This is a genomic window from Acinetobacter sp. FY731, from assembly GCF_059515905.1.
Genome location: NZ_JCAKNB010000006.1, coordinates 115343 through 173013, shown reverse-complemented (window position 1 = coordinate 173013; position 57671 = coordinate 115343). Strand labels below are relative to the sequence as shown.

Annotated in this window: 53 protein-coding genes and 4 tRNA genes (1 of these 57 cut by a window edge); 28 read left to right on the top strand and 29 right to left on the bottom strand. The window is 37.4% G+C overall.

Annotation, left to right across the window (positions count from 1 at the left end; all coding sequences use genetic code 11):
* Nucleotides 1–188: 188 nt before the first annotated feature.
* The 8 genes from AC5YC8_RS09925 to rdgB all read left to right on the top strand — a co-directional run bounded on the left by AC5YC8_RS09925 (nt 189) and on the right by rdgB (nt 9542).
* Complete coding sequence (locus tag AC5YC8_RS09925) at nt 189–2480, top strand: TonB-dependent receptor (RefSeq protein WP_496164391.1); 2292 nt, start codon at nt 189–191, stop codon at nt 2478–2480.
* Between the two features lie 124 nt (nt 2481–2604).
* Nucleotides 2605–3288 (top strand): Fe2+-dependent dioxygenase, encoded by a 684-nt coding sequence (locus tag AC5YC8_RS09920; protein WP_496164390.1) that lies wholly within the window; start codon nt 2605–2607, stop codon nt 3286–3288.
* Between the two features lie 34 nt (nt 3289–3322).
* Nucleotides 3323–4426 carry an alpha-hydroxy acid oxidase gene (locus AC5YC8_RS09915; protein ID WP_496164389.1) on the top strand — a complete coding sequence of 368 codons (1104 nt, stop codon included), beginning with the start codon at nt 3323–3325 and terminating at the stop codon, nt 4424–4426.
* 264 nt (nt 4427–4690) lie between these two features.
* Nucleotides 4691–6388 carry a 2-isopropylmalate synthase gene (leuA, locus tag AC5YC8_RS09910; protein WP_496164388.1) on the top strand — a complete coding sequence of 566 codons (1698 nt, stop codon included), beginning with the start codon at nt 4691–4693 and terminating at the stop codon, nt 6386–6388.
* A gap of 82 nt (nt 6389–6470) precedes the next feature.
* Nucleotides 6471–7628 (top strand): homoserine O-succinyltransferase MetX, encoded by a 1158-nt coding sequence (gene metX, locus AC5YC8_RS09905; RefSeq protein WP_496116316.1) that lies wholly within the window; start codon nt 6471–6473, stop codon nt 7626–7628.
* Complete coding sequence (metW, locus tag AC5YC8_RS09900) at nt 7628–8221, top strand: methionine biosynthesis protein MetW (RefSeq protein ID WP_496116315.1); 594 nt, start codon at nt 7628–7630, stop codon at nt 8219–8221. Before metX ends, metW begins: the two co-directional genes overlap by 1 nt.
* On the top strand, nt 8218–8808 hold the full coding sequence (locus AC5YC8_RS09895; RefSeq protein WP_496116314.1) for a tetratricopeptide repeat protein: 591 nt from the start codon (nt 8218–8220) through the stop codon (nt 8806–8808). Before metW ends, AC5YC8_RS09895 begins: the two co-directional genes overlap by 4 nt.
* A 107-nt stretch (nt 8809–8915) precedes the next feature.
* On the top strand, nt 8916–9542 hold the full coding sequence (gene rdgB, locus AC5YC8_RS09890) for an RdgB/HAM1 family non-canonical purine NTP pyrophosphatase (RefSeq protein ID WP_496164387.1): 627 nt from the start codon (nt 8916–8918) through the stop codon (nt 9540–9542).
* A gap of 60 nt (nt 9543–9602) precedes the next feature.
* Here the strand turns inward: rdgB and AC5YC8_RS09885 are convergent, their stop codons facing one another.
* Both AC5YC8_RS09885 and AC5YC8_RS09880 read right to left on the bottom strand, forming a co-directional pair.
* Nucleotides 9603–10478 (bottom strand): AEC family transporter, encoded by an 876-nt coding sequence (locus AC5YC8_RS09885; RefSeq protein ID WP_496164386.1) that lies wholly within the window; start codon nt 10476–10478, stop codon nt 9603–9605.
* Between the two features lie 80 nt (nt 10479–10558).
* Nucleotides 10559–11338, bottom strand: a complete 780-nt coding sequence (locus tag AC5YC8_RS09880) for an NRDE family protein (RefSeq protein ID WP_496164385.1) — start codon at nt 11336–11338, stop codon at nt 10559–10561.
* A gap of 93 nt (nt 11339–11431) precedes the next feature.
* Between AC5YC8_RS09880 and lgt the strand changes: the two genes are divergently transcribed.
* Nucleotides 11432–12241: a prolipoprotein diacylglyceryl transferase gene (lgt, locus tag AC5YC8_RS09875; protein WP_496116311.1), complete on the top strand. Its 810-nt coding sequence runs from the start codon at nt 11432–11434 to the stop codon at nt 12239–12241.
* A gap of 81 nt (nt 12242–12322) precedes the next feature.
* Nucleotides 12323–12697: a hypothetical protein gene (locus AC5YC8_RS09870; protein WP_496164384.1), complete on the top strand. Its 375-nt coding sequence runs from the start codon at nt 12323–12325 to the stop codon at nt 12695–12697.
* Nucleotides 12698–13071: 374 nt separating this feature from the next.
* On the opposite strand, the gene AC5YC8_RS09865 is transcribed toward AC5YC8_RS09870, so the two are convergent.
* Nucleotides 13072–13602, bottom strand: a complete 531-nt coding sequence (locus AC5YC8_RS09865; protein WP_496116308.1) for a CHAP domain-containing protein — start codon at nt 13600–13602, stop codon at nt 13072–13074.
* 378 nt (nt 13603–13980) lie between these two features.
* Between AC5YC8_RS09865 and AC5YC8_RS09860 the strand changes: the two genes are divergently transcribed.
* Nucleotides 13981–14214, top strand: a complete 234-nt coding sequence (locus AC5YC8_RS09860; RefSeq protein ID WP_496116400.1) for a DUF2061 domain-containing protein — start codon at nt 13981–13983, stop codon at nt 14212–14214.
* Nucleotides 14215–14355: 141 nt separating this feature from the next.
* Nucleotides 14356–15213 carry a LysR family transcriptional regulator gene (locus tag AC5YC8_RS09855; protein ID WP_496116307.1) on the top strand — a complete coding sequence of 286 codons (858 nt, stop codon included), beginning with the start codon at nt 14356–14358 and terminating at the stop codon, nt 15211–15213.
* 43 nt (nt 15214–15256) lie between these two features.
* Here AC5YC8_RS09855 and AC5YC8_RS09850 read toward each other — a convergent pair whose 3' ends face one another.
* The 3 genes from AC5YC8_RS09850 to AC5YC8_RS09840 all read right to left on the bottom strand — a co-directional run bounded on the left by AC5YC8_RS09850 (nt 15257) and on the right by AC5YC8_RS09840 (nt 16882).
* Nucleotides 15257–15760, bottom strand: coding sequence for a DUF2628 domain-containing protein (locus AC5YC8_RS09850; protein WP_496116305.1), 504 nt, complete (start codon nt 15758–15760; stop codon nt 15257–15259).
* An 80-nt stretch (nt 15761–15840) separates the two neighbouring features.
* Nucleotides 15841–16089 carry a DUF2789 family protein gene (locus AC5YC8_RS09845; protein ID WP_496116304.1) on the bottom strand — a complete coding sequence of 83 codons (249 nt, stop codon included), beginning with the start codon at nt 16087–16089 and terminating at the stop codon, nt 15841–15843.
* A gap of 142 nt (nt 16090–16231) precedes the next feature.
* Nucleotides 16232–16882 (bottom strand): HAD family hydrolase, encoded by a 651-nt coding sequence (locus AC5YC8_RS09840; protein ID WP_496116303.1) that lies wholly within the window; start codon nt 16880–16882, stop codon nt 16232–16234.
* Nucleotides 16883–17065: 183 nt separating this feature from the next.
* Between AC5YC8_RS09840 and AC5YC8_RS09835 the strand changes: the two genes are divergently transcribed.
* Both AC5YC8_RS09835 and ptsP read left to right on the top strand, forming a co-directional pair.
* Nucleotides 17066–17548, top strand: a complete 483-nt coding sequence (locus tag AC5YC8_RS09835) for an RNA pyrophosphohydrolase (RefSeq protein ID WP_496116302.1) — start codon at nt 17066–17068, stop codon at nt 17546–17548.
* A gap of 82 nt (nt 17549–17630) precedes the next feature.
* Nucleotides 17631–19928, top strand: a complete 2298-nt coding sequence (gene ptsP / locus AC5YC8_RS09830; RefSeq protein ID WP_496116300.1) for a phosphoenolpyruvate--protein phosphotransferase — start codon at nt 17631–17633, stop codon at nt 19926–19928.
* 2 nt (nt 19929–19930) lie between these two features.
* Here ptsP and AC5YC8_RS09825 read toward each other — a convergent pair whose 3' ends face one another.
* The 10 genes from AC5YC8_RS09825 to hcaE all read right to left on the bottom strand — a co-directional run bounded on the left by AC5YC8_RS09825 (nt 19931) and on the right by hcaE (nt 30306).
* Nucleotides 19931–20122 (bottom strand): DUF7230 family protein, encoded by a 192-nt coding sequence (locus tag AC5YC8_RS09825; RefSeq protein ID WP_496164401.1) that lies wholly within the window; start codon nt 20120–20122, stop codon nt 19931–19933.
* Between the two features lie 149 nt (nt 20123–20271).
* Nucleotides 20272–22464 carry a catalase/peroxidase HPI gene (gene katG / locus AC5YC8_RS09820; protein WP_496116297.1) on the bottom strand — a complete coding sequence of 731 codons (2193 nt, stop codon included), beginning with the start codon at nt 22462–22464 and terminating at the stop codon, nt 20272–20274.
* Between the two features lie 299 nt (nt 22465–22763).
* Nucleotides 22764–23813: an MBL fold metallo-hydrolase gene (locus AC5YC8_RS09815; RefSeq protein WP_496164383.1), complete on the bottom strand. Its 1050-nt coding sequence runs from the start codon at nt 23811–23813 to the stop codon at nt 22764–22766.
* A 167-nt stretch (nt 23814–23980) separates the two neighbouring features.
* Nucleotides 23981–24886 carry a DMT family transporter gene (locus AC5YC8_RS09810; protein ID WP_496164382.1) on the bottom strand — a complete coding sequence of 302 codons (906 nt, stop codon included), beginning with the start codon at nt 24884–24886 and terminating at the stop codon, nt 23981–23983.
* Nucleotides 24887–25004: 118 nt separating this feature from the next.
* Nucleotides 25005–26234, bottom strand: coding sequence for a 3-phenylpropionate/cinnamic acid dioxygenase ferredoxin--NAD(+) reductase subunit (gene hcaD / locus AC5YC8_RS09805; protein ID WP_496164381.1), 1230 nt, complete (start codon nt 26232–26234; stop codon nt 25005–25007).
* Between the two features lie 16 nt (nt 26235–26250).
* Nucleotides 26251–27213, bottom strand: a complete 963-nt coding sequence (locus AC5YC8_RS09800) for a 3-carboxyethylcatechol 2,3-dioxygenase (RefSeq protein ID WP_496164379.1) — start codon at nt 27211–27213, stop codon at nt 26251–26253.
* A gap of 63 nt (nt 27214–27276) precedes the next feature.
* Complete coding sequence (gene hcaB / locus AC5YC8_RS09795; RefSeq protein ID WP_496164378.1) at nt 27277–28095, bottom strand: 3-phenylpropionate-dihydrodiol/cinnamic acid-dihydrodiol dehydrogenase; 819 nt, start codon at nt 28093–28095, stop codon at nt 27277–27279.
* Between the two features lie 2 nt (nt 28096–28097).
* Entirely contained in the window at nt 28098–28424 is a 327-nt protein-coding gene (hcaC, locus tag AC5YC8_RS09790) for a 3-phenylpropionate/cinnamic acid dioxygenase ferredoxin subunit (protein ID WP_496116290.1), read from the bottom strand.
* Nucleotides 28424–28942, bottom strand: a complete 519-nt coding sequence (hcaF, locus tag AC5YC8_RS09785) for a 3-phenylpropionate/cinnamic acid dioxygenase subunit beta (RefSeq protein WP_496116288.1) — start codon at nt 28940–28942, stop codon at nt 28424–28426. The genes hcaC and hcaF overlap by 1 nt, the downstream gene beginning before the upstream one ends.
* Nucleotides 28939–30306, bottom strand: coding sequence for a 3-phenylpropionate/cinnamic acid dioxygenase subunit alpha (hcaE, locus tag AC5YC8_RS09780; RefSeq protein ID WP_496116286.1), 1368 nt, complete (start codon nt 30304–30306; stop codon nt 28939–28941). The genes hcaF and hcaE overlap by 4 nt, the downstream gene beginning before the upstream one ends.
* Nucleotides 30307–30582: 276 nt before the next feature.
* Here hcaE and hcaR point away from each other — a divergent pair, with 276 nt between their 5' ends.
* A complete protein-coding gene (gene hcaR / locus AC5YC8_RS09775) occupies nt 30583–31482 on the top strand; it encodes a DNA-binding transcriptional regulator HcaR (protein ID WP_496116285.1) in 900 nt (299 codons plus the stop codon).
* 387 nt (nt 31483–31869) lie between these two features.
* Here hcaR and AC5YC8_RS09770 read toward each other — a convergent pair whose 3' ends face one another.
* From AC5YC8_RS09770 to AC5YC8_RS09735, 8 genes are all read right to left on the bottom strand, one after another.
* Entirely contained in the window at nt 31870–32730 is an 861-nt protein-coding gene (locus AC5YC8_RS09770) for an alpha/beta fold hydrolase (RefSeq protein WP_496116284.1), read from the bottom strand.
* 257 nt (nt 32731–32987) lie between these two features.
* On the bottom strand, nt 32988–34283 hold the full coding sequence (locus AC5YC8_RS09765) for an OprD family outer membrane porin (RefSeq protein WP_496164376.1): 1296 nt from the start codon (nt 34281–34283) through the stop codon (nt 32988–32990).
* Nucleotides 34284–34696: 413 nt separating this feature from the next.
* Entirely contained in the window at nt 34697–35716 is a 1020-nt protein-coding gene (gene dmpG / locus AC5YC8_RS09760; protein ID WP_496164375.1) for a 4-hydroxy-2-oxovalerate aldolase, read from the bottom strand.
* 11 nt (nt 35717–35727) lie between these two features.
* Complete coding sequence (locus tag AC5YC8_RS09755) at nt 35728–36621, bottom strand: acetaldehyde dehydrogenase (acetylating) (RefSeq protein ID WP_496164374.1); 894 nt, start codon at nt 36619–36621, stop codon at nt 35728–35730.
* Between the two features lie 37 nt (nt 36622–36658).
* The gene (locus AC5YC8_RS09750) at nt 36659–37456 is read right to left on the bottom strand and encodes a 2-keto-4-pentenoate hydratase (protein ID WP_496116279.1); all 798 of its coding nucleotides are present in this window, start codon (nt 37454–37456) and stop codon (nt 36659–36661) included.
* Between the two features lie 404 nt (nt 37457–37860).
* Complete coding sequence (locus tag AC5YC8_RS09745) at nt 37861–38517, bottom strand: HAD-IA family hydrolase (protein ID WP_496116278.1); 657 nt, start codon at nt 38515–38517, stop codon at nt 37861–37863.
* 264 nt (nt 38518–38781) lie between these two features.
* On the bottom strand, nt 38782–39750 hold the full coding sequence (locus AC5YC8_RS09740; protein ID WP_496164373.1) for an RluA family pseudouridine synthase: 969 nt from the start codon (nt 39748–39750) through the stop codon (nt 38782–38784).
* Nucleotides 39751–40114: 364 nt separating this feature from the next.
* On the bottom strand, nt 40115–40267 hold the full coding sequence (locus tag AC5YC8_RS09735) for a hypothetical protein (protein WP_496164372.1): 153 nt from the start codon (nt 40265–40267) through the stop codon (nt 40115–40117).
* 241 nt (nt 40268–40508) lie between these two features.
* Here AC5YC8_RS09735 and AC5YC8_RS09730 point away from each other — a divergent pair, with 241 nt between their 5' ends.
* From AC5YC8_RS09730 to AC5YC8_RS09705, 6 genes are all read left to right on the top strand, one after another.
* Nucleotides 40509–43841 carry an Rne/Rng family ribonuclease gene (locus AC5YC8_RS09730; protein ID WP_496164371.1) on the top strand — a complete coding sequence of 1111 codons (3333 nt, stop codon included), beginning with the start codon at nt 40509–40511 and terminating at the stop codon, nt 43839–43841.
* 185 nt (nt 43842–44026) lie between these two features.
* The gene (locus AC5YC8_RS09725) at nt 44027–45868 is read left to right on the top strand and encodes a long-chain-acyl-CoA synthetase (protein ID WP_496164370.1); all 1842 of its coding nucleotides are present in this window, start codon (nt 44027–44029) and stop codon (nt 45866–45868) included.
* A 131-nt stretch (nt 45869–45999) separates the two neighbouring features.
* Nucleotides 46000–46075: transfer RNA gene (locus tag AC5YC8_RS09720), tRNA-Lys, on the top strand.
* A 21-nt stretch (nt 46076–46096) separates the two neighbouring features.
* Nucleotides 46097–46172, top strand: a tRNA-Lys gene (locus tag AC5YC8_RS09715).
* 60 nt (nt 46173–46232) lie between these two features.
* Nucleotides 46233–46308: transfer RNA gene (locus AC5YC8_RS09710), tRNA-Lys, on the top strand.
* 205 nt (nt 46309–46513) lie between these two features.
* Nucleotides 46514–46589, top strand: a tRNA-Lys gene (locus tag AC5YC8_RS09705).
* 47 nt (nt 46590–46636) lie between these two features.
* Here AC5YC8_RS09705 and AC5YC8_RS09700 read toward each other — a convergent pair.
* Nucleotides 46637–47218: a hypothetical protein gene (locus AC5YC8_RS09700; protein ID WP_496164369.1), complete on the bottom strand. Its 582-nt coding sequence runs from the start codon at nt 47216–47218 to the stop codon at nt 46637–46639.
* 276 nt (nt 47219–47494) lie between these two features.
* On the opposite strand from AC5YC8_RS09700, the gene AC5YC8_RS09695 reads away from it, so the two are divergent.
* A complete protein-coding gene (locus AC5YC8_RS09695; RefSeq protein WP_496116271.1) occupies nt 47495–47752 on the top strand; it encodes a PspC domain-containing protein in 258 nt (85 codons plus the stop codon).
* Nucleotides 47753–48019: 267 nt separating this feature from the next.
* Here the strand turns inward: AC5YC8_RS09695 and AC5YC8_RS09690 are convergent, their stop codons facing one another.
* Nucleotides 48020–48190 (bottom strand): hypothetical protein, encoded by a 171-nt coding sequence (locus AC5YC8_RS09690; protein ID WP_496164368.1) that lies wholly within the window; start codon nt 48188–48190, stop codon nt 48020–48022.
* Nucleotides 48191–48598: 408 nt separating this feature from the next.
* Here AC5YC8_RS09690 and glyQ point away from each other — a divergent pair, with 408 nt between their 5' ends.
* The 5 genes from glyQ to AC5YC8_RS09665 all read left to right on the top strand — a co-directional run bounded on the left by glyQ (nt 48599) and on the right by AC5YC8_RS09665 (nt 54321).
* Nucleotides 48599–49582 carry a glycine--tRNA ligase subunit alpha gene (glyQ, locus tag AC5YC8_RS09685; RefSeq protein ID WP_496164367.1) on the top strand — a complete coding sequence of 328 codons (984 nt, stop codon included), beginning with the start codon at nt 48599–48601 and terminating at the stop codon, nt 49580–49582.
* Nucleotides 49582–51651 carry a glycine--tRNA ligase subunit beta gene (gene glyS / locus AC5YC8_RS09680; RefSeq protein ID WP_496164366.1) on the top strand — a complete coding sequence of 690 codons (2070 nt, stop codon included), beginning with the start codon at nt 49582–49584 and terminating at the stop codon, nt 51649–51651. Before glyQ ends, glyS begins: the two co-directional genes overlap by 1 nt.
* Before the next feature lie 69 nt (nt 51652–51720).
* Nucleotides 51721–52992 (top strand): hypothetical protein, encoded by a 1272-nt coding sequence (locus AC5YC8_RS09675; protein WP_496164365.1) that lies wholly within the window; start codon nt 51721–51723, stop codon nt 52990–52992.
* Between the two features lie 92 nt (nt 52993–53084).
* Entirely contained in the window at nt 53085–53474 is a 390-nt protein-coding gene (locus tag AC5YC8_RS09670) for a hypothetical protein (RefSeq protein WP_496164364.1), read from the top strand.
* Between the two features lie 202 nt (nt 53475–53676).
* Nucleotides 53677–54321 carry a hypothetical protein gene (locus AC5YC8_RS09665; protein ID WP_496164362.1) on the top strand — a complete coding sequence of 215 codons (645 nt, stop codon included), beginning with the start codon at nt 53677–53679 and terminating at the stop codon, nt 54319–54321.
* 60 nt (nt 54322–54381) lie between these two features.
* Here AC5YC8_RS09665 and AC5YC8_RS09660 read toward each other — a convergent pair whose 3' ends face one another.
* From AC5YC8_RS09660 to AC5YC8_RS09650, 3 genes are all read right to left on the bottom strand, one after another.
* Nucleotides 54382–55338, bottom strand: a complete 957-nt coding sequence (locus AC5YC8_RS09660) for a 2-hydroxyacid dehydrogenase (protein WP_496164361.1) — start codon at nt 55336–55338, stop codon at nt 54382–54384.
* Nucleotides 55339–55541: 203 nt separating this feature from the next.
* The gene (locus AC5YC8_RS09655) at nt 55542–55745 is read right to left on the bottom strand and encodes a hypothetical protein (protein ID WP_496116262.1); all 204 of its coding nucleotides are present in this window, start codon (nt 55743–55745) and stop codon (nt 55542–55544) included.
* A 151-nt stretch (nt 55746–55896) separates the two neighbouring features.
* The gene (locus AC5YC8_RS09650) at nt 55897–57171 is read right to left on the bottom strand and encodes a hypothetical protein (RefSeq protein WP_496164360.1); all 1275 of its coding nucleotides are present in this window, start codon (nt 57169–57171) and stop codon (nt 55897–55899) included.
* Between the two features lie 121 nt (nt 57172–57292).
* Here AC5YC8_RS09650 and AC5YC8_RS09645 point away from each other — a divergent pair, with 121 nt between their 5' ends.
* A protein-coding gene (locus tag AC5YC8_RS09645; protein ID WP_496164359.1) for a class I SAM-dependent methyltransferase crosses the window boundary here: on the top strand, nt 57293–57671 show its 5' end (the start). Its footprint extends 404 nt past the window's final position; 379 of the gene's 783 nt are visible here — the first part of the coding sequence; the start codon lies at nt 57293–57295; the stop codon falls past the right edge of the window.

Genomic DNA, 57671 nt, shown 5'->3' with positions numbered 1-57671 from the left:
AAACTTAAAAAGAAAATTCCTATTTCCTTAAAAAACATAAATTTAAATACAATTTGTTACATTATTTCATTCAAACTTCCATATTATCTCCATTTGAGAATCGCTATTACCAATTCAAATTAAAAGACTTTATAAATAGGAATCATTACTATTTGCACTCAATAATCATCACATCCTTTGGGTTTGAAATGGCTTTCATCAAAACGCGTAAAAAAATCGTATCTTCTGCGATTGCTTCGTCTCTAAGTATTATGGCTGGACACGCAATTGCCCAAGATCAAGCAACTCAACTAGAAACAATTCATTCAGAAGCATCTTTAGAACAAAAACAAAGCTTAAAAGTAGATAAGTCTGCAAATACTAAATTTGTTGCTCCCCTACTAGATACACCAAAATCAGTATCTGTAATTTCACAACAATTAATTCAAGACACACAAGTTACAACACTAAGTGATGCTCTTCGTACAGTTCCTGGTATTACACTAGGTGCTGGTGAAGGTGGTAACCCAAATGGTGACCGCCCTATTATTCGTGGTTTTAGCTCTGAAAGCTCAATTTATGTTGATGGTATTCGTAACTCAACATCTCAAAACCGTGACATGTTTGCAGTTGAACAAGTTGAAGTTGTAAAAGGCTCTGGTTCATCTTTAGGCGGTGCGGGCTCTGTTGGTGGTAGCATCAACATGGTTACTAAAGAAGCGAAAAAAGGTAACTTCTTACAAGGTTCAGTTGAACAAGGTACAGATGATTACCGTCGTATTACATTAGATGGTAACAAAGATTTTGGTAATGGTATTGCCGCACGTGTTGCTGTATTAGGTCATGAAAATAACAAACCTGGTCAAAGTAATGGTGCTGAATACAAACGTGCTGGTATTGCACCAAGTATTACTTTTGGTTTAGATACAGATACACGTGCTACATTAAGTTATTACTACCTAAAATCTAATGACACTCCAGATTCAGGTGTGCCTTATTGGAATGGCTCTAAAGCTGAAGGCACACCACTAGATGTAAAACAAGGTGTTTACTATGGTTGGAAAGATCGTGATTTCCAAAAACAAGAAAATCAAATTGGTACAATAAAACTCGAGCACGACCTTACCGATAATTTAACAATTAAAAATATTGCTCAATATTCAAAAGCAAAAAATGATTATATTTGGACACAGCCAGATGATTCAAAACTAAACATTGCAAATGGTAGCGTTGCAAGACGTGCAAATACACGTATTACTGATACGAGTACATTTACAGATCAACTGTCTTTGGCTGGTAAATTTAACACTGGAGCATTTAAGCACTCATTTAATACAGGTGTTGAATATAGCCATCAAAAATCTGATAAAGGAAGCTATAATCTTACAAGCTTAGGTGTTACAACATCTACCCTTCCTAACGGAACACCAAACTTAAATGGCCCTGGTGCATGTAGCGGACTTATTGGTTCTGCATCAGACTATTGGTGTACTGATGCGTATAATCCAAATCCAAGTGATCCATGGTTAGGTTCAATTACAGCAAACCGTGGTATCACCACAACTACAACTAAAAATACATCTATCTATTTCTTAGATAATATTGAAATTAACCCACAGTGGTTATTAGATCTTGGCGTACGTTGGGATAAATTTGATACAGAATTACTTTACAACAAAGATTCTGGCTCTGGCACGTCTTTAGTTAAAGCTGGTACTAAAATTAGTTCAGATACTGACTTTTTCTCTTACCAAGCTGGCTTAACATTTAAACCAACTGAAAATGGCGCTATTTATGCAAGCTTTGCAACCTCTGCAAACCCTGTTGGTGTAGATGCTGGTGATGGCTCAGAAAGCATCGGAAATCTATATAGTAATTTAGACCCTGAAAAAGCACGTACTTATGAAATTGGTACAAAATGGGATTTATTTAATAACAAACTAAATTTAACAGCCGCCATTTTCCGTACTGAAAAACAAAATGCTCGAGTACAAATAACAACTGACAGCTATGCTAACGTAGGTAAAAGTACTGTTGATGGTTTAGAGCTCGGGTTAAACGGTAATATTACAGATAAGTGGGCTGTTTCTGCTGGCTATACTTATCTAGACAGCGAAGCTGTGGATAACGGTAAAAAATGTAGTGGCAGACCAACTGTATGTACTAATGACGATAGCCCATATAATGGTAACAAACTACCTAACGTCCCTAAAAACTCTGCAACACTTTGGACAACTTACCAAGTATTACCACAACTTATGATTGGTGGTGGTGCAGTTGCGATGGATAAAGTCTATGGTGATTTAGCCAATACTAAATGGGTTCCAGGCTATGTCCGTTACGATTTAATGGCGCGTTATGACGTAACTAAAAATGTTAATTTACAAGTAAATGTAAATAACTTAACAGACAAACGTTACTTCACTAAAGCATACGGTTCACACTATGCAACAGAGGCAGATGGTCGTAATGCAGTATTATCTTTAAACTTTAAATACTAAGTTTTAAACATTAAATCCCATATTAAACCTATGGGATTTAAGCTAAAATAGCCTCTAACAATAGGGGCTATTTTTATATAGAACTGTTATAAATAATTTAATTATATTTTCAGAAGGTATTGCCGTGATTCATCATATTCCCAATGTCTTAACAAAAGAACAAGTTCAATATTTCCGCTCAGAAATGGATAAAGTCAATTGGGTTGATGGTAAAATTTCGACGGGATCACTTTCTGCAAATGTAAAACAAAATCAACAATTACCAGAAGATCATCCTTTAACACATCATTTGGGCGATATCATTTTAGATGTGCTCTCAAAGCACCCTCTTTTTGTATCAGCAGCCTTACCACTCAATATTTTGCCACCTTATTTCAATCGCTATGAAAATGGTGAAACTTTTGGCTTTCATGTTGATAATTCAATTCGTTGGATTAAAGGCACACAGCAAAAAATACGTACAGATTTGTCTTGCACTATTTTCTTGAGTGAACCTGAAGAATATGAAGGTGGCGAGCTTGTTGTTGAAGATACTTATGGCTATCACGAAGTTAAACTCCCTGCGGGAGATTTAATTTTGTATCCATCTACAAGTGTTCATGAAGTTACACCTGTCACATCAGGATGTCGTGTAGGTTCTTTCTTTTGGCTACAAAGTATGATTCGTGATGATGCCGATCGACACATGTTATTTAATTTAGATCAAACCATTCAAAACTTAAGAATGCAATTGGGCGATGCCCATGAGGAAGTGGTTAAACTCACAAGTTTGTACCATAACCTCATGCGTAAATGGGCTGAAATTTAATTCACTATAACCGTCCCTGCTCCAAGGATTCCTCATGAAAAATAAAACTATTTTAGAACCGCTAACTCAAATTCCAGCGTATCTTCAAACTATTCATGATTATGAAATTGAAGCAGAGAAACACCTTTCAGAAATGGTATGGAGCTACTTACAAGGTGGCTCAATGGAAGAACATAGTGCTCAAGAAAATCTGACACTATTTAAATATATTCAGCTTTTACCACGTGTATTAAAAGATCTTACACATGGCAACACAGAATGTGACATTTTAGGTCAGCACTACCCTCACCCTATTTTTTTAGCACCTATTGGACATCAGCAACAGTTTCATCCTGAGGCAGAAGCCGCATCTGCTTTAGCCGCTGAAGTGATGGGCAGCAACATCATATTAAGCACCTTTACTAATACAGATATGCGTAGCCTTAAACAAGAAAATCCATACAAATGGTTCCAATTGTATTGGCAAGGTGATCGTGAAAAATCTTTAGCTTTGGTCAAAATGGCAGAAGCCCATCACTATAAAGCCATTGTGATTACAGTAGATTCTCCACATACAGGTATTAGAGATCGAGAACGTAAAGCTTTTTTCCATTTACCTGATAACATGCAACATCCACATACACCTACACATATTCCTCTACCTGAGTTAAACAAAGGTGAACACCCAGTTTTTAATGGGCTAATGCGAATTGCACCCACATGGGAAGATATTGCCTACATTGTCAAAAATACTGAGTTGCCCGTCCTTTTAAAAGGAATAACACACCCACAAGATGCTTTATTGGCTATTCAACATGGCGTTAAAGGTTTAATTATTTCCAACCACGGTGGACGTGTTTTAGATACGTGTATTTCACCACTTTTAGCCTTGCAAATGATTAAAAAAGTCGTACCTAGTAATTTCCCACTTCTTTATGATGGTGGTATTCGACGAGGTTCTGATATTTTTAAAGCGATTGCATTAGGTGCTTCTGCTGTATGTATTGGTCGTCCACAAATTTATGGATTGGCAAGTGCTGGAGCTTTAGGTGTTGCTCATGTCCTTAAAATTCTAAAAGAAGAATTTGAAATTACTATGGCACTTATGGGAACAGCTACCGTATCAGATATTAATAGTGAATATATTTTTCAATATTAATTAAATTATGAAAATTTTTGTCATATATTTTTCATTTAATGCAAAATACGGAATTTTTTCTCGGAATCAATCTATTAAAATTAAGTTATAGATTTACAAGATACATGGTAAAGCTAAGCGCTAAAAATACAAAAAGATTTTTTACGACTTTCGCCTAACTCCATCATTATCACACTTGTAAATTGTTAAAATAGACACAATCTATATTCATAGTACCTCGCGTTATCCACGACAATTATTCAGGTGCTATAAAGGAGTTTTCACATGATGTTGGCAGATCCAAGCAAAAAATACCGTCGTATGTATCAACGTGTTGACTTACCAGACCGTCAATGGCCGAATAATGAAATCAATAAAGCGCCTATCTGGATGAGTACCGACCTACGTGACGGTAACCAAGCGATCTTTGAGCCAATGAACATTGAACAAAAATTCAAAATGTTCCAAATGCTTGTGAAAATTGGTTTTAAGCACATTGAAATTGGCTTTCCTTCGGCATCTCAAATTGATTTTGACTTCACACGTAAATTAATTGAAGAAGGTCATATTCCAGATGATGTTTATATCGAAGTTTTAGTACAAGCACGTGATCACTTAATCCAACGTACTTTTGAATCTTTACAAGGTGCAAAACGTGCAATTGTGCATATATACAACTCAAACTCTCCAACATTCCGTACTAAGGTGTTGAATGTAGATGTTGCTGGTGCAAAAAGTTTAGCAATCAATGCCGCAACAAAAGTAAAAGAATATGCAGCGAAACAACCTGAAACTGAATTTATTTTCCAATATAGCCCTGAATGTTTTACAGCAACAGAATTAGAAGTTGCTAAAGATGTTTGTGATGCTGTGACTGAAATTTGGGAAGCATCTCCAACCAACAAAGTAATTTTGAACTTGCCTGCAACTGTTGAAGTTTCAGGACCACACGTTTATGCAGACCAAATCGAATGGATGCATCGTAACTTAGCACGTCGTGATGGTGTTATTATTTCTGTTCATTGCCACAACGACCGTGGCTGTGGTATTGCTGCTTCTGAACTTGCAATTATGGCAGGTGCAGACCGTGTCGAAGGCTGTGTCTTTGGTAATGGTGAACGTACAGGTAACGTAGACGTAGCAGCAATTGCTTTAAATATGTATACCCAAGGTGTTGCACCAGAATTAGATTTTTCAAACATTAATGAAATTATTGCAACCGTTGAAGAATGCACAGGCTTACCTGTACATCCTCGCCATCCATATGCAGGCGACTTGGTGTTTACAGCATTCTCAGGTTCTCACCAAGATGCCATTAAGAAAGGTTTTGAATTCCAAAAGAACGAAGAAATTTGGGACATGCCTTACTTACCAATCGATCCTAAAGACTTAGGGCGCGATTACGATGCTGTGATTCGTGTGAACTCTCAATCAGGTAAAGGTGGTATTGCTTACTTGTTAGAATCAAATTACAACGTGGTATTACCTCGTCGTATTCAAATTGAATTCTCACAAATTGTTCAGCAAAAAACAGATGAAGATGGTACTGAAATTTCAGCACAAGCAATTTGGACATTATTCAAAGACACTTATGTTGCAGCTAAAGATACTCACTATTCAACTAAAAACTACAAATTGTCAGATGAAAATGGCAACCAAGTGATTGAACTAGACATTGAAGTTAATGGTCAAGTACAGCACTTACGTGGTGAAGGTAATGGTCCAATTTCTGCAATTTTAGATGCATTACAACTTCCAATTGACGTATTAAGTTATGAAGAACGCAGCATTAGTTCTGGTGCACATGCAAAAGCATTGGCATTAATTGAACTTCAAGTAAAAGGCAGCGGTAAATCTGCATTTGGTGCGGGCGTACATGACAACATTGTTACCTCCTCAATTGATGCAATTATTGCATGTACCAACAGATTAATTGATCAAGGTGTTCTTAGCACAGATCAAGTGATTGCTGCTGCAGTTTAAGCGATAAAACTGTTTTAAAAAGGATACCCCAAGTGGTATCCTTTTCTTTATTGATCCCAAAGATTTAAGGCGAATTATTCCTGTGTCTTTTCCAGCCGACTCAGTGGGTTTAGTTACCCCGCAAAAGTTCATTTTCGAAGAGCCTTTAGCCCTCGAATGCGATCGAATTCTTCCACGTTTTGAACTAATGGTTGAAACTTACGGCGAACTTAATGCCGATAAGTCCAATGCTATTCTTATTTGTCATGCGCTTTCTGGTCATCATCATGCTGCTGGCTATCATCATGAAGATGACAAAAAACCAGGTTGGTGGGATTCTTGCATTGGTCCAGGTAAAGCAATTGATACATCAAAATTCTTTGTTGTTGCCTTAAACAATATTGGCGGATGTAGTGGCTCTACAGGCCCAACATCACCAAATCCTGAAAATGAAAATCGTCCTTATGGTCCAGACTTTCCACTAGTCACCGTTCGTGATTGGGTAAAAACTCAAGCACTATTATCAGATCGTTTAGGTATTGATGTTTGGTATGCTGTCATTGGTGGCTCTTTAGGCGGTATGCAAGCTTTACAATGGTCTGTGGATTATCCTGACCGTTTACAAAAATGCGTTATTATTGCAAGCGCACCAAAGCTATCTGCACAGAATATTGCCTTTAACGAAGTTGCACGCCAATCTATTTTGTCTGACCCAGATTTTCATAATGGTCGCTATTTAGAAAACGATAGTTATCCAAAACGCGGACTGATTTTGGCACGTATGGTTGGTCATATCACGTATCTGTCTGAAGAGGCAATGAAACAAAAATTTGGTCGTGACTTAAAGTCTGGCAAATTCATGTATGGTTTCGATGTCGAATTCCAAGTTGAAAGCTATTTACGCTATCAAGGTGAACAATTTAGTCGTAATTTTGATGCCAACACTTATTTAATTATGACCAAAGCTTTGGATTATTTTGACCCTGCACGTGAATATGAACTTTCACTCAAAAAAGCAATGGCAAATACTAAATGTAAATTTTTAGTGGTTTCATTTACCACAGATTGGCGTTTTACCCCTGCTCGTTCACAAGAAATTGTAGATGCATTAATTAGCAATTTTAAACCTGTTAGTTATTTAGATATTGATGCAGAACAAGGTCATGACTCTTTCTTATTTCCTATTCCATTGTATGTAAAATCTTTACGTGCATTCTTAGGTGGTGAAGAACACCTCCAATCGACCAAGGAGGCTGTGTAATGCGTATTGATCATCAACTTGCAGAAAAATGGATTAAGCCCGATTCTAGCGTACTCGATTTAGGTTGTGGCGATGGTGAACTTCTTGCTCATATGAGTAAAAAGCACAATATCCGTGCATACGGACTAGAAATTGATCAAGAAAAGATTGCAATTGCTGTCAGTAGAGGGTTAAATATTGTTCAGCAGGACTTAAATTTAGGTTTAAGTCGTTTTGCCGACCAGTCTTTTGACTATGTTGTTATGGCACAAGCTTTGCAAGCTGTAGATGCACCAGACGTATTATTACGAGATATGGTGCGCGTGGGGAAACAAGCAATTATCACATTCCCTAATTTTGCACATTGGAAGACCCGCTCTTTCCTTGCGCTGAAAGGAATGATGCCTGTTTCAGATGCTTTACCCTATATGTGGTATAACACACCCAATATTCATTTATGTACTTTCCGTGACTTTGAAGCACTTTGTGCAGAAAACAATATACGGATTATTAATCGACTTTCGGTCAATGAAAACCAAGAAGATAGCTTGTTAAGCAAGCGTTTTCCTAATTTGTTTGGTGAAGTCGCTATTTATCGAGTGAGCGCTCTATGAAAAAACTATTATTAAGCACGACGCTTCTTGTTGGACTTTATAGCATACAAGCCCATGCAGATTATGTTGCTCCAAAGCCAACTATTTCAAGTCAAGCAGCTCAATATTCAGTTATGGATATGAATAATTTAATTAAAGCTGCAAAATCAGGACAACCTGGGGCACAATTTTACCTTGCAACCAAATATCAACAAGGTAAAGATGTAAAACAAAATGATGCTCAAGCATTCGCTTGGTACAAAGCAGCTGCAGATCAAGGTCTATCGCCTGCTCAACTGAATGTAGGTCGCATGCTTGCAGATGGTATTGGCGTACGTAAAGATGAGTCTTTAGCGCGTAAATACTTTGAAAAAGCAGCAAGCCATGGTGACAATCGTGCAAGTTTCAACCTTGCAATGATGGAAGAGCAAAAGAAAAATTACGTAGGTGCATACCAGTGGTATGAGCTGTCTACTCGTGATGGCATGCTCGACAATAAAGTAATTACGCTTTCTGAAGGTAAGAAAACTGCTTTAGCAGCGAACTTAACTCAAGATCAAATCCGTCAAGCACGTGATCGTGCGGATCAATGGATTCAAGCGCAATAAGCATATACTGCATGTAAAAAGCACCGTAAGGTGCTTTTTTATTACCATGAACTCCTTTCAAATTTGTTAAAATCCTCTTTTCATTTTCAATTTAAGAGCGAAATTATATGTCTTCTCAAGATTGGCTATCTCAAGGAACACTCGTACTTGCGAGTAATAACAAAGGAAAAATCGCTGAATTTGAAAAATTATTTGCTGAACTTCAACTTCCTGTAACAATTGTTCCTCAAGGTCAATTGAATATTGAAGATGCAATCGAAGATGGTTTAAGCTTCATTGAAAATGCCATTATAAAAGCTCGTCATGCATCTAAAATTTCAGGAAAACCTGCTATTGCAGATGATTCCGGTATTTGCGTTCCAATATTAGGAGGCGCACCTGGTATTTATTCTGCTCGTTATGCAGGTGATCATGGTAATGATGCTGCGAACAATGAAAAACTTTTAGCAGACCTCAAACCATTCCGTAAAAATGGTGAAATCATCGAAGGAATGTTTGTATGCGTATTAGCACTTGTTCAACATGCAGATGATCCATTACCCCAAATTTTCCAAGGTATTTGGAAAGGCGAAGTTTTAGAACACGCACGCGGTGAAAATGGCTTTGGCTATGACCCTTTATTTTGGTTGCCTGAATTAAATATTTCTAGTGCTGAAATGAGCAAAGAAGAAAAGAATAAAATTAGCCATCGTGGTCAAGCAATGAAATTATTTAAGCAAAGCATTACTCTGTAATTTTTAGATTCTTAGATAGTTTAAAGCCTCCGAAATGGAGGCTTTTTATTTCATAATTTTTTAAATGAAATGTAAAATTAAGCCATAACAAGAAACCAGCACACAGCTCATAATTGTTCCTGCAGCAATATAACGTGTCGATTCACCAGTGCCTAAATAATAAGTTTCCAAAGCGACAATATTCACGGCTGGCGGCAATAAGAAAATCAGGAACATCCCCCCTATTACCGTTTCCATATTTGGAATTGGCAAAAAGTAATAACTCAGCCCACATACAACCAAGCCAATCACTATTCGCATTGCATACAATTTTGTACTACGTAGTAAATCGGCTATACCCACACGTGTATGTCTCAGCCAAACGCCCAATACACACATGCCTGTAAAAGTCATTCCTACTTTTGCAATCCAATATAATCCATCTAATATTTGATGATTTTCTAAATCCTGAATACCAATAATACGACAAATGGCAGCTATAAATAACGCAATAACTGGAGGAGATAGCGCAACTTTTTTAATTAATTTTCTATAGTCCTGAGTATTGGAATCAAAAGCTAAAACAGCCCAAATATTGCCAAATATAGACCCACCAATATACATAGCAACCATTGCTGCACTAATTGACGGACCAAATAAAGCTAAGGCAAATGGGAAACCTAACCATGCTAAATTTAAATAACTGACACATAATGCTCGAAGTTGATCTTTCAACAAATAGCGAAAGAAATAGAACATAAAAATTGCAGTACAAAAACTAAATAACATCAGGCTTAAACTTCCCGCCTGATAAAAAACCATATTATAAATAATTACATAGGGGATAAATGCACGTGATAAAACACTTGCGAATATTGTTTTAAGTTGTTGAGAAATAGAAAAAGAAGCGAGTCCTAAACCACACACAAAACCAAAAAGTGGTAGCAACAAAGCCACATGTTATTCCTCATATTTGAATAACATCATGCTATCACTTTTACCCAGAAACACTGTAAATAAAGATAAATTTTCCATCTTTATTTGTTCATTGGAATAGTGAAATGAACAACATTTCTCTGTACGTTATCTTGTTGTTTTTCCTGCCAATACCACACATTACTGTTCAATCTTAAAAAATTTGAACATCTCGTTCCATAATTTGGACTCTGAATAAAAGTTGAAGATAATAATTTCTCTAATTCGATTGGAATACCTGTGTCGGGCAATAAATCCTCATCAATCTTACGTTCATCTTCAAGAATATCCCAAACAGCAAAATTTAAATCGGTTACTAAAGTTTCAGATTGTTGCAATAAGGGTAAAAGCTCCTGAGTAAATCGTTTTCTTAAGTGCCAGGTTTTTTCCCAATGCTCCGTCATTAAACCATTAGAAAGGACATATACTCCCTTTGGTAAAACTTGAGGTGCTTCACCACGGTTACTCATATAAACGGCTTGTTCGACATTACCCACTATTAAATTAAAACCAGCATAATCACATTGATTTTTCTCAAGTTGTTGTGAAAATCGAATAGGTGTCAAATCTGATTCTAAAAAACTTTGAATGATGTGCCCACGCGAAGTCGGATACGTATTTTTATCTCTTGCATCTCGATAATTTGTAAGTACAGCCCATCTACCCGATGCTGTAATTCCCATCCATGTTCCACCCGACTGTAAATCTTGCCCTGCAATAATGGGGCTATTTTCCCATACAAATAATTTTTCAGATGAACGGTTATAAAACTCGTCTCTATTCGAAATTAAACACATAGGCGTACTTTCAAGAACATGCCAAGCAAGAGCAACAATACACATTTTTCATACTCAAATTCTTTACACATTGAATGTACAACATTTTTCATATTATTCAGCTAAAATCTAGGCAAAACATAATGACAAGGAGCAGCAATGCTGACCTATCCAAATATCGATCCCATTGCAGTAGCATTGGGACCGCTACAAGTTCATTGGTATGGACTGATGTATTTATTGGCATTTTTATTTGCCTGGGGGCTTGCTACATACCGCTCAAAACAACGTGGATGGACACCAGATATGGTGTCAGATCTCATATTTTATGGGGCACTAGGTGTTGTTATTGGTGGTCGTGTTGGTTATGTCTTTTTCTACGGATTTGACCAATTCCTAGCAAACCCGCTTTGGTTGTTCCAAGTATGGACGGGTGGAATGAGTTTCCATGGTGGCTTCCTCGGCGTTATGATTGCCATGCTATTTTGGTGTAAAAAATACAGCATGACATGGTTCCAAACCCTAGACTTTATTGCACCTTGCGTACCAACTGGTTTAATGTTTGGTCGCTTTGGTAACTTTATTGGTGGCGAACTATATGGTCGTGCAGTAACAGATCCAAACTTCGCTTTAGGCATGATTTTCCCGACAGACCCTCTACAAATTATTCGTCATCCATCTCAGTTATATCAAGCATTCTGTGAAGGTTTATTGCTATTTATTGTGTTGTGGTGGTTTAGCTTTAAACCTCGTCCACGTTATGCCGTTTCTGCTGTATTTTTAATTGGATATGGACTAGCACGTTTTGTAGTTGAGTTCTTCCGAGAACCTGATAATGGTCAACTATTTATTGGTTGGATGAGTAAAGGACAGTTCCTGACTGTACCTATGATTCTTATTGGATTATGGATGCTTTGGTATGCTTACCAGAAAAAAATATACGACTGGGGTCCATTAAAAAATTCATAAAATATGCGAGGCAATTGCCTCGCTTTTTTTATTCCCGTTTATGATAAAGTGATCTCAATCCAATAAAACTCTCCAGTCAACATGCTCGAATTTTGGTTTAATCCTCAAATTTCTGTACTCAAAAAATTAGCGTTATTCATTACCATTGCTGTCGCAACAATTGTTCTTTATCGCATACAGCCTTTGAGTTTAGATTCCATTATAATGTTCTTAGGTACAGGTATTATTTTTCTAATTTGTCGTTATTGTAAAATCCATTTTGCAAGCAAAAAACCAGCAGGCTTGCTTTACCGCATTCTTACATGGATTCCAATTGCACTCGTTCTAGGATTAGTATTTGTGAATATGAAAAATGGAGATATTCTCATTCCAGGTGCTCAAGGGATCTGCTTTATGATTCTAGCCATTTGTATTTTCTCTCCCCTTTCTCTGTTGAATCAGAAAGAATCTTCTTAATGCTTAAGTTTTGGTATTCCGAAAAATGTACGCGTGAAATTAAACTGATGGTATGTATTATCACATGTATCATCATTTATTTTTGTTCTACCATTGCCCCACTCAAGCCTTTAGAGATCGTGCTCTGTTTAGTTGTAGGTATTTTATTTCATATCATTTATCAGGCAAAAAACAAGCTCAGTCCAAGCAATAAATATGCTAATGGCTTTCAAATTCTTTTCTTTGTCTTACCTATTCTTTTGATTAATTTTCTAATTGTATCAACCCCCAAAATAGATAAAATTTGGCTGATAATACAAAGCCTAGGTTTTATTTGCCTAGGCTTGTTTATTGTTTCTATTCATGTAAATCGTGCGAAACGTTTCAAATAAAAATTACTTAGGTAATCGATAGTACTCATACGTTACTTTTTTATCTTTATAGACATCATAAGTACGCTGTTTAAAATCAGAAACCCAGTCTGAACCTGAATAGCCCGCAATATGACCATATGAGTGTTGTGATGTTGCCTTGATAATATAAATATCGCCTTTTTGAGGACGATCAAACTGAGGCATAATTTTTGTAAAACCTAATTTTTGCAGCGTGTTTCCCCAATCTGATGCTGCTATAGGATGTTTTTCAATTTTAGCTCCTGAATCTTGTAAGGCTACGCGAATACTTCTTGCACATTTTTGTGTGCTGGTCGTTCGCGTAATATTAGCCAATAGCTGACCAAATTTACTAATATCAAGTTGAGTAAAATTACGTGGTTTTTCTGCAGCTTTTTTAGCAGCTTGAGATTTTTTTAAATATGCTTCGTAATCTGTATTTCTATTCGTATAAGCACTATCAGCGCCTAAGTTGTATTGTACAGCAGGAGCATCCATATCCTGTTGATTAATATAACTTACATCCCCAACCATAACGTCCTCTAAGCCCCTAAATTTAAACAAATTTATATTTAAACCAATGAAATATAATACTATTTCAAAATCCTTGGGCTCAAATACTAACGTGTATTGTGGCTTTTTTTAAGAAAATAAATGTAACTTTATACCATTTACTCAAAAAATGACTAATCGCAAGAAAAATAGAAAAATAATACATATAAAATTCATGTGATTATGCTTTTCACAGTAATCAGGTTCATTTCAATTTTATTAAAACTAAGGTTGTAACAATTTATTTAAGTCTTTTTAAGAGAAATCTAATTCTTCAATCATCTTAATTAAAATAACCTTATTTACAACACAAATAAGAATGATTATTATTTATATAAATTAATGAACACCTATTGGAGTATTATCATGGTTCATATTCAAAAATTTGTAGACCGTAATCAGCGAACGCTAAAGAAAACTTTAAGCTACTATTTCATGCACATTACAGTAGCAATGTTAGTTGGCTATTTCGTAACTGGTAGTATTTGGATGGCGCTTACTTTAAGTTTACTAGAACCTACCGTACAAGCTGTTGCATTCTTTTTCCACGAAAAAATTTGGGATAAAAAGTCACAGAAAAACGTTACAACCTAATTTAAATTTTCGTTAATACTCCAATAAAAAAAGATCACAATTTCTGTGATCTTTTTTTATTCCCTTTAAAATAATTTCCAATTCGCTTTTAATATAAATTTATTTTATAATTTAAGGATAATTTAATAACTTGAATTTCTTATGAATCTTGCAGCATTTGAAGCCTTTGTTAAGGTTATGGAAACTGGCTCTATCTCCCTAGCTGCCGACCATTTATTTATTACTCAACCCGCTGTAACAAAGCGTATTCATAGCTTAGAAGACTATTTTGGCGTGAAACTATTTGAATCTGCTGGTCGTGGTGTTCAAGCCACTCATGCAGCACATTCACTATTACCTAAAGTAAAAAATTGGCTGAATGAATTAGGTGATATTCACCATACGCTCAGTCATGAACAAGATCAGGTACAAGGTAAACTTAAAATTGGAACAAGCCATCATTTAGGCTTACACCACCTCCCTCATCATTTAAAAGAATATGTTCAACAATTTCCAAATGTAAAACTAGATGTGCATTTTGTTGATTCAGAACAAGCACATGAACAAGTATTAGCAGGTGATTTAGAATTGGCTTTCTTAACACTGCCACCTGAAGGTGATGACCGTCTTAACTATGTCACTATTTGGAATGATCCTTTAGTTTTTGTTGCTGCACCATTTCATCCATTAGCAAATAAACAAAACTTACAACTCGAAGATTTAATTCAATACCCAAGTTTATTACCTGCAGCTCAAACTTATACAAGCCAAATCACTTTAGCTGAGTTTGAAAAACAAGGGCTAAAACCTAAAATTACCATGAGTAATAACCCACTTGAATCAATTCGTATGTTGGCTTCTATTGGTTTAGGCTGGTCTGTTTTACCAAAAACACTCGTCAATAATGATTTAAAACAGCTCAATATTAAACTTGAGATGAATCGTCAACTTGGTATGGTTTGGCACCCTGGTCGAACTCAATCAAAAGCAGTAAAAGAACTCATTGAAATGATGAAATAATAAAAGCCACCGATAAGGTGGCTTTTTAAAATCTACTTAAAAGTTACATACTGATGTAAATTAAAATCACTATAAGAATGAGTAAACTCCATGCTGCAATTGAGTTTGTTCCACCTTTTTCAGCTAAGACTTCATTAAAATCAGCTGGATGATTTTCCGTAATGGTCTTAATTCGTCTTTCTACAAAGTATTTATAAAGACCATTGCCACCCAATCCCATTGTAATAGATAAGCCAATTGAAATAGCACGATCAATAGATTCTGGCATTTCAAAAATGCTAATCACCATACCTGATGCAAAAACAAAAGCGATGTATATGGCTCCATATACATACATTTTTCGATAAAAGAGCCAAATAGGTCCTAAAAAAAATGCAGCTATATGAAAACCTGCCATTTGCTTTTTAGGTGTTATTTGGTCAAATTTTTCTTTGTAATATCCAGCATATTTTTCCCCAACAAATCGTGCTTTTTTATCATCATCATTCAACTCATTATTCGATAATGGTAATGACGGTGGCAAATGACTATCCTCTTCAAATGACATATTTTTTCCTTTTTATTCAGTCAAGTATAAAAAACCAACGTTACTTAGATATTTCTTAATTTTTTAATCCAAATAAAAAGTTATTGAGATTTGATAAGCGAGTCTTCATGTAAAGATTCATTTAATTGATCAACAACTAATGCCCATGAACCATCCGATTTGATTTTTTCTGCTAAAAACTGACGCTGACTTTCACTCCAATAATCAGCTTCAGTAATTTTTGTTTGAGCATTTAGTTGATGTGTCACAATAAATAATGCGATTGCTTCTTCGCTTGAGTCTAAGCCAAGTTGTTCAAACAAATTTGTCATTCTTGGTTGCACGGTCATGGTCTTTTTCCTCTCAAATTATTTTCATTCTTAAAATAAACATAACATTTTCATTTAAAAATTAAATCATATTTTTGTGCCAAATTTTCTACACAAAAAAAAGAGCAGTACATTTGTACTGCTCTTATTCAATCTAACACGCTTAGATTGACCAATCTTGAATATCCCACCCCTGCTCAATGGCAAGCGCCTCTAAACGATCATCTGGATTAACTGCAATCGAATGATCTGCATATTCAAGTAAAAAACGGTCATTAATAGAGTCTGAATAAGCCCAAGACTCACCAACCTCACGCCCTTCTAACCATTGATCTAAACGGGCTAATTTACCTTTTTGATAGCATGGAATATTGGTTACTTTTCCTGTGTATTTTCCACTTACTACTTCGGCATTTGTCGCAATAATTTCAGTAATACCAAATTCACGAAAAATAGGTGCTGTAATAAAATCTGAAGTTGCGGTAATACCTACAAGTTGGTGACCTGCATCTTTATGACGCTGAATCGCTTTATAACCTTCAGGACGCATTTGTGGACGAATTACTTTTTGCATAAACAACTGATGTAATTCAGTTAAATATTCATTGTCGTGCTGAATTAAAAACTCAAATACAAATTCATTATACGCAATAGGATCGAGTTGCCCTGCTTTATAATCTTCATAGAATTTATTATTCATTTCACGATGACGAATAGGGTCAACCAAGCCCTCATTGACCAAAAACTCACCCCAAGAATGGTCTGAATCTGTATTAAGTAAGGTGTGATCTAGATCAAATAGCGCCAATTTCATGAAAATACTCGTAAAAACTGAAATTTAAGAAAAAAATTGTAAATCTATCTCCGCTAGTCGATAGAAATTCGTTAAGATCATAGCAATTTTAACATTTTTAAACTTTGCTTTTTTTGAGTTGGATGAAAGAAATAACAATCCCCAATGGCAAAGGTATAAATTAAACATTATTTAGGTAGCCAAATGATCGACTCCGAAGGTTTCCGACCCAATGTCGGGATCATTTTGGCAAATGAGTTTGGACAGGTTTTATGGGCAAAACGCATTGGACACAATGCTTGGCAATTTCCACAAGGAGGAATCCAACTTGGAGAGTCTCCCGAACAGGCACTTTATCGTGAGCTGAGAGAAGAAGTTGGCTTACTGCCCGAACATGTCGAAATTTTAGCGCAAACTTCAGATTGGTTGCGTTATCGTTTGCCAAATCGATTTATTCGTACAGACTCTGACCCTGTATGTATTGGTCAAAAACAAAAGTGGTTTTTACTGAAACTCACTGCTTCGGCACAGAATATTCAGTTAAATTTATCGGATCCACCCGAATTTGATCAATGGCAATGGGTAAGCTATTGGTATCCATTGGGTCAGGTTGTTAATTTTAAGCGCGATGTTTATCGTAAGGCCATGGTGGAGTTGTGCACACAGCTCCCCTTACAAAAACCTTAAAAAATCGCATATTTATGCAGATTTTTCAGCCAAGTATTGTTATAAATAGACTGAAACTAGAATTCTAAATGGAGCAGGCTCAATGTCGAATATGCAACTGGATACATTAAGACGTATAGTCCAAGAGATCAATGCGTCAACCAGCTTGCATGAATCTTTAGACATTATGGTCAACCAAGTGGCTGAAGCCATGCATGTTGATGTCTGCTCTATTTATTTACTCGATGAACGTAATCAACGCTACTTACTTATGGCTTCTAAGGGTTTAAACCCTGAAGCTGTTGGTCATGTTTCATTGCAAACAAGTGAAGGTCTTATTGGCTTAGTTGGACAACGTGAAGAAATTGTCAATCTAGACAATGCTCCAAAACACGAGCGCTTCCTTTATCTTCCCGAAACAGGCGAAGAAATTTACAACTCATTCCTTGGCGTACCTGTCATGTATCGCCGTAAAGTAATGGGGGTATTGGTTGTTCAAAATAGAGAAACTCAAGACTTTAGTGAAGCAGCTGAATCATTCCTTGTTACCTTATGTGCACAACTTTCAGGTGTAATTGCGCATACACATGCAGTTAGCACCATTGATATTTTCCGCAAACCAAGTAATTTACCTGCTTATAAGACATTCCAAGGTGTTTCAGGCTCTGGTGGTATTGCACTCGGTCGAGCTGTGGTTTTATATCCACCTGCAGACTTAGGTGCGGTTCCTGACCGTGAAGCTGAAGATATTAGTGAAGAACTTGAATTGCTCGATCAGGCATTAGAATCTGTTCGTAATGAAATTCAATCGCTTGATGACAAAATGCAAGATGCCTTAATGGCAGAAGAACGTGCATTATTCAGCGTATTCTTACGTATGTTAGATGAAAATGCCCTGCCTGCTGAAATTAAAGAAATTATTCGAGATGGTAATTGGGCACAAGGTGCTGTACGTATTGTCATTGAAAACCATATTGCGCTGTTTGCTCAAATGGAAGATGACTATTTACGTGAACGCGTTTCTGACCTTAAAGATTTAGGTCGACGTATTCTTGCTTGCTTGCAAGAAGCAGATTCGAGCCATCGTGAACTGACTGATGAAAGCATTCTCATTGGCGAAGAAATTTCAACAGCGGCATTGGTTGAGCTTCCTGTCGATAAAATTGCAGCCATTGTGACCACAGAAGGCGCAATGAATTCACACATGGTTATTGTTGCACGTGCGTTAGGTATTCCAACCGTTGTGGGTGTAACCGAATTACCAATTAACACGCTTGATGATGTTGAAATGATTGTGGATGCTCATCAAGGACGTGTCTTTACCAATCCACCAAGACGTTTACGAACTCGCTATAAAGACATTCAAAAAGAAGAAGAGTTAATAGCAAAAGATTTAAAACAATATGAAACCAAGGATGCCATTACACCTGATGGCGTAGCAGTTAAGCTATTTGTAAATACTGGCTTAATGATTGATGTTGTACGTGGTGTACAGCGTGGTGCGAAAGGTGTTGGTCTATATCGCTCTGAAATTCCATTCATGCTTCGTGACCGCTTCCCTGGGGAAGAAGAACAACGAGCAATCTATCGTCAACAATTGAGCCACTTTGCGAATAAACCTGTCGTTATGCGTACCTTAGATATTGGTGCAGATAAAGACTTGCCTTATTTTTCGATTGAAGAAGAAAACTCAGCATTAGGATGGCGTGGAATTCGCTTCACACTAGATCATCCTGAAATTTTTTCTTCGCAAATTCGCGCTATGCTTAAAGCAAGCATTGGGCTCAATAATTTACATATTTTGCTTCCAATGATCACCAGTGTAAGTGAAGTCGAAGAAGCTTTGTATTTATTAAACCGAGACTGGATTGCTGTTCAAGAAGAAGAACAGGTTAAAATTAACAAACCTAAAATTGGTATTATGGTTGAAGTGCCAAGTGTACTTTTACAAATTGAAGAGTTTGCAGAACTTGTAGATTTCTTCTCTGTAGGCTCAAACGATTTAACACAATATTTATTAGCTGTTGACCGTAATAATCCACGTGTTGCAAACGTCTACTCCAATTATCACCCTGCTGTTTTACGCGCTTTAACTCGCTTAGTTAAAGAATGCCATAAATATGAAAAACCCGTGAGCTTATGCGGTGAAATGGCTGGTGATCCTTTATCTGCGACATTACTCATGGCAATGGGCTTTAATACGCTTTCTATGAGTTCAAGTAATATTTTACGTGTGCGTAAAGCCATTTGTCATATTCCAATGACGGATGCTCAAGAGCTATTAGCACGTGCTTTGAAAATGGATAATCCGCTTATTGTAAAAAGTATGATGGAATATTATTTTAAAACGCATGGTTTGGAAGATATGGTTAAGCCTTCTACACGTATTGTGAGTGCTTAATTTTAAATTATTGTAAAACTATAAAAAGTAAAAGGGAGATAATCATTTGAGTATCTCCCTTTTTTGTGTTTTGAATAACCACGTTTTGCATCTTTTTTCCGATCTACAAAAGTTTGGCTTTTGTTGAAATCATTCATGTGTTTTGCCACAAAGTTTCGCAGTTCAACTTCAGGCTGTAGCTTTTTCTTTGCCATTTGAATACCTTTTAAGTAAAACATCCTCATGATGTTGTCTGTATATTGCGCCATTTTATGAAAATTTCAAGTTGAATATAAAACTGTGAGTTATAGAAAATAAAAAACCGCCCCTTAGGGCGGTTTCTATAATGATCTTTCTGTGAAACTTATTTCACATCAAAACGGTCTGCATTCATGACTTTAGTCCATGCAGCAATAAAGTCTTTAACAAATTTTTCTTTGTTATCATCTTGCGCATAAACTTCTGCATAGGCGCGAAGAATCGAGTTAGAACCAAATACTAAGTCAACACGTGTTGCAGTGTATTTTTCAGTACCTGTTGCACGCTCAACAATGCTGTATGAGTTCTTTCCTGTAGGTTTCCAGTTATAAGCCATATCAGTTAATGTTACGAAGAAGTCATTGCTTAACACGCCAACTTGATCTGTGAATACACCGTGTTTAGACTCACCGAAGTTTGCACCTAGTACACGTAAACCACCTACTAAAACAGTCATTTCTGGAGCGGTTAAACCAAGTAATTGTGCACGGTCAAGAAGTTGCTCTTCTGGTTGAACAGCATATTCTTTTTTCACAAAGTTACGGAAACCATCTGCTTTAGGCTCAAAATCTTCGAATGAGTAAGCATCTGTTTGTTCTTGAGTTGCATCACCACGACCAGCAAGGAATGGAACTGTAACATTCACGCCCGCAGCTTGTGCCGCTTTCTCAACTGCTGCTGTACCACCCAATACGATTAAGTCTGCAATGCTCACTTTCTTCGCAAGGCCTAATTGAATTTCTTCAAGTTTAGCCAATACTTTTGCCAAACGAGTCGGCTCATTACCTTCCCAATCTTTTTGCGGAGCAAGACGGATACGACCACCATTTGCACCACCACGGTAATCTGAACCACGGAAAGTACGTGCGCTATCCCATGCAGTTGCAATCAGCTCAGCTGAAGTTAAACCACTGTTTAACAATTTTGCTTTAAGATCTGCAACTTCTGCATCTGACAAGGTGTAATCTGCTGTAGGAATTGGATCTTGCCAAATTAAATCTTCAGCAGGAACATCTGCACCTAAATAACGCGTCTTAGGACCCATATCACGGTGAGTTAATTTAAACCATGCACGAGCAAATGCATCGTCCAACTTCGCTGGATTATGGTAGAAATCTTCAGCAATTTTGCGATATGCAGGGTCAAATTTAAGTGCCATATCGGCATCTGTCATCATTGGATTACGGCGTACATTCGGATTATGTGCATCAACAGGTTTATCTTCCTCTTTGATGTTCACAGGTTCCCATTGTTTTGCACCCGCTGGGCTTACTGTTTTTTCCCATTCATAAGTGAATAGTAAATACAGAAATTCGTTATCCCATTTATCAGGATGCGTTGTCCAAGCACCTTCTAGACCACTAACAACAGTATTTGCACCATTACCAGTGCCTTCAGGATTGTGCCAACCTAAGCCTTGGAATTCAACATCTGCACCTTCAACATCTGCACCAAGTTTAGAGGCATCACCATTACCATGTGCTTTACCAACAGTATGACCACCCACTGTAAGCGCTACAGTTTCTTCGTCATCCATACCCATACGGTCAAAGGTTACACGCATATCTTGTGCAGTACGTAATGGATCTTGAACACCATCAACACCTTCAGGATTCACATAGATAAGACCCATTTGCACAGCAGCAAGCGGATTTTCTAAGCTTGCACGATCGGCATCACTGCTATAACGTTCTTTTGTAGGTGCAAGCCATTCACGCTCTTCACCCCAATAAATGTCTTTTTCAGGTGCCCAAATATCTTCACGACCACCACCAAAACCAAATGTTTTTAAGCCTGCCACATCATAAGCAACTGTACCTGCAAGGACGATTAAATCGCCCCAAGATAGTTTGTTACCATATTTTTTCTTAATTGGCCAAAGTAAACGACGACCTTTGTCTGTATTTACGTTATCAGGCCAACTATTTAAAGGCGCAAATCGCTGGTTACCTGTATTTGCACCACCGCGACCGTCTTGTTTACGATAAGAACCTGCCAAGTGCCAAGCAGTACGTACGAACATACCAATATAGCTACCATAGTCTGATGGCCACCAATCTTGGCTACTATTAATTAATGCGCGAAGATCAGCCTTAACTTCTTCTAAATTCAGAGAATTAAATGCTGCTTGATAATCAAAATCTGGATCTAAAGGATTTGTTTTTGTGTCATGTTGAGAAAGAATATCTAAATTAAGTGCATTCGGCCACCAATCTGCATTGTTAGTGCTGGCTACACTTGTTTGACCGCCTTCCAATTTATGAAAAGGACAACCTGTCGCTTGCGTATTTTGTGTCATTTTAAGCTCCAAATTAATAAACAATGATTATTTTGATGAACCATTAAAAATAGATTAACTACACTATTAACATAACTGTTTTAGTCACTAACCTAAAGTTGTTTTTACGAATAAACACAATCGAAAATTCTTATCATTTCAAAATATATAAAAACAAAATATTAATTTAAATAATAACTTACAATATCTTAAAAAATAATTCAGTTGATTGCTTTCATCTTTAAGATGCTTTAAACACCTTCACTCTCGCACCAATTCATCATCTTTAAAAAACGGCATAAATAGATTATTTTTTATACCTAAACCACCAACTTTTTTCCTTCACGAATACAATAAAATGGATTTACTAATATTGAAGAATGCCGCATGGCTTTGTGTAAGTCTTCCTCGGGTTGTTCTCGACTTTCATCAGTTAGCTGAAAAGTACGGTAATGAATTGCTAAAGAGCATTTTGCATGTAAATCTTGGTGTGCTTGAAAGGCATCTTCAGGATTCATATGTACATAACGCAAAACTGCTCTAGGCTCATAAGCACCAATTGGTAAAAGTGCAATTCTTGGAGCACCTAACTTTTGCTTAATTTCTTTAAAGTGCCCTGCATAACCAGTATCACCCGCGAAATAACAATGATCCGTTCCATTTGACACAGAAAAACCGCCCCATAAAGCCCGATTTTGATCACGAAATCCACGTCCTGAACCGTGTTGTGCTGGTGTATATGTAATTTTTAAATCATCTAAATAAATAGATTCCCACCAATCTAACTCAGTAATGTGAAATTCATTTGGTAAGTAAAAAGAGTTTCCTAATCCTGTATAAATCATCATGCCAAACTTTTCATGCAACCATTTTAAAGTTGCAATATCCATGTGATCATAATGATTATGACTAAGCAAAATACCATCAATATGAGGTAAGTCTTCCAAATGAATGCCCGGAGGACAAACGCGACGTGGTCCCATTCCCTGCTTCGGGCTCACATAGTCAGACCAAACAGGATCGGTCAAAAAATTATATGGTCCTATTTGTATCAATGCTGTTGCATGCCCGATAAACCATACATTCCAATCATTTAAATTCGCATGCGGTCTTGCTTCAGGAATATTCTGAGAATGATGATCTATATTTTCATATTCTTTTTGAATATCTACATCCCATGTATAAGATTTCCGTGTAATAAGCCATTTATACAAATCTACTTTTGATGCTTTTTCTAATGAACTAGCTGCATTGAAAAAACATTCACCATCAAAATGTTTTGAATGGAGATACTCAAATTTAGGTTGTACCCATAAATGGCTTAGACTACTTTCCGTCGTTAAAGGTGTATGAATATTTTTTTCTGTCATAATTATTGGCAACTAAAATATTTATATATTGGATCTCCCTCCAGATGCACTTCAACAACGCTTTATCAAGGAGGAAAGCTTCAATCCATCATACTCAATTCAACAGCATTGTTTCTTGTGAGTTTTTGTTCATTTTTAGTACTTTAAGTTAACTTTCATATAATTAATTAAAATTTGAAATACTGTTGTTTCCATTCTGTCCAAAAGTACATAACAATACCAAACATCACAACTGTTACGCCTAAAAATGCATGTGAACTAATATTCTCATGATTTAAAGTTGCACCTAAAATTAATGCAATTACAGGCGTCATCACATTGCTTAAAGATACTGTTGAAGCGCTTAATCGTTTAATTAGCCAAAAATAGCAAAGCATAGCAACAATAGATGACATGATCATCGTGAACAAAAAGCCCATCATGGCATGAGAGCTAGGTATCGTATTTGGAAACTCTTGCCAAATAAAAGGAATAATGAACATAGAACCCAAAGCAGAAACTATTAGGGAACCTGTTGCTTGAGACATAGGTTTTAGTGGGGCATTAATTTGTTTTACCCAAAAAATCGAACTGATATAAGACACCATACTAATAAGCATAAGCACAATACCAATAGGATTAACTTTCTCATCTGCCGAATCTGCAAAAACAAAACTCAAACCTGCCACAGCAACTGCCATACCCATCCACTGCAAGGTAACAAGCTTTTGTGTTTTTAATATGACATGTCCAATTAAACCCGCAATTAATGGCGAAAAACCAAAAATTAGAGCCATTAAACCCGATGTTAAATAATTCGCTGCAATATAAATAAATAACTGAGCACCAATTAAATTTAAGCTTCCTGCCACATAACTTTTTAATGATATTTGATCAAAAGGCAATGGATTTCGCATGATTAGCAAGAGTGCTATAGCAATGACACATGCACCAAAATAACGAATAATTAATACCCACATTGGGTGATATTCAGCAATGCTCCATACAATTGCTAAAGGCGTTGTTGCCCAAATTAAAACAAGCAATACATAAATACTTGCTGTAAAAATTAATGGTGATGTATTTGAATTCATAAATATCTCAATAAAATTTCTTTAAGAATTGAACTTATTCACTGTTCAAATCCACAACCGAATAGGCATAAAAAAGCAGCCCTAGGTTACCCAAGGACTGCCCTATTTCAAACGAAGATTACTTCACAAGCTTACGAAGATCTTGGCTTAAATCTAAATATTTATCGGCTTCAAATGGCGCATTTTTAGCAATCAATTTTTTCAAATGACGCATTTCTTTCGCAGCATTTACAGTAATACCACCAACAATCACACCATCCGTTATACCAAATAATACAAATGATGACTCTGCACGAAGTTCAGGATTAATTTCACCACGAACTTGCCATTCGCTTGCCGCCATATCACCTACAAATTGGTAGTTGATATTCAGTTGATCTGTCCAAAACCATGCAGGGTTTGGTGTAGGATGCTCAACATCCATCACGTGACGTGCAAAAATACCAGCTTGAAGATTAGCATTTTCCCAAGTTTCCACTCGACGGAACTCACCATCTGTACGAAGTTGAGTTGCGACATCACCTGCTGCATAAATATCAGGATGTGAAGTTTGGCAGTTTTCATTCACTTTAATCGCGAAATCAACATCTAGACCTGCATCAACTGCAAGCTGAGCATTTGGCACAATACCAATACCATAAACCACAGCATCAGCACGTAGTTCTTCACCATCAGCCAAAGTTACAACAATTTCTTCGCCATCAAGCTTACAATCTGCAATTGATGTTGAAAGACGAACATCTACACCTGCTAATTTTTGCTGTTCAAGCAAGAATTCGCTCAAAATGCGTGGCGATGAACGACCCATCACCATTGGACCCATTTCGATTACAGTCACGTCACAATCTTTATAACGTGCGCTTGATGCAAGCTCTAATCCAATCACCCCACCGCCAATTAAAACGATACGTTGACCCGCCTGTAATACAGGAACCAATGCTTGTGAATCTTCAAGGTTGCGAAGCGTATAAACGTGTTTACCCAAAGCATCAAAATTTGGTAAACGACGTGCAGCACCACCAGTTGCAAGTAATAGCTTATCAAATGCAACGACATCACCTTTTTCAAGTTCAATCGTTTTCGCTTCACTATTGAGTTTCACAACACCGTTACCACGAATGACTTCGACACCTAAGTCTGCAAGTTTTTCTTCAGATAAAATTTCAATTTTGGTTTCATCTGGTTTCAAAATTACATCTTTAGATAAAGGCGGACGCTCATAAGGAAGATGCGTTTCATCACCTACAAGAATGATTTTGCCTTCATATTTATTTGCACGAAGTTCTAGAATTGCACTTGCACCTGCTTGACCAGCACCTACAATTACAACAGTTTCGATGTTGCTCATGCTTTCAACCTTAAAATTATTTCAATTCTGCGGATACGATACCGAAGCCGGCAATCCACTCACTAATATCTTCGTAACAATGAGTCGTCATTTCGTACTCACCCACTTCATGCAAGGCAGCAAATGCAGCCATCCATGAACGAACCTCTTGACCACCACGGCCGCCATCACGACGGATTTCCGCTTCTGTCATTGCTTCCATAGTTGCGAAATCAGCTTTCTTGAATGTTTCAAGTAAAGCACGATCCCACTCTGGATTTAATGGCACAGCAACTGATTTGTCACCTGCAGCCAATTTTTGACCCACAGCAATGATTTTACCTTGACGTGCATTACGTGCCTCGATAGTTGGGTTACGGCCTGCAATGAGGAATTCTTCAACTTCAGGAGGCACAGAACCCATTTGCGGTGTTGGTGGATCATGTGACAGACCACCAGTACCTAAAACAAGTACACGTTCATTTTCAAGGTTTAAAGACTTGATGAATTGACCAACAGCACGACCTAACGCAATCGTACGTTTTGTCGTTGGCATTGGTGCTGCTGCACCATTAATGAAAATAGGCACAGTTGGGTAACGATCTAAATGACCACCACATAAGAAATGTAATGGTTGTGTTACACCATGATCCGCTTGCATACGATATGAATAAGCAACATCTACGCCTTCATCAAGTACACGGCGTACTAAATTAAGTGCAGTTTCTTCAGGAACATTAATATGGTCATTGTCTTTACCATAGTCCCAATCGCCTGCAGCTGTAGCACGAATACCGACACAGAAACTTGGCATAAGGTCATAGAAGAAACCATTGAAATGGTCTGGACCAAACGTAACGATAAGAGTTGGATCGTAAGCTTCTACTTCAGCAGCAAGCTTATCGAATGCTTGACGTACTGCTTGTTCTTTATGTTGTTCTTGTGGAGTAGCAAATTCCATAAGAGGACTGTGCGATGCACAAATGAGTTTAACGGCCATGTGTGACTCCTAAACGGAAGGTAGCCAAAAAGGCTACCGAATGAGTCCATATTATTTTAAGGCTTAAATTTCGTCGAAGAACCCAGCACGTGGTTGGCGTAAACCACGAATACCCAAACCACACTCAGCATTAATTAAAACACCTGTAAGTGGACGGTTATTTTGACGAGATGCCAATAAAACGTATGAACCTGTCATATCTTCGGGTTCTGGCAAGAAGCCAAGTGGCATACCGCGTCCAATTTTTTCAGGATCACGGGCATCAAGTAAACCAAGATTTTCTTGACCTAAAGATGCAGCGCCTTTGATGTTGACATTCATACCTGATGGGGCAACGGCATTCACTCGTACTTTAGGCGCAAGTTCATAGGCTAATTCTTTCATCACACCAACACCAGCATGCTTAGAAGCCGTATAAATCGGGCCTCCACCTGCTGAATACAATGCTGAATTAGACAAAGTAAATATGATAGAACCTTCAGAAGCTATCAATGCATCAAGTGCAGCTTTCGCACCTAAGATGAGAGATTTGGTATTAATGCCCATAATCTCATCAAAGGCTTTTTCAAGCTGTTCACCCGATGTATTCACGATATCTGCATAATGGTCCCAAATACCTGCATTACCTACGAAGCAATCGAGCTTACCGAAACGCTCTACAGTTGCTTGAACTGCACGAACGTTATCCGCATAGTTGGCTACATCACCTTCGATCGCAAGAACTTTTCCACTGAAGTGTTCATTTAAAGCTGCGACTTTTTCTTTTGAGCGCTGAAGAACTGCAACTTGTGCACCTTCTTCTAAAAAGCGTTCAACCAAAGCCCAGCCTAAACCTGAACCACCACCAGTAATTAATGCAACTTCGCCTTGTAGCCAACCCATGCTTACTCTCCTGCCATCTCTACGAACAATTGACCATCCTCAACAATCACAGGGAATGTTTGGATTGGATCAGTTGCAGGCAGACATAATGCTTCACCTGTTTTTAAACAAAAACGCGCTGAATGAAGTGGGCACTCTACAGTACCATCATCTTCTAAATAGCCTTCCGACATAGAAGCGTTACCGTGACTGCATTTATCATTCATCGCGAAGAACTCTCCGCCATTGTTAAATACAGCAAGCGCTTCGATACCATTTACGCCACAATCTACTTTTAGCGCTTCGCCTTCGTCTAGTTCATCAATTTGGCAAACAAAAATCTTATTCATTAGAAGAACACACTCAGGTTATGGGAGTTATAGGTAACTTGATCAAGCGTGATCTTACGGTTGAAGATTTGGAAGCCTAAGCCACCTTCAACTTTACGGAGCTTGTCATGACGTTTACCGCAATAAATGACAACGTCTTTCTCTTTTTGCGTACGATATAAGAGATAAGTTACGTACACATCGTATTCGCCTTCAACTTCAGTAGGTTCTACAATTACGTTAGACACCATGTGTGTTGTACGTGATGGAGGCTCTTCAGCCCAAGCCATACCCGTTTCAAGACGTGCTACACGACGCTCTAAAAGATCTTTCGAGTCGTTGAACACCCAAGTTGTAGGTGGTTCAACTGAACGACGACGGTCACGTGTTTGTGCATTTGGTGTAGTACGTAGCGTATAAGAAATATCTTCCGCTAACGTATCCAACCAATCACGGAATTTCCAATCGTCTAGCAATTTTGCTTCACGATAAAGAAACTGACTAATTTGATGATGAAGTTCTAAGCTGATTTGACTCATTTCATAAGCTCCTTCTCATATTCGTCAGCTGCTTTTTCCACGTCTTCCCATTTTTCATGGATCAATAAGTCTGCCCAACGGCGGTACATACCACGTGCTGCAGTTTCAGAAAAAATATAGTTGGTAATACCAGGAATACCATCTTCACGGATTTTCTCGTTACCTTTACCCATTTCCATAATGAGTTTGTTTTTACGTGCTTTATAACCACGTAAAACTTTTTGGATCTCAATCCAGTTTTCAGAGTCATCTTGCTCTAAGAAACCAGCAGGACCAAATGCACGTGTTGCAGAGCGTTCAAATGCTTCTTTCACTTCTTGAGATGCTTCAGCATCTGCAATACAGAATGCCCAAACTTCAGTTTTGTTTGGACCACGTGGGTGCCATACGCGAAGTGTTGCAGTACCATTCAACCAAGACAATGTTGGGAACATGGTGTTATGACCTGCAAGACGAAGCGCACGTGTTTCACCTAAACGCTCTTTAACTTCGTCAAACGTTTCGCGGAAATAGTTTGCAACTTCACCATCAACCCATACGTTTGCATCTGGTTTTTCAGTGAAGAAGAAGCCTGAACCATGACCACGTGAACCATATTGGATCGCATCTTTTGCAGTTTCCCAAACTGGGCGAGCTGTTTGTGCAGCACCAAGTTTCTTCGAAGATTCATCGTCTGGTTTTGCACCAAGAACTTGAATTGCAGATGCGTGAGAGAACAATGCGTGGTATTGGTCAGATGCGAACTGTTCAGCTGCAAATTTCCAGTTACACTCGATTTCCCACTTGTGTACACCACCAATAATTTCTGTACCACCCGGACGACGGTCAACAACACCATCTAAGTACCAAGCGATATCACCCATGTATTCTTCTAAGTCAGGCGTTGTTTCATCCCAACAAGCGAAAATTAAACCTTTGTAAGATTTAACACGGTTAACTTCAACAAGACCCCATTTCTCTTTGCATGCACCATGCGGATAAGCACGATCTTCAAGAGGAATATCTTTTAAAGAACCATCAACACCGTAAGACCAGCCATGATATGGACAAGTAAATGCACGTGTATTACCACAATCTGCAAAGCTCACACGCATTGAACGGTGACGGCATTGGTTTAAAAATGCTTTGATTGAGCCATCTTTTTGACGTGCCACAATAATTGGATCTTCACCCATATAGGTATTGAAGAAATCACCAGCTTTAGGAATTTGGCTCTCATGGCAAAGGAATAACCAAGTACGACCAAAAACACGTTCGAGCTCTAGCTCGTAAATGTCTGGATCAGTATAAATAGATGGCGTGATACGTCCATTTTGTGCATCGACTAAAGCGTCGATTTCGCGCACATCAATTTTTCCACTCATGAAAATCTCCTGTGACCAGTTCAATGGCACAAAGTCATAGACTCAAACTTTTCGTCGATGATGGATTTTCAAAGTATTTTGTGGAAATATTTATTTTGTTTTAATTAATATATTTTATAACTAAATTTAAATACCCTTCTTTATATTTAAAGACAATTATTAGCTCATAATCATTTAGTATCTAAATAATCGAATAACTTCACTCTATCGTTATTTGTAGATTATACTCGATGAGATATATAAGACTTTTTTTGGATTAATCTTTAGGATGGTTATATGGAATTACGTCATCTTCGGTACTTCATTACTGTTGCAGAAGAACTCAACTTCAGTAAAGCCGCACTCAAGCTTTACACTGCACAACCATCCCTAAGCCAACAAATTAAAGACTTAGAAGAAGATGTTGGAGTAAGACTTTTAAACCGAACTAAACGTAAAGTTGAGCTTACAGAAGAAGGCGCTGTTTTCCTCGAACAAGCTCGATTAACACTCGCACAAGCAGACAAAGCTGTAGCTATGGCACGTCAAGTGTCACAAGCAAAACAACAAATGCTTCGCATTGGTTTTGTACCTGTAGCGGAAATGAAAATATTCCCTTATGTTTTACCCAACTTACGCGTGCAAAGCCCTGATTTAAAAATTGATTTACTCAGCTTAAACAATAGCGAGCAAATGAAATTATTAAAGAAAGGCGACCTAGATATTACGTTTACTCGCCATAATTTCAATAGCGAAGAAATCGAAAGCTTATTCGTTTTACGTGAACCGTTAATGTTCATTTTACCTAAAGATCATCCTTTAGCTAAATACGACAGAATTCCAGTTAAAGCATTGAATGGTATAGACTTCATTATCCCTTCTGCTGACGAATCTCATACGCTTCACCATGCTATTTTAGACTTCGCTAAAGCCAATGATATTGAGTTTAATATTGTTCAAACAGCAGATAATATTTTATTTAATATTAACTCTATTGGCATGGGCTTAGGTTGTACAATCTTACCTGGCTACATCACCCCACTTTCTATGAACAACTCTGTTATTCGACCATTAAGTGTTGAATTACCACAAATTGATTTGTACGTGAGTTACCGTAAAAATAGTACTTCAATTGCGGTACAGAAGTTTATGGATCTACTTACTAAAGTTTTTTACCTCGATTTTGATCGAAAATAATCATTAAGCGTTCTTTTTTTCAGTATTTGAAAGCACCATTATTTTATTTAGAAATATTGGTGCTTTTTTTGTGTAAAAAATTAATAAATCATTTTTAAAAGATTAGACTTTTGTATTAGAAAGAAAATAAATTAATACATAAAAAATATTAAATAACTTTGTTAGATTTTAGTTTTAAACTACTTTTAAAAAATAAACATCGTCATTAATTACAACTTAAGTCTAATAAGATTCATTCATTTTAAAATATATTTTTTAACATACTTTAAATATAAAACAGATTCATTATATTCAAAGAACATTTAAATGATAATAATAACCAATTACAACTTTAATTCAAATAATAAAAAGGGAGATTAGAAATCCCCCCTTTATTCAAAAATATACTTATTTAACGCCATGAACAGCTAAGTAATTTTTAATAACAGTGTTGAATTCATCTGATTTCTCAACTTGAGACCAGTGACCACATTGACTGAAAATGTGTGCATCAGCATTTGGAACAATATTTAAAATATCCCAAGTACGTGAAACAGGAATCACCACATCTTGTGTACCGTGAATAAGAAGTACAGGCACAGTAATCTCTTTCATTTTTTCGAAGTCGAGCGGGAATTCGAAACGGTCACGGTCACGTGCGCCAACAACATCCATCAAACGGTTCGATGCATAGTCATTTGCAGCTGATTCATAACGAACTTTTACAAGTTCATCTGTAATCAAATCTTTGTTTACGACAAACATAGAAAGTGTCTTTTTAACACCTTCAACAGTCAATACTGGGTTTGCATGAGCTTTAAGCGCAGCAGTTTGTACTGCACCGCCTGTACCCATAGAAACAATACCTAAAATACGCTCAGGATAATCAAGCGCCATTTGGAACGCTAACCAACCACCCAATGAGTTACCTACTAACCAAGTTTTTTCAATACCAAGTGCATCTAAAGTACGAACAGCATGATCAACCCAAGCACGAATACCATAAGCAGTATTTGGTGCAACAACTGTTTGACCATAGCCAATCGTATCAATAGCGATACAACGTGCTTGCTCACCAATTGATGGAAGGTTTAACCACCAGTTTGCTGCCGCAGATACACCCGTACCAGAACCATGTAAAAATAGAATTGGAGTACCTTCACCAATTTCATGATAATGCGTTAATTCACCTTCAGCAGTTTCAATCCATTTATCTTCTAAACCGAAGAATGCATCAGTGGTGTATTCAGGGATTTGAACAGTACTCATACCAATTCCTTATCTGGGCTTTAACCCCTAGCCTAGCGACTTTGAAGGTTAAAGTTCATTTATTAAAAATACTTTTTTACTGCCTTATATTACCGTTTTGATAGATTCAAACTCATACAAATTTCCAATCACAATCTATAAAAAAACGATTATCCAACACCCTGTTTTTTAAACATATTTAAAAAAACATCATCCACATAACTTTAAAATAAAAAAGAGCGCCTCCGAAGAGGCACTCTCATACTGAAATCACGAAATTAAAACTTATATGTATATGTTGTTGCGATTCGATGCTCTTGCAGATCTACAAAGTTTGGTACATTGTGATAGTTCACATCAATATACATGTATTGGAAACTAAGACCTTTTAAAGCACCCTGAGAAACGGTGTAATTTAAAATGAAATTGTTTTCATCTTCTTTACCACGCACTTTCCCTGCACCATTATCAATATTCCAACCATCGTAATGACGAACAGTCGCAGTTAAACCCTGAAGTCCTACATTCTTAAAGTCGTAGGTATAACCTAAACTCCATGATTTTTCATCTTTACGAACAAAACTTGCAACAGACCAGTTTGCTAAATAAGGCTGTGGTACCCAACCCGCTAATGTTGGGAAAAATGCTGCATTATTACCATGATCTCCAAACATTTGTTGATAACCAACATCAACCGTATGAACATCGTAGGTCCAAGCACCTTTTAAAGACAAAGCTTGGTTGTCGATTTCACCATACAACGCATCGCCTGATTCACGATTATCAAAATAACGAACATGCGTAGCAAACTTATTTTTGTCGTCTAATTTTTTGTTATAAGCCACACCAAAATAATTTTGACGATAGATATTCGTCACATCACCATAAAAATAACTGAGTGATAATTCTTTATTAAGTTGATAGTCGATACCAGCAACATACATACCATCGCTGTCGCCTGATTTAATCTGACCCTTTTCAGTACCTAATTCATTTGGCCAAAGCTTGAAATCATGTACCTGATTTTCATAGCGTGCATTAATACCATCTAAATAACCTAAAGTCAGTTTGGTATTTTTAAGATCTTTAGATTCTAACCACACACCTTCATAAGTCGTAAGTAACTGACGAGATGGGTCAAAATACACAACTGGTGTTGCAGGTAAAATTTCGCCTACACGTAATTCTGTTTCACTAATTTTAGCTTTTAAAGTGACACCTACTTTTCCAAAATCACGCGCTTGTTCTTTTGTATTGTAGTTATAAGGCATGATGAAATCATTATCGTGTCGGTCATGACTTAAACGCACTGCATATTGTGCAAGTAAATCTACACCTACTTTTACAGGACCAATATCCATATAACCCGATTTGGCATCTAAAGTAATACCTTGTGACCAACTACCAAAATCTTGTACTTTTGTTCGATTAGGCTGATCGTACTGACGATCCAAATAAAAGTTTCTAAGCTTTAATTGAACATTACTATCATCAACAAAATTTGCATTTGTTGTCGTTGTACCGAATGCAGCAGTTGCTACACACATTGCTATCCATAGTGATTGGAGACGCATGACTAATTCCTATAATCATCAAACTTCGCTATGGCGCCATCATGCTGAACTATGGTTGAACATTAAATCAGACCACAGTAGTAAGATTTTTATTTTTAAAAACTAACAATTGAGTTTTCAATTCATTTATATTTTTTTTAATTTGTTTTAAATCTAACTGAAATTCACCATTTTTTTCATATTTGTAATGGAACACGGTGTTATTCAGTTTGTTTTATACCGTATTTTAAATTTTCTAAAAAAAACTACTTTCCACTTATTCATATTAAGTTTTAATCAGACAATAAGACGTTGTTTATATAAATATTATTTATAAATATTTACTATTGATTCATAGCTAATAACTTTATAAAAGTAAAACAATAACCATAAAAAAGCACCCTTATGGGTGCTTTTTCCGTGCTTAAAATAAATTAAGCATTTGCTACTTTTGCTTTAGACATAGTTAATGCCAAATCTTCGATCATATCTTCTTGACCACCAACCGTACCACGGCGACCAAGTTCCATTAAGATTTCACGTGCAGATACGCCATATTTCGCTTCAGCACGTTTAGCAAATAACAAGAATGATGAATAAACACCTGCATAACCTAATGTCGCAGCATCACGGTCAGCACGGATTGGGTTTAACATCATTGGAATCACTAAGTCTTCCGCAACATCTTGCACTTTGAACAAATCAACGCCAGTGTCCATACCCATACGGTTTGCAACAGCAATGAATAATTCAAGCGGAGTATTACCCGCACCTGCACCAAGACCCGCAGATGCTAAGTCAACACGAATTGCACCAGCTTCAACAGCAGCTACAGTGTTCGCAACACCCATACCTAAGTTGTGGTGACCGTGGAAACCAAGCTCAATGCTTGAATCTAAGTGCTGACGTAAATGACCAACACGATCAAGTACATCTTGCGGCAACATATAACCGGCAGAATCTGTTACATAGATACAGTTTGCACCGTAAGACACCATCTTTTTCGCTTCTTCAAGCAATTTTTCAGGAGATGCCATGTGAGCTAACATTAAGAAGCCCACTGTATCCATTTCTAACTTACGTGCAGCAGTGATGTGCTGTTCTGAGCAATCTGCTTCTGTACAGTGTGTTGCAACACGAATAGTAGAAACACCAATTTCATGCGCCATTTTTAAATGATCGACCGTACCGATCCCAGGTAGAAGTAATGCAGAAATTTTTGCATTTTTCATACGTGGCACAACAGCTGTCAAATATTCTTCGTCAGTTGCAGCAGCAAAACCGTAGTTTACAGATGAACCACCAAGGCCGTCACCGTGAGTTACTTCAATTAAAGGTACGCCTGCATCATCAAGTGCTGTTGAAATTGCAATCATTTGCTCAACAGTGGTTTGATGGCGCTGTGGATGCATACCATCACGTAAAGTCATATCATGAACAATAATCTTAGACATGTGGTTGCTCCTTAAGCTTCTTTATTGAAAACGTGTTCTGCAAACATTTCTGCAGTACGTGCAGCTGCTGCTGTCATGATATCTAGGTTACCTGCATATTTCGGCAAGAAATCACCTAAACCTTCAACTTCTAAGTAAATCGATACACGGTTGCCATCAAAAACCGGACCATTCACAAGTTTGTAACCTGGTACATATTTTTGAACTTCTTTAATCATCGCATGTACAGATTCTGTGATCGCAGCTTGGTCAGGCTCACCCTCAACTAAACAATGTACTGTGTCACGCATCATTAATGGTGGCTCAGCAGGGTTGATAATGATGATCGCTTTACCTTGTTTCGCACCGCCAACTTTCTCAATTGCGCCCGCAGTTGTACGTGTAAATTCATCAATGTTTTTACGCGTACCAGGACCAACTGATTTAGTCGATACAGTTGCAATGATTTCGCCGTATTCAACTGGTTGAACACGAGATACAGCAGCAACCATAGGAATCGTTGCTTGACCGCCACATGTCACCATGTTTACGTTTGGAACTTCACCAGCAGTAAGCAATGCTTCAAGATTTACAGGTGGTACGCAGAACGGACCAATTGCAGCAGGTGTTAAGTCAATCATAAGCACGTCAAGTTCATTTAACTTGCGGCTGTTTTCAGCATGTACGTATGCAGAAGTTGCATCAAATGCAATTTTAATATCATCTGCAAGAACATGAGGAAGAAGACCATCAACGCCTTCAGCAGTGGTTTTTAAACCCATTTTCGCAGCACGAGCCAAACCTTCAGAAGTAGGATCAATACCCACCATCCACACAGGCTCTAACCATTCGCTACGTTGTAATTTATAAAGCAAATCTGTACCGATATTACCCGGACCGATCATTGCACATTTAATTTTTTTCATGAATGTACTCTCTTAAATTCCGATTTATCTAACAATCTTATTCAGCAGCGAATGCAGCAGTAACCGAACCAAAACCTTCGATCTCAACCACAAACTCATCACCTGGTTGTGCAACAACCATTGGACCAAGCGCACCTGTCAAAATAATGTCACCCGCCAACAATGGACGACCACGACGAACCATTTCATCTGCCAACCAAACAGCTGCATTTAAAGGGTTAGATAAACAAGCTTTACCGACACCTTGAGAAACGACTTCATCACCACGCTTCATGGTCATTTTGCAGTTTGCAAGATCTAAGTTTTCAAGCTTTACAGGACGTGAACCCAATACATAAGCAGCTGAAGATGCATTATCGGCAACGGTATCAATTAAACTGATTTTCCAGTTTTCGATACGGCTATCTACAACTTCAACAGCAGGAAGTGCATACTCAGTTGCGCTGATAATATCTGCGTAAGTATGTTTTTCTTGAGTCAAATCTTTATTAATAATTAATGCGATTTCTGCTTCTACTTTTGGCTGAATCAATAAACCAGCAGGAATTGCCTCGCCATCGCCATATGCCATGTCTGCAAACAACATACCAAAGTCAGGAGAATCAACACCCAATTGCTTTTGTACAGCAACTGAAGTTAAGCCAATTTTACGACCAGTTAAACGACGACCTTCGTTAAGCGCACGTACAGTATTTGCTTCTTGAACTGCATACGCGATATCTACATCGGCACCTTCACCACCAAGTTGTGGGCGGATTGGAGCAATCGCAGTTTTTGATAATTCAGCATCACGTAATGCTTGCGCAACCGATTCAACAACAGCAGAATTCGACATCAATGTTTCCTTAAACTGCAAATTTTTGAGGATGAATAACGTTGTTAAATTTTGAGGTTCAACCGTTGGCAAACAGCAATTTATTAAAAAAATTACTGTTAAAAGCTCTCAGTTAAAACCGCCTTAACAAACGCATATATCTATGAATAGCTCTAGAATCGGGATTTTACGGATAGATTGCCAATACTTATTTTATTTTTAGCAATATTCAAAACCTATAATAAAATTTAAATTTATACATTTAAAAACAGCTATTTATTTAACTCGTTTTACTATTGTTATTCTTTTTTACCACGCTTTATACATACGTTTTTTTTAAGTTAATTTTATTCTACGACTAAAATACTAGACAAAAATAATGCCCAGTTAAAACTGAGCATACCTATTTCAACTTTAAATCAGCCTTAGGCTTTTACTTGTGTTAACAAAAATTGATGAAGTTCAGAGACATTTTGAGCAAGGTATAACGGAGAATATTGATTTAATACATCAGGCGTATGTACACCATAAGTTACACCCACACGAGGCATTTCAATATTACGCGCCATCTCTAAATCGTAAGATGTATCCCCCACCATAATTGCATGTTCAGCTGAAATATTCGTTTCCCGCAAAATCTCTGCAAGCATTAGTGGATCAGGTTTGGACTTTGTTTCAGATGCCGCACGTGTTGCACTAAAAATTTCTAAACTTTGCGTTTGCCCAAGTACACGATCTAAACCACGACGGCTTTTCCCTGTTGCAACTGCAAGTTCAACACCTTGCACTTTTAAATCATGCAACATTTCAGACACGCCATCAAACCACTCATCACTTTTTGAATGTGCCACATAATGGTCTGCATAGCTTTGCAAAATATCTTTATGGAGTTCAGGTACTTGAGGAAATAACACTTGTGCAACTTCAGGTAAACCCAAACCAATAATACTTTTTGCATCATCATCCGTTAAAGGTTGCTGAAACTGCTCAGCTGCATATTTTAAACTTGCAACAATTTGCCCAACCGAATCAAATAAAGTGCCATCCCAATCAAAAATAATAAGTTTTACCGCAGATTTCATAAAATTTCCTATATTTGATTCAAAGAAAGAAGCGTTATCACCTCTCTTGCATAGCAGTGCTACTCATCTCCTATAAGGAGAGGGAAAACATTAATGCCTAACCTTTTAATCAATCAAAATAATAAACATATAACTTAAGTATGTGACGGAATATTTTAGATGACATCCTCTCTCCTGAACGAGTTTAAAACACTGTTTTAAACAACGTACAAGAAAAGAGACTTGTATAGCAGTGCTACTAAGAGAGAGGATTCTTTATAAGAATCACTCATCATCCTTCACAGACGTAGTAACCTTATCTGCTTTTTGTGCGCGTAATTGAGCCACCACACTCTGCATATCTTCAGGCAAAGGTGCTTCAATCGTTGGATAGCCTGGAATCTCTAAACGCATAGCATGCAAACATAAACGACGCGGCTTAGGACCTTTATATTCAGCCTCATGACCATATTTATCATCACCGATTAATGGGTGACCTATACTTAAACCATGGACACGAATTTGATGCGTACGACCTGAAAGTGGCGATGCGTACACTAAAGTTGCATGCATAAAACGTTCTGCAACATTCCATTGCGTCTTAGATTCTTTACCCTCTTTAGACACACGTACACGACGCTCACCATTTGACAACTCATAACGATGCAAAGGCGCATCGATCAGCTGTTTATCTAATGCAACCTTGCCTTTTACGACAGCTGCATAAGTCTTTTGGATTTTGTGTTCACGAAGCATATCTTGCAAAGATTTTAAGGTGCTGCGTTTTTTAGAAATCATCACTAGACCCGACGTATCACGGTCAATACGGTGAATCAATTCAAGATATTTTTTACCTGTTGCAGCACGTAATGCTTCGATTAAACCGTAAGCAACGCCACTACCACCATGAACTGCGATTCCTGATGGTTTATTCACCACCATTAAACCTTCATCTTCATATACCACACGGTTCAATAAACCTTGTGCAACTTTATCTGATACAGGTGCAGCAGATTCATCTTTTTGTTCATAACGTATTGGTGCAACACGAATTTGATCACCAATTGCGAGCTTAGTCTCTGCTTTTACACGCTTTTTATTTACGCGTACTTGACTCTCACGAATCAAACGATAAATACGACTTTTGGGCACGCCTTTTAATCGAGTAAATAAAAAATTATCGATGCGCTGACCCGCTTGATGTTCATCCACTTCAAACCAAGTGACATTTTGCCATTGTTGCGTAGAATTCATACAGTTACTGTGACCTAAAAAAATACTAAAATTGATTAAAAACTGATCATTCGAGCTATACTTTTCACAAGAAACATAAGCTTAGCCCATAGGCAGATGATACAAGGTTTGGTATAGTCAGCGTACGGAAACCATCGTTTGTGAGTTTGGTCTAATTTTTTCAGATTCATCTGAACTTAATTATTCACTTTAATACTCACATAATACGGAAAGGTCCCAAAAGAATTATGCCGACGCCGAAGGCTTATTATATCGGCAAAAACACAAACTGTTGCGTTTAATTGTACCTCAGGTACATAAATCAGTTTGTCTTAAAAAATATGTCGCCAACATAAGTTGGTTTTTAAACGTAAACTGATACACATCAGATGAGTCGCTCCCCTGATGCTAAATTCAGGCTACAGCGTTGATGTATTGGATCTGCACAGTTTGCAAAGGTACGATGATAATTCCGTACCAAGACACCTTGAACAAAGGAATGCGCTTCGAGCAATGTGACAGTGAAAGTTACAGACATCCAATACACCGCTAGTCCGCCAGTGAATTGCACAGGTGACTTTAATCGTTTACAGATTGAAGCCGTATTGTCATCATCAGTGCGTAAATCATAAACCGAAGCCCACCTAACAAAGGCCGGTAAAAAAGAGCTCAAATCACAATGTGTTTATTTGAGATTTGAGCAGTTGATTCGTAGTTTTTGATGTTCGCTGCGTGACCTAGCGATGCTTTGCTGTGTATCACTATAAGGTGTTACACCCATGAAACGTATGTTGATTAATGCAACACATGCCGAAGAAATTCGCGTTGCACTTGTCACTGGACAACGTCTTTACGATTTCGATTTAGAAAATCGTACCCGTGAACAAAAAAAATCGAATATCTATAAAGGTCACGTAACTCGCGTTGAACCTTCTTTAGAAGCTGTATTTGTAGAATATGGCGCAGGCCGTCAAGGCTTCTTGTCTATGCGAGAAATCGCAAACTCATATTACAAAGCAGACCCTCGCCAAACTTCTAATATTCGTGAACTTATCACGGAAGGTACTGAACTTTTAGTTCAAGTCGAAAAAGAAGAACGTGGCAATAAAGGTGCTGCTCTTTCTACATTTATCTCACTTGCTGGTCGTTATTTGGTACTTATGCCAAACAATCCAAAAGGTGGCGGTATTAGTCGTCAAATTTCTGGTTCAGTTCGTGAAGAACTCAAAGAAATGCTAGCGTCACTCAATACTCCACGTGGTATGAGCGTGATTGTTCGTACAGCGGGTATTGGTCGATCTAAAGAAGAATTACAACTTGACCTTCAACATTTGTTAGATCTTTGGGCTCAAATCCAAACGACTGCAAATTCAGGTCCATCTCCAATGTTGGTTCACCAAGAAGCAGGCGTTGTGACTCGTGCTATTCGTGACTACTTACGTGATGATGTTGCTGAAATTCTAATTGATTCTGAGCAAGCGTATAACGAAGCGTATAACTTCGTGAAAGCTGTAATGCCACGCCAATTAGACAAGCTAAAAACATATACATTAAATGAGCCTTTATTTGCTCATTTTGGTATCGAGAGCCAAATTCAAACTGCTTATGAACGTGAAGTAAAACTTCCTTCAGGCGGTTCTATCGTAATCGATCAAACTGAAGCTTTAGTATCTATCGATATTAACTCTGCAAAATCGACTCGTGGTCACGATGTTGAAGAAACAGCACTAAATACAAACTTAGAAGCTGCTGAAGAAATTGCACGTCAATTACGCTTACGTGATATTGGCGGTTTAGTTGTGATCGATTTCATCGACATGACGAAAGACCGCAACCAACGTATGGTTGAAGCCAAATTACGTGAAGCAACTCAAAGCGACCGTGCTCGTATTCAATTCGGTCAATTATCTCGCTTTGGTTTGATGGAAATGAGCCGTCAACGCTTACGTCCATCGTTAGAAGAAGCAACAGGTTATGTATGCCCTCGCTGTCATGGTACAGGCATGGTTCGTGACCTTCGTTCTCTTTCGCTTTCTATTATGCGTAAAGTAGAAGAAATTGCTCTTCGTGAACGCCAAGGCGAAGTTCAAGTTCAAGTTCCTGTTGAAATTGCAGCATTCATGCTCAATGAAAAACGTCACAGCCTTGTTTACTTAGAACAAACTTCAAATGTACGTGTGACTGTATTACCTCACCCGCATTTAGAAACGCCACACTATGAAATTTCATTTAACCCTGAGGGTTTTGCGCCAACAAGCTACGAACGCACTGAAGCGACTCGTAACAGCGAAAAAGAATTGGGTTATGAATCTTCTGAGTGGCATTTAGAAGAAGAGCAACACGCTCACGCTGCAGCACCTGCTCCTGCACAGCAAAATGGTCATAAAAACCAAAACAACAAACGTCGTCCGCAACATGCGAACCAACAACAAGCTCAACAACAGCAAGTAAAAGCCGCTCCTGCTCAAGCATCGGCTAGCCCTTGTGCTTGGTTAGAGAACTTGTTTGTTCAAAAGCAAGCGGCAACTATTGATCAATCTCGCACAGCAAACAATGCTGCATCTGCAATTGAGCAAATGGTAAATGGTGGTGCTGTAAGTCGTGGTCAATTTGGTCAAGTAAATAGCCAAGTTCCAGCTCAGCAACAACGCACCCCTGCTGTACAAGCAAATAATGCTTATTTAGCACCTTCAAGTGTTGCGAATAAATCTGAACAGCGCGATCTAATGGATAAACCTTTAGAGCGTGAAGAGAAGACTCAACGTCCAAACAACAAGAAGCCACGCAACAACAAGCACAAAGAAGTACGTGAACAAACACAACAAGATAATGTACAACACCATGTACATGAAGAAGTTGTACAAGTTTCACGTCAAGAGCAACGCCAAGAAGCACGTGAAAACAAACGTAATTCTCGTCGTCAACACAGCAATAACGATCAACAACAGCATCAAGATGTTCTAAGCAATGAACAACAAAATGCTGTACCACGTCGTGACCGCAATAATCAGCAACGTCCAAACCGCCCAAATCGTCATCGCGATCCAAGCGTATTGAATGAGCAGACTGTTGCGCCTGCTGCTCCTGTTGTAGAAGCTGTAATCGATCAAAATCAAGTTAAAGTTGAAATGATTGATACACCTCAACAAGAAGTTATGCCAACTGCTTTAGTTGTAAACATTGATCAAGCGCAAAGTGAAATTATTGCGATAGGTCAAGCTCAAGCAACTCCTGCACCTGTAGACACTGTTATTGTTGAAGAAACAAAACAAGTGCCTGCACAAAAAGAAGTTGCTGAGAAGAAACCTCATGCACACAAAAAAGCTGATCATGCGAACAAACAAGCGCAACAACCAGCAAAACGTGCAAGCAATGACCCACGTCAGAACCGTCGTCAACGCAATGAGCAAGCCCAAGTTCCTGAGTTAAAACCAACTCAAGTTCCTACACTTTCTCTTTACACTGTGGATTCATTAATCCGCCATGTATACGGCAATGACTGCTCTGTCTTAATTGAACAATTTGGTTTAATTCCAACGTTCAATCGTGCTTTGGTAAAATTCACAAGTGAATATGCTGCAAGCTTAGCTTCTCAAAATACAGCGCCTGCTGCCGAGAAAAAGCCTGTAACACGTGATGTAGTTGTTACAAAAGCAACACCTGAAGCAGAACCTGCTCCAGTGCTTGACTTAACACCACCAAAGCCTGTTTCGGATAATCGTGTTGCAAATGATCCGCGTGAGCGTCGTCGTTTAGCAAAACTTGCTGCCGAACAAGCACATGAGCAAGCAAAACAAGCTCATATTGAAGCAGACAAAGCTCAACAAGCTGAAGTAACTCCTGCGGTTGATGTTGTTGCAACACCTGTGGCAGAAGAAACTACAGCTCAAGCAGTAGAATCAGTTGAAGCGACTGTCGCAACCCCAACAGAAGCAACTGTAGAACCAGTTACCGAAGTTGAAACTGCAGTAAGTGAAGTTGCTCAAACAACTGAAGTTACGGAAGAACAATCTGCTGAAGATGCCGCAACACCAACTAAAGACAAACCAGCAAGACCGCGTCGTCCTCGTGGTCGTCCACCGAAAAAAGTAGACACCGCAACAGAGTCTTAATTTGCTTTTTTGCAGGTGATAAAAAACTCCAGTCATTCCGATGACTGGATTTTTTTTTGAAAGTTTTTGTCAATTTAGGTTGATTGCACTAGTTAGAAGCGATTAAAAGACAAGTGTATCAACTCATTGAAATAAACCGTAAATAAATAAACACGATACTGATTTACGAAAATAATAGGATTCTTATGAGCCATAATCCAAAAAGCGACCTCATTGGTTTTGCAGAAGTTGCTGCCAAAATCCCTAAATTCATGAGCAAGCTACCTCATTTAATGACCGGTCTTAAGCAAGCTTATTTACGTACATCAAACTCTCCCACAGGCTTAGGTATTGCATTTGAAAATGCGGTTAAACGAAATCCTCATGGTTGTGCTTTAAAGTATCAAGACCAAGCTTTTTCATACAAAGAACTCAATGATTGGGCAAATCAGATTGGACATTTCTATCTTTCTATAGGCGCAAATAAAGGCGATGTTATTGCGTTAATGATGGAAAATCGCCCAGAAATGTTGGCAACTGTTTTAGGTTTAGCAAAAATTGGCGTCACAATTGCGCTTGTAAACACCTCTCAAACTGGCAAAGTGCTTGCACATAGCATTAATCTTGTGAAGCCTATTGCGGTTATTACTGGTGAAGAATGCTGTTCTTCCGTAGATGAAATTCGCAATGACTTAAATATCTCTGAAGATCACTTTCATTGGTTTGCAGATCAAGAAACATTAAAAAATGCAGGTGAAGCACCAACAGGTTTTATCAACCTTGCAAGTACAATTGTAAATTTTCCAACCTTCAACACACCAACAACACGTACAGTTCAAGGTAAAAACGGATTATTTTATATTTATACCTCGGGCACCACCGGCTTACCTAAAGCGGTTATTTTTAGCAACAGTCGTTGGACATTAGCTTATGGTACATACGGTCATGTTATAGACCTTAAACAAGATGATGTTATGTATTGCACCCTACCGCTTTATCACGCAACAGGCATTGTTGTATGCTGGTGTGGCGTTATTGCAGGTAGTGCGACTCTTGCAATTAGACGTAAATACTCAACCTCATCTTTTTGGAAAGATGTACAAAAATTCGATGCTTCAGCCATTGGATACGTAGGTGAACTTTGCCGCTACCTTATGGATGCACCCGAATCAGAACTCGAAAAAGGTCATCGTGTTAAAAAGATGATCGGTAACGGAATGCGTCCTAATATTTGGGATAAATTCAAATCCCGTTTTGGAATTGAAGAAGTTTTAGAACTTTACGCATCCAGCGAAGGTAATGTCGGTTTTAGTAATGTTTTCAACTTTGACAACACCGTAGGATTTTCCCCAACACCGTATGCAGTTATTCAATACGACAAAGAGAAAAATGAACCTGTTCGTGACAAAAATGGCTGGTGTATTCGTGTTAAAAAAGGTGAAGTTGGCTTATTGATTGGAAAAATCACACGTCGCTCACCTTTCGATGGCTATACAGATCCTGAAAAAAATAAGGCTGTTGTCATGACCAACGTATTAAAAAAAGGCGATGCTTATTTCAATACAGGCGATTTAGTTCGTGATATTGGCTTTAGACATGCTCAATTTGTAGATCGCTTAGGTGATACATTCCGCTGGAAAGGCGAAAATGTGTCAACAACACAAGTTGAAAATATTGTTTCTGAATACGAAAAAATTACAGAAGCAGTCGTATATGGTGTAGAAATCCCAAATACCAATGGTCGTGCGGGTATGGCTGCCATTACCTTACAGGATGATATACAGCTTACTCCTCAAGATTTATGTGATATGTACGCTGAATTTAAAAAATCTTTACCTGCTTATGCCATTCCTATATTTCTACGCATTCAACATGCTGTCGAAACAACAGGAACATTTAAGTATCAAAAGAGTAAATTAAAAGCACAAGCCTTCAATATTCATGAAACTGATGAGAAAATTTTAGTACTTTTACCAGGATGTGATGCCTATTGCGAACTTACACCTGAAATTTACAACAACATTGAAAGCTATAAATATCGCTTTTAATGGCAAAAGTTGTCTGTTTTTTGATTATATGATGTATTTTTGTTTTATTTATAATCAATCACAGACAACTTTCTAATTTTTTACTTGCGCTCGTTTCATATCTTGCTACAATACGCTCCATCAAATGATATGGGTCGTTAGCTCAGTTGGTAGAGCAGTAGACTTTTAATCTATTGGTCCCGCGTTCGAGTCGCGGACGACCCACCATTTCATTTGACACTCCTTGATGGGTCGTTAGCTCAGTTGGTAGAGCAGTAGACTTTTAATCTATTGGTCCCGCGTTCGAGTCGCGGACGACCCACCATCATTCTAAAACGTCTGTTTTAGAAACCATCAAATTTTATTTGATACCAAACCTTAGAATGGGTCGTTAGCTCAGTTGGTAGAGCAGTAGACTTTTAATCTATTGGTCCCGCGTTCGAGTCGCGGACGACCCACCATTCTTTCTTAGGGCTTCTTTCTTCCAGCTTGCGAAGATAACGAAACATGCATATTCCGACCAAGACAATAAACCATTCGGTTTTACTTGCCATTTCTCGAAATTTTGCTTATCGATATTGCAAACTAAGTGCTTAACACACTTTTTAAAATCTTAGATTTTAATTTGCATTCGAGTGAAATACTTTTTTCACTAATCCTTACTTAGGGTTGTTAGCTCAGTCGGTAGAGCAGTAGACTCTTAATCTATTGGTCGTGGGTTCGAACCCCACACAGCCCACCAACTTTTTTATTTAAATTAATTACTTAAAAATATTTTTAGACTAAAAGTTACTTTTCTGATTTTAACACGTAAGCTTCGTGCGGAAATGCATTCCCCTCTTGGAAAAATTTACGATTCACATCACTTCCATTCGCAATTTTATTTAGATTCATCGTTAAGTTTTTATTTTTATCAATATCGTAAAAAAATTCGACACCATTACTTCGCTGTAAAATAATTTGATGATTTATTTCATCATATTTCCAGTGATCTTGACGGTATTGTTGTGCTGTTGCAAAAGTAATTGTCCCCGAATGAATAATTGTTCTATGTGCGGTTCCATCTGCCAATAAATTCATAACGAAATCTGCAGTACCATCTTTGCAAAATACAACAGGGTCTTTACAACTCACAACAACATGATACCGCCCCACGTAAGGTAGTGCATTATCAGTTACCACTTGACCAATACTCTCTTCACTTCCCACTGGAATAGCAGCTTGTCCTGCAACATCGGTCAGCTTTCTACCTGTTACAGGCTCATAATCATCTTTACTCGCCCCTTGAAACGTTTCCTTCGTATTATTCACCATACTCTCTGAATGATCTTGATCACATGCGGTAATTCCCACTATCAAAAAAGGAACCATGCAAATTTGATATATCGTATGCCTCAACATTCATTCATCCTTTTATATAATACTGAGCCAGAATTCATTCATAAAATAAACCACAAATCACTTAATAGTGAAATATTTATAATCAAATTATTAAAGGTTAATTGCATTCTAAGATGATATAAAAAACACAGATAGATACAGTTACACATTTTTACGATTTTATGTATTTCATAACTTTAAATCTAACAAAACATCTCCATATTTATTATACAGCCTACTGATTTATTTGATTTTAAGGAGAACTCAATGACCAATGTTGGTTTATATCGCTCAAATCGCTCAAGCATGATTGCAGGTGTAATGGGGGGTATTGCTGAACGTTTTGGTTGGAATGCAAACTTGCTTCGTATTATTTTTATTGTGGTTTCTTTAATGAGCGCAGCATTTCCCGGTATTTTGGTCTATCTCATTCTTTGGTTTGTAATGCCTAAAAAGCAAGTTGAATTACAGCACTCACCTACTCATGAATCGCCAATGCGTACAGTAGGTAACGACCAACCCTAATCTTTTGACCTCATGGTCGCTACGGTATTTTCCCCAAGATATCGTAGTTTTTTTATAATTTTATAAAATATCTAAATAACTTAAGTAAAATAATCTATTTATTGATGATCGATATTTTACTATATCAACCACACACTAAGCATCACAAAAATCTCCTTTAAGTTAAACAACTTACATTCAAATATAATGCTTCAACTTTAGTTAATAAAAGCAATATGACGCTCGTATTACCTTCAATGTTTAGACTTTTGTTCCATTTTTTGCATATTAAAATAGTCTATCCTCATCTTCCCTGTCATTATCCATCTCAACTTTGTAGCAGGTATCTCTACTAATACCCTTCTGTTCACAACTTGCCATTTTTTCTTCAAATAATGGAAACATGGCACAAGAGGTCACGACTAATGAAGCAGCGGCGATCAGAATTAAATTTTTCATTTCAATAAGGTTTCAAATTAAATTTTACCAAACCACAAAAACCATAAATATATCCACCTGATTTCATTTAAATTATTATAATTTACCCACATTTATCTTCAAAATAAAAACATTCCAGAGCCATACTTATTGCCAGAGCATGACGTTATATCCATAAAAATTATAAAAATGTGCTCCGCTCTGCTATTCAGTTTTATTATTTAATGCATGAATCACCATCTTAAAACTTAAAAAATATGCTGTTCCCACCACAACGTGAATTTTTAAATAAGCACTTTATGCCAATTCAACTTTTTACGATTTAAAGATATCGATTAAACCTTCACCATTTCATTCATAACCTTTGCCACACCTCCTTAAAATCCTTATAATTGAGGGTAATTTTTCTCTAATTTTAAGTGGATGACCATGAGTCGCGCCATATCGCATATTGATACCTTCCAAGGCTTAATTCTTGCCTTACAAAACTACTGGGCTGAACAAGGCTGTGTAATTTTACAACCTTACGATATGGAAATGGGCGCAGGCACATTCCACACAGCTACATTCTTACGTGCTTTAGGCCCTGAAACTTGGAATGCTGCTTATGTTCAGCCTTCTCGTCGCCCTAAAGATGGTCGTTATGGTGAAAACCCAAACCGTCTACAGCACTACTACCAATTCCAAGTTGTGCTTAAACCAAACCCAGACAACATCCAACAGCTTTATTTAGATTCTTTAAAAGCGATTGGTATTGATACGCTTGTACACGACATTCGTTTTGTAGAAGACAACTGGGAATCTCCAACACTAGGTGCTTGGGGCTTAGGTTGGGAAGTTTGGTTAAATGGTATGGAAGTGACTCAGTTTACTTACTTCCAACAAGTCGGTGGTGTTGAATGCTACCCTGTAACTGGTGAAATCACTTACGGTCTTGAGCGTTTAGCCATGTACCTTCAAGGTGTAGATTCAGTTTACGACTTGGTTTGGACTAAAGGTCAATTTGGTACAGTTACTTACGGCGATGTATTCCATCAAAATGAAGTTGAACAATCGACTTATAACTTCGAATACGCAAACGTAGAAAAAATGTTTGAATTGTTCGACTTCTATGAAGCTGAAGCAACTCGCTTAATGGAAGCGGAACTTCCACTTCCTGCATACGAACAAGTAATCAAAGCATCTCATAGCTTTAACTTGCTTGATGCTCGTGGTGCAATTTCGGTGACTGAACGTCAGCGTTATATTTTACGTGTACGTACATTGGCTCGTGCTATTGCACAAAGTTATGTTGCTGCTCGTGCGAAACTTGGTTTCCCAATGGCAGAACCTGAACTTCGTGATGAAGTACTTGCACAGTTAAAGGCACAAGTTGAAGCGGAAGCAAAAGTTGAATCTAAGGAGAGCAAATAATGTCTAAACATACAGTATTGTTCGAATTAGGCTGTGAAGAACTTCCACCAAAAAGCTTAAAAAAATTACGTGATGCATTACAAGCTGAAACTGTAAAAGGCTTAAAAGATGCAGGTCTTGCATTCGATTCTATCGAAGCTTATGCAGCACCACGTCGTCTTGCACTTAAAATTGTAAATGTAGATGCTGCTCAAGCAGACACACAAAAACGTTTTGACGGTCCTGCAAAACAAGCAGCCTTTGATGCTGAAGGCAACCCAACTAAAGCTTTAGAAGGCTTTATGCGTGGTCAAGGCATTACTGTAGATCAAGTAACAACATTCCAAGCAGGTAAAGTTGAAAAAGTTTGCTACTTAAAAGATGTGAAAGGTCAAAGCCTTGATGTTTTACTTCCGCAAATTTTACAAGCTGCTTTAGATAACCTTCCAATTGCAAAACGTATGCGTTCTGCGGCTAGCCGTACTGAATTTGTACGTCCTGTAAAATGGGTTGTGTTGTTAAAAGATAACGATGTGATTGATGCTACGATTCAAGATCACAAAGCGGGTAACGTGACTTATGGTCACCGTTTCCATGCACCTGAAGCAATCACACTTGCAAATGCAGATGCTTACTTAGATGCTCTTCGTACAGCTTACGTTGTGGCTTCTTTTGAAGAACGCCAAGCAATCATTGACGGTCAAGTAAAAGCATTGGCGGATGAAGTAAATGCCATTGCGATTGTGCCAAGTGATTTACGTGACGAAGTGACTGCATTGGTTGAATGGCCTGTTGCGCTTCGTGCAAGCTTTGAAGAACGCTTCCTCGCAGTTCCTCAAGAAGCATTGATTACAACTATGCAGGACAACCAAAAGTACTTCTGCTTAGTGAATAGCGACAATAAGCTTCAACCGTACTTCATTACTGTGTCAAACATTGAGTCGAAAGATCCTGCTCAAATTATTGAAGGTAATGAGAAAGTTGTTCGTCCACGTTTGTCGGATGCTGAATTCTTCTTTTTACAAGACCAAAAGCAACCGCTTGCTTCTCGTAAAGAGAAACTTGCAAATATGGTTTTCCAAGCAGAATTGGGTACGCTTTGGAATAAATCTGAACGTATTGCAAAATTGGCTGTAGCGTTATCGCCTATTACTGGTGCTAACCCTGCCGATGCTGAAAAAGCTGCGCTTCTTGCGAAATGTGACTTAACATCTGAACTTGTGGGTGAATTCCCTGAACTTCAAGGTATTGCGGGTACTTACTACGCACGTATTGAAGGCGAAAATGATGAAGTTGCAGAAGCTTTAGGCGAGCAATATTTACCTAAATTTGCGGGTGATGTTTTACCTCAAACTAAAACAGGTACAACCATTGCCCTTGCTGACCGTTTAGATACGCTCACAGGTATTTTTGGTATTGGTCAAGCGCCTACAGGTTCTAAAGACCCGTTTGCGCTTCGTCGTTCTGCGATTGGTATTTTGCGTTTAGTGACTGAAAACAACCTTGATGTGTCTATTGAAGATTTAATCAAGCTTGCTTTAGCTGCTTATGGCGATGTATTGAAAGATCACGATAAGACTTTAAATGATGCTGTGGCATTCTTAGAAGGTCGTTACCGTGCGAAATACGAAGACCAAGGCGTTGCGGTTGATGTAATTCAAGCGGTTCAAGCGTTGTCACCAAAATCTCCGCTTGATTTTGATAAGCGTGTAAATGCAGTAAATCACTTCCGTGCATTGCCTGAGGCTGCTGCTCTTGCTGCTGCTAACAAGCGTGTTGCAAACATTCTTGCAAAAGAAGCTGCACCTGCAGGTGAAGTTATTGAAGCAAACTTGGTTGAAGATGCTGAAAAAGCATTATTCGCTGAACTTGCGAAAATTACGCCTGTAGTTGAGCCGTTATTTGCTGCCAAAGACTACACTGCTGCGTTGTCTGCACTTGCTGCACTTCGTGTGCCTGTAGATGCGTTCTTTGATGGTGTAATGGTTATGGCGGATGATGCTAACTTGAAGTCAAACCGTTTATTGATGCTTGCACAATTACGTGACTTGTTTACGAAAGTGGCTGATATTTCGGTGTTACAGCATTAAGCTATAATTTCTTGAAATTTAAAGAAAACCCCGCTATAAATTAGCGGGGTTTTTTTATATAGATAAATTATGAAAATAGAAAAGAGAAAGCTAACTTACATAATTAATGGCATTAAATTTATCGATTTAGATTGTCTGGAATATGCAGTTCAAAAAAAACTTTTTAATGCTTCATCTTATCAATATTTATTAAAATCACACAAAAAGAAAGGGGATAAAGATAACTTAATCTCTTTTACATTTTTTCAAGAGATTTTAAGAAAGCTTCCAAAGAAGCAGCCATGTTGGTGTTTATCTAATTTAAATTTCATAGATTGTCATTTTCATAAAGAAAGAATGCAGCAAAAGACAGAAAATGAAATTAATAAAATATTCAAAAATAATTTTTCTTATAAAGCATGCCTTCACCAAGGTGTTTCTAATTGTGATGGCTCAATTATAAAGGCTCATTCAATCTCAAAAAAAGGTTCACTACAATATATTAGTGATAATCAGCATGTTTATGGGATGAAATTTGAAATTAATGGTTGGAAGTTCAAAAAAATAGGCATTCGAAATGCCTCAACATTTACTGGCTTTTGTAAGTGGCATGATGAAATTCTATTTTCTTCTTTTGAAAAAAATAATTTTGAAAAAACGTCTAAGCAATTATTTGATCTTTGCTATCGAGCAATTTGCATTGAATATAATGCTATGCAATCAGTTAGCAACTTATTAACACTGATTAAAAAAAGTACTGATAATTCAAAGGATACTTTGTCCCAAATAACATCTCAAATAGAAATTAATAGCCAAATAGCTTTTTATAACCTTGGCTTAAAATATAGTAATTACTACAAACGTAAAATGGAAAATTGTTTCAAAAAAGACAATTATGATAATTTACTAGAACACTACATTTTTGAGTTATGTGAGGGATACCCTCGATTTCATAGTAGTAGCTGTTTTAACTTAGAATTTGACTTAAATGGTAAACCGCTACAAGATTTGAACAATGCTGAAGAACCATCAAAGAATCTTTACATTAATTGTATAAATTTAGATAAACAAGGGTATTTCATCATTAGCTGGTTTAAAGAAAATCATGAATATGGAAACAGAATCATCCAATCCATTATAAATCAACCTTCAAAAATAGAAGATAAACTTTTTTCATTAGTTTTTTTATACATACATAATACTTATGTGTCCCCATCATGGTTCGAAAGTTTATCTGAAGATGAAAAACTTAATATTAAATCACTGCAAAATTTTTGGAATGAAACTAGCACTTTCAATACTGAACTAATTCAAGAAAATTTAGACTCAATAAAAGTTAAAACACATTATTTTTTACAATAGCGTGAATCATTTTGGATACTAATCAGCTATATGCAACCATCTTCGAATTCCCTATACTGAAATGAATTACACTCAACAAGAAAATGGAACTTATGAAACTTAACGCTATCATTCTTACAGTTATCGCTGGTTTCGCACTTACTGCGTGTTCAACTACACCTACAATTCCACACATCAAAGCAGGCGCTTTACAGGAAGTAGAAAACCTAAAAGTACACCCAGAAACCACAAACAATAAAGCCCAACTCAACAAATTCGCAGACAAATGCGTTATTGAGTTCACAGGACAACTTGAGTCTGGAAAAATTGTAGAACAATGGTCATTTAAAGGCTTAACTCTTATTTCAGCAGGTACAGCAACCTTCGAAAAAGATGGAACAAGTACAGCATCAAATTTTGACTTATACTCTCCAGAAGTACAAAAGAACTTCCTATCGCTACGCAACAACTTTGCAAAAGAAGCATTAGCACAATGTGAATAACTCACAATCTGCTCAAAAGCCTTTGTTATTAATCACTAATCGAATTAAAACAAAGGCTTTTTTACATGTAAAATAAAAGCATAATGTAAAACTCGTGTAACTAAGCTGTATGGTTTTAATCTCAAACTAACATCATGCAAAAAAAAGCCGATAAGATTATTTTGTTAATAAAACCCAATATAGAAAAAGAGGATCCATCTAAGTGATCAATCCATCCAAAGCAGCACTATTTGTTTCAGCAATTCTTGCAACTACTCCTTTATTCGCCCAAACCAACACCACTCAAACAGCACAACCTGTAAAGCACTCTCCTGCTTATGGAGATAATCCAAATATTTTTGTCGTTTTGGGGCATAAAACCAAAGAAAAAGTTGAAACTACATTTTCAAGAATTGGCAATGCCACCGAACGTGGTGTAAACAAAATTAAACCGACAGCCCAAAAAACTGCAGACATAGCAGAATACTCTGCAGAAAAAACAGTTGATAAAACCATAGATAAAACAACGGTTTTTGCTGAAAAAACCAAAGACTTTGCCGAACAAACAGTAGAAAAAACCTCAACTGGTATTGAAAACACCACGAACAAAGCAAAAGAAGCTATTTTTGGCAACCCAGAAGACAAAGCACCAATTATTCAACATTCACTCAGTCAGTCATCTACAGACAATCCACCAAAAACATTTTTAGACATTATTCCTGCGCCACAACCAAAAATTATTGAACCTACGCAAACCGCAACACCTCAGCCTGAAGTTCAAACACCTACAAGCGCAGATACACCATCCAATACAACACAAAATATCAGCTCAAATAACGAAGACTCAGATTCATCTCTTCCCCGATAAATTTAACGTATACATACAAAAGAAAGCCCATCTTCTGATGGGCTTTTTTTATTCTTTCAATTAAGCATTCACTTGTCGTATTGGCTGACCTTTTTTAAAGGCTTCTACATTTTCAACCATCTGTTGAACAATACGCTGACGTGCATCTACACTCCCCCACGCACTATGCGGTGTAATTAATAAATTGGGAATTTCGGGGTTTAACAACACATTGCCATCTTTCGGGGGTTCAACCAAAAGCACATCTGTTGCTGCACCTGCAATTTTTCCTGTAATCAAAGCATCTGCCAAATCTTGTTCATTCACAATACCGCCACGCGCACAGTTAATTAAAAATGCACTCGATTTCATGACATCAAAGGCTTTAGCATCTATTAAATTTTGCGTATCTGCACTCAATGGGCAATGCAAAGTTAGAAAATCAACCTGAGCTAACAATTCATTAAATGGAATACGATTTTCACCAGTCGGGCGATTTGGCAAAGCTCCCACTAAAACTTTCATACCAAAGGCTTGCGCTAATTTCGCAACAGCTTTGCCCAATTCGCCATAACCTAAAATACCTAACGTTTTGCCTTCAAGTTCTACAATTGGATAATCAAGCAAACAAAATTGTGATGCTTTATTCCACTCACCCTTTTGTACAGCATGATCATATTGTCTAAAAGATGTTGCCAAGTTAAGCATGAGCATAAGCGTATGTTGCGCCACGGCAGATGTACCATAAGCCTGACAATTACACACCACAATGCCCTGTCTTTTGGCTTGTGCTAAATCAATATTATTGGTGCCTGTCGCTGAAATTAGAATGAGTTTAAGCTTTGGACATTGTTGGATTGCTTCTGCATTCACCACAACTTTATTGCTAATAATGATATCAACATTTTGAATTCTTTCTAATAATTGTGCTGAAGATGTACTTGGATAAACATCCCATTCATCGAAGATATTTTCTAAATTTTTAAAATTTAAGTCATTTTGATCTAAAGATGCGTAATCTAAAAATACGGCTTTCATGCTGCATTCCTTGCTTCATTCATGGAATTTTAAGGGATAAAAACTCCCTGTTCATTGCAAACAGTTTAAGCATATTTGAAATATTTAATAGAGCTGTTTTCACACATATCGATTTTTTATTTCTCATATACATTAAGCAATAAAGCATCAATAAGATATTGAAAGTCTTTTAAATATTCATTCTAAGAATATAAAAAAGCCTGCTATTTTACAGGCTTTTTATCGCAGTGATTTCGAATAGATAGAATGCTTTGTTTCACAACATAAATTGCGAGTCCCAACACCACCAAAATACCACTACCAAAAAAAACATAAGCAGGATACATGGTCGCCTGAGCAAAGGCAGGATTTGAAACAGTTAAACAAAATAGCGTGAACAATGAAATATTCAGAACATTTTTTGTCATAACACGACTCTTATCTTCCAATGATATTTTTATCGTTAAATTCATCTTAGATCGAATTAAAAATAAAGCAATAGTACAAAACTAGACCAAAGCCGTATTTAAAATTGCGATCTGTGATAGAGATTACATACTCAAAAAATATATTTGTAACTTAAGCTTCGCTTTCTAATTCCAATACAAATTTTGCAATTTCAGGAACATCTTCCACAAAGTCGTTACCGCCAAACTCATCACTCGCAAGGTTTAAGTTTTTATAGCTAACAACAAAGTAATCTTCATATTTTTTAATAATAAGTGGGCTCATCCCCACACCTAAGGCATCTTGTTCCTTAAATAACTTCATGACCAAACGATCATTCATTGCCACAATGTAGCGCTCATCATTCAAATGAATTTGTACTAAGCCTGTGCCCTTTGCATAAATTGGAATAAGCAATTTATGATTCAATGCAATCGCTTTTTCTGCGTAACTCTCAATTTTCTGGCTAATGACATTAAACACTAAGCCATGACCATAATTGTCGAGTAACAAACTTCGGCTTTCTTGCGGTATGTTAATTTGTACACCAAGCTTACTTAAATCACGCTCATCCACTTGTTTATTGCTGAGTAACGAGCGAATAAGTTGTTGTTTTTGCTTAGCATCAAAGAAATTACTATCGAGCTGTAAATCATTATTTTTTAGAATTTTCCCTAAAGATGCGCGGTGCTCTCTCAGTGATTTTTCAATCACTTTACGATAATAAAATTTACTGTTCTTTTTCACCTGACGAATTTTTTTATAGAAATAAGTTTCATCAAATTCTTGGGTTAAAAAGTCATTTAAAAGTTCTGAGCTTGCCAAAATTGCAACAGCATCATGCCCTGTAAATGGCAAATGTAAGGTATGAACTTGAGGCAATACTTCTTGAAGTTTAACGTAATGCGCGCGGTCTTCATCATAATAAGGATCGTACACCACAATATATTCACGATCGGCGGATACATCTTTAGCTTGCACTTTCATGTCTTGGTTTACATCTGCATGAAAGAACATGTTGTAGCGTAAATCGGTGACATCTTCAGGATTAATTGAAAATTGTGGCACAAGCGCAATCACACGTTTTAAATTCAAAAGGTTTGAATATTTAATTGCAGCATAGCCCCCCATTGAACCGCCATAACCTAGGCGTGTTTCAAATGGCGCAATCAGATCTGAAATAGCCTCTAGCATGTTGCGAATAGAGCTTTCTGGAAACCATGATTTTTCTTTTGGCATCACGCCAATCACATTGTATTGAAACTTTTCTAAAGATTTTTCGGCATTAATAGACAGACCCTTAGCACGAGTAATTAAATCGCCAAAGGAAAAAACCAGTTCTTTTGATGAACCTTTTAGAAAAATAGCGCGAATATGTCCGTCTTCAAAAATTATCTGTTTGTCCATTCTCACACCAAGCAATAAGTTCGTTCTATTGCATATTAAGTTTACAATTCAATGCTATTGCGATTGATCAAAAGTGAATATGTTATTTTATAGATGCACGAAAGATAAAGAATCGCAAAATATGACACAATCTTTACATTCTTCCGCACAAAAAGGCTTCAGCTCGGCTGCTGAGCTTTATCAGCAAGTTCGTCCAAGTTATCCACAAAGTATAGCACTTTGGTTGCAAGATCGACTCCAACTTAGTACAGAAAGCAAGCTCTTAGACCTTGGTTCTGGGACTGGCAAATTCTTACCTTATTTACAACAAATAACACAGCAGATTACTGCTATAGAGCCAATTGCTGAAATGTTGGCACAATTAAAACAGACTTATCCAAATGTGCAAACTTTGCAGGCATTTAGCCATAAAATCCCGATTCAACCACAAACGATAGATGTTGTGACATGTGCTCAATCATTTCATTGGTTTGCCAATCTAGAAACCTTAACAGAGATTC

What these genes read in the sequence shown, in the direction of transcription:
- AC5YC8_RS09925 (WP_496164391.1), top strand. Translation starts at nt 189, where the DNA reads ATGGCTTTCATCAAAACGCGTAAAAAAATCGTATCTTCTGCGATTGCT.
- AC5YC8_RS09915 (WP_496164389.1), top strand. Translation starts at nt 3,323, where the DNA reads ATGAAAAATAAAACTATTTTAGAACCGCTAACTCAAATTCCAGCGTAT.
- leuA (WP_496164388.1), top strand. Translation starts at nt 4,691, where the DNA reads ATGATGTTGGCAGATCCAAGCAAAAAATACCGTCGTATGTATCAACGT.
- metW (WP_496116315.1), top strand. Translation starts at nt 7,628, where the DNA reads ATGCGTATTGATCATCAACTTGCAGAAAAATGGATTAAGCCCGATTCT.
- AC5YC8_RS09895 (WP_496116314.1), top strand. Translation starts at nt 8,218, where the DNA reads ATGAAAAAACTATTATTAAGCACGACGCTTCTTGTTGGACTTTATAGC.
- rdgB (WP_496164387.1), top strand. Translation starts at nt 8,916, where the DNA reads ATGTCTTCTCAAGATTGGCTATCTCAAGGAACACTCGTACTTGCGAGT.
- AC5YC8_RS09880 (WP_496164385.1), bottom strand. Translation starts at nt 11,338, where the DNA reads ATGTGTATTGTTGCTCTTGCTTGGCATGTTCTTGAAAGTACGCCTATG.
- lgt (WP_496116311.1), top strand. Translation starts at nt 11,432, where the DNA reads ATGCTGACCTATCCAAATATCGATCCCATTGCAGTAGCATTGGGACCG.
- AC5YC8_RS09870 (WP_496164384.1), top strand. Translation starts at nt 12,323, where the DNA reads ATGCTCGAATTTTGGTTTAATCCTCAAATTTCTGTACTCAAAAAATTA.
- AC5YC8_RS09865 (WP_496116308.1), bottom strand. Translation starts at nt 13,602, where the DNA reads ATGGTTGGGGATGTAAGTTATATTAATCAACAGGATATGGATGCTCCT.
- AC5YC8_RS09855 (WP_496116307.1), top strand. Translation starts at nt 14,356, where the DNA reads ATGAATCTTGCAGCATTTGAAGCCTTTGTTAAGGTTATGGAAACTGGC.
- AC5YC8_RS09850 (WP_496116305.1), bottom strand. Translation starts at nt 15,760, where the DNA reads ATGTCATTTGAAGAGGATAGTCATTTGCCACCGTCATTACCATTATCG.
- AC5YC8_RS09845 (WP_496116304.1), bottom strand. Translation starts at nt 16,089, where the DNA reads ATGACCGTGCAACCAAGAATGACAAATTTGTTTGAACAACTTGGCTTA.
- AC5YC8_RS09840 (WP_496116303.1), bottom strand. Translation starts at nt 16,882, where the DNA reads ATGAAATTGGCGCTATTTGATCTAGATCACACCTTACTTAATACAGAT.
- AC5YC8_RS09835 (WP_496116302.1), top strand. Translation starts at nt 17,066, where the DNA reads ATGATCGACTCCGAAGGTTTCCGACCCAATGTCGGGATCATTTTGGCA.
- ptsP (WP_496116300.1), top strand. Translation starts at nt 17,631, where the DNA reads ATGTCGAATATGCAACTGGATACATTAAGACGTATAGTCCAAGAGATC.
- AC5YC8_RS09825 (WP_496164401.1), bottom strand. Translation starts at nt 20,122, where the DNA reads ATGGCAAAGAAAAAGCTACAGCCTGAAGTTGAACTGCGAAACTTTGTG.
- katG (WP_496116297.1), bottom strand. Translation starts at nt 22,464, where the DNA reads ATGACACAAAATACGCAAGCGACAGGTTGTCCTTTTCATAAATTGGAA.
- AC5YC8_RS09815 (WP_496164383.1), bottom strand. Translation starts at nt 23,813, where the DNA reads ATGACAGAAAAAAATATTCATACACCTTTAACGACGGAAAGTAGTCTA.
- AC5YC8_RS09810 (WP_496164382.1), bottom strand. Translation starts at nt 24,886, where the DNA reads ATGAATTCAAATACATCACCATTAATTTTTACAGCAAGTATTTATGTA.
- hcaD (WP_496164381.1), bottom strand. Translation starts at nt 26,234, where the DNA reads ATGAGCAACATCGAAACTGTTGTAATTGTAGGTGCTGGTCAAGCAGGT.
- AC5YC8_RS09800 (WP_496164379.1), bottom strand. Translation starts at nt 27,213, where the DNA reads ATGGCCGTTAAACTCATTTGTGCATCGCACAGTCCTCTTATGGAATTT.
- hcaB (WP_496164378.1), bottom strand. Translation starts at nt 28,095, where the DNA reads ATGGGTTGGCTACAAGGCGAAGTTGCATTAATTACTGGTGGTGGTTCA.
- hcaC (WP_496116290.1), bottom strand. Translation starts at nt 28,424, where the DNA reads ATGAATAAGATTTTTGTTTGCCAAATTGATGAACTAGACGAAGGCGAA.
- hcaF (WP_496116288.1), bottom strand. Translation starts at nt 28,942, where the DNA reads ATGAGTCAAATCAGCTTAGAACTTCATCATCAAATTAGTCAGTTTCTT.
- hcaE (WP_496116286.1), bottom strand. Translation starts at nt 30,306, where the DNA reads ATGAGTGGAAAAATTGATGTGCGCGAAATCGACGCTTTAGTCGATGCA.
- hcaR (WP_496116285.1), top strand. Translation starts at nt 30,583, where the DNA reads ATGGAATTACGTCATCTTCGGTACTTCATTACTGTTGCAGAAGAACTC.
- AC5YC8_RS09770 (WP_496116284.1), bottom strand. Translation starts at nt 32,730, where the DNA reads ATGAGTACTGTTCAAATCCCTGAATACACCACTGATGCATTCTTCGGT.
- AC5YC8_RS09765 (WP_496164376.1), bottom strand. Translation starts at nt 34,283, where the DNA reads ATGCGTCTCCAATCACTATGGATAGCAATGTGTGTAGCAACTGCTGCA.
- dmpG (WP_496164375.1), bottom strand. Translation starts at nt 35,716, where the DNA reads ATGTCTAAGATTATTGTTCATGATATGACTTTACGTGATGGTATGCAT.
- AC5YC8_RS09755 (WP_496164374.1), bottom strand. Translation starts at nt 36,621, where the DNA reads ATGAAAAAAATTAAATGTGCAATGATCGGTCCGGGTAATATCGGTACA.
- AC5YC8_RS09750 (WP_496116279.1), bottom strand. Translation starts at nt 37,456, where the DNA reads ATGTCGAATTCTGCTGTTGTTGAATCGGTTGCGCAAGCATTACGTGAT.
- AC5YC8_RS09745 (WP_496116278.1), bottom strand. Translation starts at nt 38,517, where the DNA reads ATGAAATCTGCGGTAAAACTTATTATTTTTGATTGGGATGGCACTTTA.
- AC5YC8_RS09740 (WP_496164373.1), bottom strand. Translation starts at nt 39,750, where the DNA reads ATGAATTCTACGCAACAATGGCAAAATGTCACTTGGTTTGAAGTGGAT.
- AC5YC8_RS09735 (WP_496164372.1), bottom strand. Translation starts at nt 40,267, where the DNA reads ATGTCTGTAACTTTCACTGTCACATTGCTCGAAGCGCATTCCTTTGTT.
- AC5YC8_RS09730 (WP_496164371.1), top strand. Translation starts at nt 40,509, where the DNA reads ATGAAACGTATGTTGATTAATGCAACACATGCCGAAGAAATTCGCGTT.
- AC5YC8_RS09725 (WP_496164370.1), top strand. Translation starts at nt 44,027, where the DNA reads ATGAGCCATAATCCAAAAAGCGACCTCATTGGTTTTGCAGAAGTTGCT.
- AC5YC8_RS09700 (WP_496164369.1), bottom strand. Translation starts at nt 47,218, where the DNA reads ATGGTTCCTTTTTTGATAGTGGGAATTACCGCATGTGATCAAGATCAT.
- AC5YC8_RS09695 (WP_496116271.1), top strand. Translation starts at nt 47,495, where the DNA reads ATGACCAATGTTGGTTTATATCGCTCAAATCGCTCAAGCATGATTGCA.
- AC5YC8_RS09690 (WP_496164368.1), bottom strand. Translation starts at nt 48,190, where the DNA reads ATGAAAAATTTAATTCTGATCGCCGCTGCTTCATTAGTCGTGACCTCT.
- glyQ (WP_496164367.1), top strand. Translation starts at nt 48,599, where the DNA reads ATGAGTCGCGCCATATCGCATATTGATACCTTCCAAGGCTTAATTCTT.
- glyS (WP_496164366.1), top strand. Translation starts at nt 49,582, where the DNA reads ATGTCTAAACATACAGTATTGTTCGAATTAGGCTGTGAAGAACTTCCA.
- AC5YC8_RS09675 (WP_496164365.1), top strand. Translation starts at nt 51,721, where the DNA reads ATGAAAATAGAAAAGAGAAAGCTAACTTACATAATTAATGGCATTAAA.
- AC5YC8_RS09670 (WP_496164364.1), top strand. Translation starts at nt 53,085, where the DNA reads ATGAAACTTAACGCTATCATTCTTACAGTTATCGCTGGTTTCGCACTT.
- AC5YC8_RS09660 (WP_496164361.1), bottom strand. Translation starts at nt 55,338, where the DNA reads ATGAAAGCCGTATTTTTAGATTACGCATCTTTAGATCAAAATGACTTA.
- AC5YC8_RS09655 (WP_496116262.1), bottom strand. Translation starts at nt 55,745, where the DNA reads ATGACAAAAAATGTTCTGAATATTTCATTGTTCACGCTATTTTGTTTA.
- AC5YC8_RS09650 (WP_496164360.1), bottom strand. Translation starts at nt 57,171, where the DNA reads ATGGACAAACAGATAATTTTTGAAGACGGACATATTCGCGCTATTTTT.